The organism is Pedobacter sp. ISL-64 (genome assembly GCF_018613605.1).
In the GTDB taxonomy this organism is placed as follows: domain Bacteria; phylum Bacteroidota; class Bacteroidia; order Sphingobacteriales; family Sphingobacteriaceae; genus Pedobacter.
In genome coordinates this window covers 288,357-341,624 of record NZ_JAGGPU010000008.1, presented here as the reverse complement: position 1 = coordinate 341,624, position 53,268 = coordinate 288,357, and the positions used below count along the sequence as shown (strand labels likewise).

Here is a 53,268-nt window from a genome sequence, read left to right as displayed (position 1 = left end):
GGTAAAGATATGAGCGGGGCTGAAAACCGCTAAAAGGACAGAACTGGTCATTTCCAAAACATTAAGGAAAACAACTTATTAAATTCGTTATTCATTTTTAGACGGCCTTTTAGCGTAATTATTCCTTAGTTCAACACTGATGAAGCACATAATTTTGCATGCTGTCAATATGTTGGCTTAATCCTGCTGATTATTCTTAAAGGATTTATTTTTAGAAAGTTGGAATATTAATTTTTTTGTTTATAATTGCATTCGGAAATAATAGGATAGGATAGGATAGGATAAAATAATAATTTGATTGCGTTTCAATGCTTAGTTTCATGTTAGAGATGCGAAACAATTAAATGAACTGTTGTAAAAATTAATCCAGTCCAGATTACATTTTCATTAACCAAATAACCAAATAATATGAGAAATTTTACTAATTACTTTACAGGGAAGCAATTTCCTTCTTTTATGATCGCTAAACGGCGACCATCAGATCTACAACATCTTAGAGGGCATTAATGTTACTGCCATTTATAGTCTACCTCAAATAGTTTTAATTCAATCATTTAAAAGCTAATTAGCAAATGAAGCAATTATTTTTGTTTTGTGAGCACATATCGGTGCTCAACAGGCTAAGAAATGCAATGATATTGACAGGTTCGATTCTTGTGTTTTTCCTGATTTTTATGCCCACGCAAGGTTACTCCCAGGTAGGGAAGAAAACCATTACGGGGAAGGTTACAGATACGCTGGGAGTAGGGCTGCCTGGGGTAACTGTAGCAGTTGTAAATAAGGTTAATGTGGGTACTCAAACCGATAACAACGGAAAATTTGTGCTTGATGTAACACCTGGAGAAATACTAAGGTTTTCTTATGTAGGATACAAGGAGCAAAGGGCAACCGTTGGGGCAGCCAATGTGCTTAACATTAAATTAACTGAAGAAAATATGCTATCCGAAGAGGTAGTAATTACCGCGCTAGGGCAGAAACAACGTAAAGAAGCATTGGTAGGTTCTGTTACTACCGTAAAAGTAGGTAACCTTAAAATACCATCGAGTAATCTTACTAATGCCCTTTCGGGTCAAATAGCAGGTGTAATCGGTTATCAACGCAGTGGGCAACCCGGGCAGGATAACTCACAGTTTTTTATCCGTGGGGTAACTACTTTTGGTTATAAACAAGATCCACTTATTTTAATCGATAACGTAGAGCTAAGTGCTTCAGATCTTGCCCGCTTGCAGGTTGATGATATTGAAAGCTTTTCTATCTTGAAAGATGCAAGTGCTACGGCATTATACGGCGCAAGGGGTGCAAATGGAGTAATTTTAGTCAGCACTAAATCGGGTAAAGAAGGTAAAGCCAAAATAAGCTTCCGATTAGAAAATTCTGCTTCTCAATCGGTAAAGAGTTTACAACTTGCTGATCCCATTACCTATATGAAGCTTTTTAATGAGGCAGCTATTGGCAGAGGCATGGACCCCATGTTTACACCTAACCAGATTATTAATACACAGGCTACCATAAACAAGAGTCCTGGTTATAACGAATATGTTTATCCGGCGGTAGATTGGTTAGATATGCTGTTTAAAAAACGGACCAGCACACAAAGGGCCAATATAGGCATTAGTGGCGGTGGCGGCGTTGCCCGCTATTACATTGCAGGTTCTTACAATTTAGATAATGGTGTACTTAAAGAAGATGAGCGGAATAATAATGATAATAATGTGAAATTCCGTAATTACCAATTACGCTCTAACATTAATATTGATTTAAGTAAAACAACAGAAATGGTGGTGCGTTTGTCGGGTAATTTTAGCGAATATAATGGTCCTTTGGCAACAGACGGTGGTTTTTCTACCGATTTATATAATATCGCGGTACATACCAGTCCGGTTTCCTTTCCTGCATTTTACCCGGCCGATGCGGCCAATCAAAATGCACAACATATTCTATTTGGAAATAGAGGTGGTGCAGGTGTAAACAGTATTTTGGATAATAACCCCTACGCTGCGATGTTGCGAGGGCATAAAAACTCGTCTGAATCGCGTATGTCGGCACAGTTTGAAGTCAATCAAAAGTTGGATTTCTTTACGGAGGGCCTTTCATTTAAATCTATTTTTAGTACCAACAGGTATTCGTATTTCGATTCGCAAAGGGCCTATTCTCCCTTTTATTATAACATAGGTTCTTACGATAAGCAGAGCAATACTTATGTTTTAAACTGGCTTAACTCATTGGTAACTGGTGGCGCACCAAATATTGCGCAGGAATACCTGTCGTATAATCCAGGTAATACCAATATCAATACTTTTTTATATGCACAGGCATCGGTTAATTACGACAAAGCTTTTGGTAATCATAATGTTAGCGGAACATTAATTGGTACGGCACAACAAACCGTTTACAGTAATGCCAGTTCGTTGCAAAATTCGCTCCCTTACCGAAATTTGGGTTTAGCCGGACGATTAACCTATTCGTATAAAAGCAGATATTTTTTAGAATCTAATTTCGGTTATAATGGATCTGAAAGGTTTTCGGAAGACCATCGTTTTGGCTTTTTTCCAACCATTGGTGCCGGATGGGTACTTTCTAATGAGAAATTTTGGACTGGTGGAATCGCCAATATAGTTAACCGCTTAAAATTAAGGGGTAGTTATGGTATTGTGGGTAACGATGCCATTGGGGCGCAGCGTTTCTTCTATATTTCAGAAGTGAATTTAAATGGCGGAGGAAATTATGCCCAGTTTGGGTTTAATGGCGCTTCTAATCGCAGTGGAGTATTTATAAACAACTACGAGAATAAAGATGTTACCTGGGAAACATCGCAACAAACCAATTTAGCGTTAGAAGCTACACTTTTCAAAAACTTAAATTTAATTGCCGAGGTGTATAACAATTATCGCTACGATATTTATATGGGTCGTGCCAACCTGCCAAGCACGTTAGGTTTAGAAGCTAATGTAGGCGCCAATGTTGGTGAAGCCAGGTCGAGAGGAATCGATTTATCTCTAGATTATAAGTTTAACGTGAATGCATTTTCTTTCGCTGTACGCTCCAATTTAACTTTTGCCAAAAACAAATACATTAACTACGAAGAACCACAATGGGCTGAGTCTTACCGTTATACCACTGGCCAACCGATTAGCCGAAACTTTGGTTACATTGCCGAGCGCCTGTTTGTTGATGATAAAGAAGTACAAAATTCTCCAACACAGATTTTCTCTGCAAATGGTAAAGCACCACGTGCTGGCGACATTAAATATCGCGATTTAAATAACGATGGTAGAATTGATGATGCTGATAAGGCTTATATCGGTTTCCCTCAGTCGCCAGAAGTAGTATATGGCTTCGGCTTTAGCTCATCATACAAGGGTTTCGATCTTTCTGCCTTTTTTACCGGGCAGGATAGGATGACCTTCTTTATCGACCCAACCCGGGTGAGTCCTTTTGTTCCTAGTAATCAGCAATACATTTTAGGAAATACGCAATTATTGAAAGATTTTGCAGATAACCACTGGTCGCCTGAAAACCAGAATTTATATGCGCTTTATCCAAGGCTTGCTGTTAATGCTGCCGATTTAGAAAACAATGCACAAACCAGTACCTGGTGGATGAGGAATGGACGCTTAATGCGGCTAAAATCGGTAGAACTTGGATACACCCTGCCTCAGCGCATTTCTGCTAAAATAAAGCTGAACTCGTGCAGGATTTATTTCAACGGCCTAAACCTGCTTACCTGGAGTCCTTTTAAAATGTGGGACCCAGAGCAAGGTGGAAACGGCTTTGCCTATCCAATACAAAAGGTATTCAATGTTGGTCTTAACGTAACCTTATAATGAAAACGATAAAAAAATATTTTAAATACAGTTGCATTGTTTTAATGCTTTGCAGCTTTGTATCCTGTAAAAAATATCTTGATGTAACGCCTGATGATATTGGTACGCTTGATTATGCCTTTAGGAACAGAAACGAGGCCGAAAACTACCTGTACTCGTGTTATGCCTATCTGCAACGGATGAACGATATGGCTTCAAACCCAAGCTTTACCACTTCTTCAGAACTGATTTATTCAAATACACTTGATAATTTTCAGGGTTTTAACCGAACAGGTTTTAATTTATTAAGAGGAACACAAACTGCTGCAAAACCAGGATTAAACACTTGGGATGGCGAAGAAGGAAGTTATAGCCTTTGGCGCTCCATCAGGATCTGTAATATTATGCTCGAGAATATCGATAAACCTATTGATTTAGGTGCTACAGAAAAGAAACGCTGGACCGCTGAGACTAAATTTTTAAAAGCCTACTATCATTATGTGTTATTTAAAATGTACGGCCCAATACCGCTGATTAAAACCAATTTAGCTATAAACAGCACTACTGATGAGGTAAGGATAAAAAGAGCGCCGGTAAATGAAACAGTAGATTATATCATTTCGCTATTAGATGAGGCAATTCCTGATCTGCCTGCGGTTATTACCAGTCAGGCAACTGAATTGGGCCGGGTAACCAGTGTAATTGCACTTTCGGTAAAGGCCGATGTACTGGCTACAGCAGCAAGTCCGCTTTTTAACGGCAATCCTGATTATGTGAGTTTTAAAGATAAAGAGGGTGTTAGCCTTTTCCCTGCGGCTTACGATGCGCAAAAATGGAAGAAAGCTGCTGATGCTGCAAAAGTTGCCATTACTGCCGCCGAAGCACAAGGGATTAAATTGTATACCTTCAGTTCGCCATCAACAGTTGGTAAATTGTCCGATTCGTTAAAAAGAGAATTAGATGTACAGAATGCTGTTGCAGAAAGATGGGAGTTGAATTCAGAAATCATATGGGCATCAAATCCTGAATTTAATTATCAAGGATTTGCAACGCCAAGACTTACCGCAAAATCTGCCGTTAATAATTTTTCCAATCCTTCTACTTTTTCGGCTCCAATAAGCACACAAGAACTTTTTTATACGGTTAACGGTGTGCCGATTACTGAAGATAAAACCTGGGATTATGCGGGCAGGAATACCATTAAAGTTGGCGATAATGCGAGCAGATATTACATTCAGCAGGGTTACGAAACCATTAAAGGCCATTTTGCCCGCGAAACGCGTTTTTATGCAGATATTGCTTTTGACGGAGGTATTTGGTTTGGAAATGGAAGGAACAATCAAGACGATCCAGCCAATCCTTTGTATTACGTATCGGCAAGAGGTAGTGGCTTTGCAGCGCCAAGTGATAACATCAGGTTAAATATTACAGGTTATTGGCCTAAGAAACTGGTAAGCTATGCATCAGTTTATGATGATGGTTTCCAGCCTTCAGCCTTCCGTTTGCCGTTGATTAGATTGGCAGGTTTGTATTTACTGTATGCAGAAGCACTAAATGAAGTGAGCGGACCTACCGCAGAAGTATTTACTTATGTAGATAAAGTAAGGCAAAGAGCTGGTTTACAGGGTGTACAGGCTTCGTGGACAAATTTCGCTAAAAACCCAAATAAATTTAATACCAAAGAAGGTTTGAGACAGATTATCCACCAGGAAAGAAGAATTGAGCTTTGTTTTGAAGGCCAGAGTGGTTGGGATTTAAGAAGATGGAAAGAACTTCAGGCGGTTTTAAATAACCCGATACAGGGCTGGAGTATAAACAATGCAGAAGCAGTGAATTACTACCGCCCAACTACACAGTTTATTCCGGTGTTTGGTTTAAAAGATTATTTATGGCCAATTAAAAGTTATGATCTGGTTGTAAATCCCAACTTAGTTCAAAATCCTTATTGGTAGTTTAAAATATTTAAAGAAATGAAACCATGATGTGTGGCTTAAATAATAAGTTTTATTCACCTGCATCATCGCTTCATCACCATTGAAAATAAATTCAAAATGATGAAAAATATTAAAAATAGTATTTACCTAATCTTTATCGTTTCTGTTTTAGTCAGCTTTGCTGCCTGCAAAAAAATGGAAACCTATAACGATCCAGCTTCTTCAGATATGACCAAGCCTGGAGTGGTAACCAATATTAAAGTTGATAATTTTAATGGCGGCGCATACATTACCTATTCTTTGCCAAACTCGAAAAACCTTTTGTATGTATTGGCGCGGTACAAAATAAACGGGGTAACTACAAGAGAAACAAAATCGAGTTATTATTCCGATTCTATTATGGTAGATGGCTTTGCGAAAAAACAGGGTTATGATGTTACCCTGTATGCAGTAAGCAGGGCAGAGGTTAAGTCTGATCCTGTTGTGGTAAAGGTAAATCCAGACACACCTCCATACCTGCTTTTAAAACCAACTATTAATGCCGAGGCTGATTTTGGAGGTATAAAAATTACAGGGACTAATCCATTGAAAAACAATCTGGGTATCATTCTTTTAAATGTTGGCGATAACAATACTTCCGATGTTATTGATCAGCATTATGGTAAAACCGAAATTTTCGATTATTCCGTTAGGGGTTATGCACCTGTTGCTAAAAAGATTGGTTATTATGTAACGGATAATTTTGGGAACATTTCGGATACGACCTATAAAACTGTTACCCCATTTTTTGAAACCTTGCTAGATAGAGGTAAGTTTTTTCAGTACAGACTTCCATCTGATGGGGTAATTGCCTATGGTTGGGATCTTCCTTATTTGTGGGATGGCAAAACAGATGGCAATTCGAATGGGTGGCACACTGCTCCAGGTGGAGCAATGCCTGCAATAGCAACATTTGGTTTGGGTATCAGTGCAAAATTAAGTCGGTTTATTTTATGGGAAAGACCAGATGGGGGCGACAAATTTGCTTACGGGCATGGAAATCCAAAGGTATTCTCGATCTGGGGTTCTGATGTAGCTGTTCCACGCGATGCACAATTGCCACTAGCTGCACCTGTTGGTACTGTTATAGGCGATTGGATAAACATGGGGAATTATAATTATCCAAATCCACCTTCGGGCTTAGCACCGGTAGCACATACCACTGCAGATAACGACTTTGTAAAGGCTGGTGTAAGTTTCAATTTTCCACTCACCAACCCTAAAGTTCGCTACATCCGTTTGTCGGTAAGCACCACATGGTCTAATGGTACTTTTGCGCATGCCATGGAAATGGCCTTTTACGGCGATCCAAGATAATTAATATAAGAAGATAAATTTTCGAACATGAAAAGTATATATAAAATTAGCGGTTTGCTATTGCTGTTGGTTACAGTGATACTTAGCTGTACCAAAGATGATCTTGCTTTTAAAGACTTTTTAAAGGATGGGGAAATTGTTTACCCCGGCCGTGTAGCAAATATTGTAACCAAACCCGGTAATTTAAGAACTGCTTTATGGTGGAATCCGAGTCCTGATCCAAGCGTAAGTAAATATGTGGTTTATTGGAACAATAATGCAGATTCGGTTGTAGTTACGGCCAGCAGTCATAACCCTACAGATACAATAAAAGTGGTAATTCCGAATTTGAGCGAGTATACCTACACTTTTACCATCTATTCGTACGATGCTCAGGGGCATAAATCTATCCCGATAGAGGCAAGAAATGTGCGGGTTTTTGGCCCCTTATATCAGTCTGGCTTATTAAACAGACCTTATAATGCCACCACTCCATACGTGGTAAACAGCAATGGTTCGGTTCAGCTAAATTTTAAAACGCCCGATACCATCAATGTAAATACGGTAATCAGGTACACCAATACAGTAGGAACCAGTGTAGATAAAACGCTTTTACCGGCTGATACTGCCATTACACTTACAGATTATAAAGCAGGAACCGATATTAACTATAAATCTTCTTATATTCCGGGGAAGGGCTCGCTGGATGTATTTTCGGTAGCAGATTTTTCCACCTTTCCTAAAATTTTCACTTATGTACTTTGTGATCGCTCGCTTTTTAGCGAAGTGCGTTTGCCAGGCGATGCACCAACTTACGAATCGGGTACCAGCATTAGTAAACTTTGGGATGGAAGTGTAGGGCCACAGGGTTATCCAAATATCTTTCATAGTGCGGGTAATAGCGGAATGCCTCATGTAATCACATTCGATTTAGGTAAGGTGTATACCAATTTATCGCGTATTGAAGAAACCGGAAGAGATTGTTGCAACAATCCGGATCGTTTTGAGGTTTGGGGAACAGCCGATTTAACCAATGCCACAACTACTTTATCAGCCAGTAATAATGGTTGGCCAGCAGAAGCAACAAGTAAGGGGTGGACACTTTTAAAAGATGTAACCAGAAGCGATGATGGCAAAAATGCAATAACTGCAGAACTGGATAATGCAGGAAAACCAATTCGTTATATTCGCATCAGGATTAAACACGTAACCACTGGTGATGGGAATTATAGTAATATGAGCGAAATCAGGTTCTGGAATAAACAGTAATCTTTTATATAATTGAATTTGACTAATAATTTAATTCCGTCATCTCGACTGGAGCGCAGTGGAATGGAGGGATCTATCTAGACAGATTTCTCGACTTCGTTGCACTCCGCTCGAAATGACGAACCCGGTGACTGGATCCATTTTTAACCACAGATGAAAAGGATGCACACAGATATAAAATCCGTGTTTATCTGTGTGCAATCAGTGGTTAAAACCTTTTTTAATTACGAGTAACAACACACAAATGAAACTATGTATAAAAAGTATTTGATTATTTTTCCACTATTCTCGTTTTTCATAGGTGAATATACCTCTGCCCAGCAAAAGCCTTTAACGATGTGGTACGATAAACCTGCCAAAATTTGGGAGGAAACCCTTCCTTTAGGTAATGGTAAATTGGGCATGACACCAGATGGGGGCATTAACAGGGAGAATATAGTACTGAATGATATCACTTTATGGAGTGGTGGGAAACAAGATGCCAATAATTACGAAGCCTATAAAAGTTTGCCTAAAATTAGGCGGCTGATATTGGAAGGTAAAAACGATGAAGCACAGGAACTGGTTAACCGCGATTTTGTTTGTAAAGGGCAGGGATCTGGTGGAGCGAATTGGGGCAAATACCAAACATTGGGTAATTTGCAGCTCGATTATGAATTTTCTGGCGTTAAAGATGCAAAACCCGAAGTTTACAAAAGAATATTATCGCTAGATAAAGCGGTGGCTACAACCGAATTTACGCTCAATGGGGTAAAATACAAAAGAGAATATTTCTGTAGTTTTGATGATGATATAAATATCATCCGCCTCACAGCCGATCAACCTAATAAACTCAATTGTAATATTTCAATCAGCAGATCAGAAAAAGCAACATTAGCTAGCGAAGGTAATGAACTGCTGATGTTTGGCCAGCTGGATAACGGTACTGATGGTAAGGGAATGAAATACCTAAGCCGCGTAAGTACCAAACTTAAAAATGGTACGCTGACAAACGAAGGAAACATTCTTAAAATAAAAAATGCGACTGAACTGATTATTTACGTTGCGGCAGAAACCGATTTTAAGCATGCGAATTTTGAAGCCAGAGTAAAACAGGCTTTACAAGCGGCTCAAAAGAAAGCGTATAGTTTAGAACTTGCAAATCATAGTGCAAATTTTGCTAAACTCTTTAGCAGGTTGAAAATTAATTTAGGAGAAGGCGAAGCCGCCAAACTGCCAACAGACGTAAGGTTAGACCGTTTCTATAAAGATTACAAAAATGATGTTTCGCTTAGCGCCTTGTTTTTTCAGTTCGGTCGGTATTTAAGCATTAGCAGTACAAGGGTTGGGCTTTTGCCACCAAATCTTCAGGGTTTATGGGCAAACCAGATCAACACGCCATGGAACGGCGATTACCATTTAGATGTAAACGTACAGATGAACCACTGGGCTATTGAGCCTGCAAACCTTTCGGAGTTAAATCTTCCACTGACAGAATTGGTAAGAAATTTAACTGGGCCAGGTGCAAAAACGGCGAAAGCATATTACAATGCCGATGGATGGATTGCCCACGTAATTACGAACGTTTGGGGCTTTACCGAGCCTGGCGAAAGTGCCTCATGGGGTGCATCAAATGCAGGTTCGGGTTGGTTATGCAGCAATCTATGGGATCATTTTGCCTATAGCCGTGATGTAAAATACCTGAAAAGCATTTACCCGATTTTAAAAGGATCAGCTGCATTTTATCAAAGTGCTTTGGTTAAAGATCCAAAAACAGGTTGGCTGGTTACTTCGCCATCGGTATCGCCAGAGAATACTTTTTACCTGCCCAATGGAAAAACAGCAAGCATTTCAATGGGGCCAACTATCGATAATCAGATTGTGAGGGAGCTTTTTAATCATGTAATTACAGCAGCCAAACTGCTTAAAACTGACGCCGCCTTTAGTGCTTCGTTACAAGAAAAATTAAAATCTATTCCACCAGTGGGTTTAATCAGCAAAGATGGCCGGATACAGGAATGGTTGGAAGATTATAAAGAAACCGATCCGCAGCACCGGCACATCTCGCATTTATATGGGGTTTATCCTGCCGGATTAATTACGCCAACAGCTACTCCGGCATTGGCAGAGGCAGCAAAGAAAACACTAGAAGCAAGGGGGGATGATGGACCAAGTTGGTCAATTGCTTATAAACAATTATTTTGGGCGAGATTACAGGATGGTAACAGGGCTTTTAAACTGTTTAGAGAGATTTTAAAACCTACTTTGAGAACCGATATTAATTATGGAGCCGGCGGAGGCGTTTATCCAAATATGTTATCAGCCGGACCGCCGTTTCAGATTGATGGCAATTTTGGCGCATCGGCAGCTATTGCCGAAATGCTGATCCAAAGTCATGATGGTTTTATCGAACTGCTCCCTGCTATTCCTGATGCCTGGAAAGCTTTTGGTGAAATTAAAGGATTAAAGGCAAGGGGTAATTTTACAGTTGATATGGATTGGAAAGATGGTAAAATTACAAATTACAGAATTGCTTCGGCCGTACCTCAAAAGGTAAAGCTAAAAATGAATGGAAAATTAACCGAAATAATGTCGAGCAAATTAAGTAAATAAATGGTTCTTAAATTTTTATTCAGGCATAAGTTATTCTTGATTTTACTGATCCTGTTATTTTCTGAACGGTCTGCATCAGCGATTATAATCAATTATGGCCGGGCAGGAAAAATAGACTACAACCTTAAAACCGGCACTTTTCAGGTATCAGATGGAGCGGTGCAATTATTATTAAATGGTTTTTCGCAAGCAGCACATCAGAAAAAGATAATCAGTTCTAAAAATTACCCGCAGATTAGCTACACCAAAACAATTATTATGGATGGTTTTGGGAAGGGTTTTAAACATGTTTTCTTGTTAAAGCAGCATGGTTTACCAACTATGCAACAGATTTTTTATACCTATGCGGGTAAGAATTATTTTATGATCAGCCTTACTTTGCTAGGCACTGGTCTATCCATCAACCATATGGTGCCTATAAATGGAAATTTAATCGATCAGGAAGCTTCACAAGTACCAACCAGTTTATTTGTTCCTTTTGATAACGATACCTTTATTTCTTACAATGCCGTTCCATTAAAGGCCAACACAAGTAATCCAAGCGCGGAGGTTACGGCTTTGTATCACGATCAATCAAGAAAAGGTTTTGTAATTGGCTCGATAGAACATAGCAACTGGAAAACAGGCATCATTACGGGCATGAATGCTGGGAAAAAAATAAATATACAGGCCATTTGTGGTTATACGGAAGAAAGCATTACCCGCGATAAAATTGAACATGGTTATTTAAAAGGAAATACGATCAGCTCGTCGAAAGTGTTTTTTGGTGCTTTTGCCGATTGGCGTTCGGGTATGGAGACTTATGCACGGGCCAACCGGATAGCAGAGCCGCCTATTATTTTTAAATGGAAAACCGGAACTCCGATGGGATGGAACAGTTGGGGCGTAATGCAAGAGAAAATAACACTCGAAAAAGCCAATCAGGTTGTCGATTTTTTTGCTGATAGCCTAAAAACGTTTAGAAGCGATGGTGTAGCGTATATCGATCTCGATTCTTATTGGGATAACCTGTTAAAAGGGGGCTTAACCGGCGACTACTCTAAACTAAAAACCTTTGCCGATTATGCTAAATCGAAAGGATTAAAACCAGGCATTTACTGGGCACCATTTGTAGATTGGGGATTCGCTGGCGGCCGTACCCGCAAGGCAGAAGGAAACGATTATACATTTGGCGAGATGTGGACCAAAATCGGCTCAGACTACCACGATATAGATGGTGCAAGGGCGCTGGATCCAACACATCCGGGTACACAGCAACGTATTGCTGCAGTGATTAAAAAGTTTAAAGAATGCGGTTTTGAAATGATTAAAATCGACTTTTTAGGTCACGCTGCAATAGAATCCAATCATTTTTACGATCCGAAGGTTACTACGGGGATGCAAGCATATAAAGCGGGCATGGAATTTTTATTAAAACAGTTAGATAATAAAATGTTGGTTTACGCAGCTATATCGCCAAGTTTGGCATCTGGTCGTTATGTACATGTACGCCGCATTGCCTGCGATGCATTTAAATCAATAAAAGATACCGAATACACTTTAAATAGTTTAAGCAACGGCTGGTGGCAAACTTATCTTTACGATTATATTGATGCCGATCACGTAGTATTTTCCGATCAATCTGAAAAGGAAAATACGGCCAGGTTTTTATCAGCGATTGTTACCGGAACCTGCATTACCGGCGATGATTTTTCGCGACAGGGCAAATGGAACAATGCAGCACAACGTTTATTGAGCAATACCGAAATCTTAAACGTATTAGAAGATGGAAAGGCATTTCTTCCGGTAGAAGGGAATAGGGGCAAATCGGCTTCGCAACTTTTTGTAAAACAGGTTGGGAATGTGAAATATCTCACGTTATTTAATTATAGCGATGAAGCAAGATCTTTTATACTTGACTTTTCGAGAATCGGTTTAAAAATCGATGAAGTGTACAACTGTCAGAATTTGATCACTCAAAAAACTGAAAACTTCAAAAATAACCAAGCTTTAAGTGTGGCCGCAAAAGATGCCATCATCTTCAAAATCATAATAAACAATAAATAAAATCAACTACTGCCTATAACATTACCCGATTAACATTGAAAACACAAATGAACAAGTCAGATCAAATTACCGGTTACATCAAGTATGGAACATTGGCCATTGCCATTTCACTCTTTACCGTTGGCAATATTAATGCCCAAACCATTATTCCTATTGAAACCGCGCATAATGCCGTGGTATTACAGGCCGATGTAAAGAAAGATGTAAACACTATCTTTTTTGGGAAAAAACTGGCAAATAAGCAAGAATACGCCCAAATTACTGCGCAATATAAACAGACTGAAGATTATACTGGTCAGCTAAATTCGGTGTATACACCTTCAGGATCGAGAAACCTGGTAGAACCAGCTATTAGCGTTACCCATGCCGATGGCAATAATTCGCTCGATCTGAAATACGTTGATCATACCGTCACCGCCATTGATGATAATGTGAGTCTACTTAAGATCAGGCTGAAAGACCCGGTTTACAATTTCGAAGTCACCATGTTTTATAAGTCTTTTTATAAACAAGATGTAATAGAACAATGGACAGAGATTAAACATAATGAGAAAGGTACAGTGGTATTACATAAATATGCATCGGCCAATCTGCACTTAAAATCACCACGTTTTTGGTTAAACCAGTATCATGGCGATTGGGCCAAAGAAATGCAGCCAGAGCAAAGTGAAATTACCCATGGTATTAAAACTTTGGATAGCAAACTGGGTACGAGGGCAAATTTGTTTCAACCTTCTGTTTTTATGATTTCGTTAGGTAAACCTGCTGAAGAAAATGAAGGCGATGTTTTGTATGGAGCCATGGAATGGAGCGGTAACTTTAAGATCGATCTTGAACTTGATTACCAGGATAACCTCCGCATTATTGCCGGAATGAACAATTATGCTTCGCCATACAGCTTAAAACCAGGTGAAGTTTTTACAACCCCTGCTTTTTTGTACACTTTTTCTGATCAGGGAAAAGGTGATGCCAGTAGGAAATTGCAAGATTGGGCACGTAATTATAAAATATTGGATGGAAAGGGCAGTAGGTTAACCCTTTTGAATAACTGGGAAGCTACTTATTTCGATTTTAATGAACAAAAATTGGCCGATTTATTAAAAGATACCAAAAAACTGGGTGTCGATTTCTTTTTGCTTGATGATGGTTGGTTCGGGAACAAATATCCACGTAACGATGACCATGCCGGGCTTGGCGATTGGCAGGAAAACAAGAAGAAATTGCCAAACGGAATAGCATCTTTGGTAAAAGAGGCCGATAATGTAGGAACCAGATTCGGAATTTGGATAGAACCAGAAATGGTTAACCCTAAAAGCGAACTTTATGAAAAACATCCAGATTGGGTGGTAAAACAGCCAAACAGACCTGAATACTATTTTAGAAACCAATTAGAACTCGATCTGAGTAACCCAAAAGTACAGGATTTTGTTTTCGGTGTGGTAGATGGTCTGTTTACCAAAAATCCTAAACTGGCTTACATTAAATGGGATTGTAATGCCGTAATTTACAATGCATACTCCGCGCATTTAAAAAATCAATCTCATTTTTACATCGATTATGTAAGGGGATTGTATATTGTATTGCAAAGAATCCGTGCAAAATATCCAACGGTGCCCATGATGTTATGCTCTGGGGGAGGTGGTAGGGTAGATTATGCTGCCTTACAGTATTTTACAGAGTTTTGGCCTAGTGATAATACCGACCCATTAGAGCGCATATTTATGCAATGGGAATACTCTTATTTTTATCCGGCCATCAGCAGTTCCAACCATGTAACCGATTGGGGAAAACAGTCAATAAAATTTCGTACCGATGTAGCCATGATGGGTAAATTGGGTTTCGATATCGTAGTGAGTAAATTACCTGAAAAAGAGCTTCAGTTCTGTCAGGAGGCGATTAAAAACTATAACGATGTAAAACAAACGATCTGGCAAGGTGAACAATACCGTTTGGCTAATCCACGTACCGGCAGCATAGCATCCATGTTGTATGTGAATGCGCAAAAAACCGAAGGTGTTATTTTCAATTACCTGGTAAACTTCCGTTATGGTGAAAATAGTAAGTATCCGATTAAATTGAACGGTTTAGATGCGACAAAGAAGTACCACATTAAAGAAATTAACCTTTATCCAGGAACAAAATCATCAATAGATACTACTAAAACCTATACTGGCGATTTCTTGATGAAAGTGGGCTTTAATCCTATTCTTAATACTACCAGAACCAGTGTGGTGTTAAAATTAGAAGAAGCAAAGTAATAAAATTCGTCATTTCGACCGTAGTGTTCCAAAGGAACTCCTTTGGAGGAGAAATCTTTTAAAGGTTTCTCCATTTTTTTCCCACAGCGCCCACAGAAAGCAGACCACAGAGGGCACTGAGTTGGAGCATAAATAAATACGATCGTCATTCCCGCGCAGGCGGGAATCTTAAAGCCCATTCCATGTTTTGGGTCTACCAAACAATTTTTAAATTTTAATCCACTATATAGATCCTTCGACTATGCTCAGGATGACGGACCCATCAATGAAAAACAATAATATTAATCTACTCTAGATAAATACCATCATCCCTTTTACATTTTAAACATCCTCTTCTTCACTACCATTCATAAACGCCCGCGGACTTTTTCCAAATTGTTTTTTAAACTCCCTGCTAAAATATTTTGGATCGTTAAAGCCGACCTGATAAGCCACTTCATAAATGGTAAACCTATTTTGTTTAAACAGCTCCATTGCTTTCTTTAAACGGATTGATTTAATGAAGTCATTTACGGAGAGGTTAGTAAGTTTTCTGATTTTTTTATACAAAACTGGCCTGCTCATCCCAACCATCGAAGCCAGTTCAGATACCCCAAAATCTTCATCAGTAATATGTTCATCAATGTATTTTAACAGTTTTAACATAAAAGCTTCGTCAATAGCATTGATGGTGAGTTCTTTCGGCTGTAAATGGATGTGTTTCAGGAATTTTTGACGCATTACCTGTCTCGACATCAGTAAATTGCGAACATTCAGTAAAAGCAGTTCAGGACTGAAAGGTTTGGTAATATAGGCATCGGCACCAGTTTCCAAACCACTAACCTGGTGGATATGAGAGGAGCGGGCAGTAAGAATAATAACAGGGATATGGCTGGTACGTTCATCTTCCTTAAGTCTGCGGCAAAGCTCAATGCCATCCATTATTGGCATCATAATATCACAGATAATCAGATCGGGCAGTGTTTCAACAGCCGTTTCCCAACCCATTAATCCATTCTCACTTTCCGCTATCTGGTAATGTTTGCCAACCAGTGATGTTATTAGTAGTCTGATTTCGCTATTGTCTTCCACCACCAATATGGTTTCGGTTGAAATATCAGTTTCTTTTTCGGATTTTAAAATTGTTACCCCTTGTTCTGCTTGTTGCGTGTAGATGTCAGGAAGGCTTGAATAATCTTTTACACCATCAAAAAGAGCAGTTTTAAAATGTGATTTCCCTTTCTTCAATCTTACTGTGAAATTTGTGAAACCACGCTCGCCATTTTCAGCAGGTGTACTTTCTACGGCAATATGCCCTTGATGTTCCTCAACAATTGCTTTAGAAAGTGCCAAACCTATTCCCGAACCGATTTGGTTGGAGTGATGCTCATCTACCTGGAAATAATCGCTAAAAAGATTCTTTAAGCTCTCTGCAGGTATGCCCAGTCCGTTATCTGAAATGCTAATCGCTACTTCATTCTCCATTTCCAATAGAGAAACAGAGATTTTTCCACCCTTTTCGCAGAATTTAAAGGCATTAGATAACAAGTTGAACAATACTTTTTCGAGTTGCCTTTTATCAAAAAACAGGCTGATATTTTCCTGCTCGTGTACAAACTCATATTGTATATTGTTTGTTTGGGCTAGATGAGAGAAGGAGATGAAAATTTCGTTAATAAAATCGACAATATTATCTTCTGTAACATGCAGGGTAAGGTGCCCCGTTTCAGCCTTTCTAAAATCCATTAATTCGGTAATAAGCCGCATTAGCCTGTTGGCATTGTTTTTTATTGGGATAATTTGTCGATTTAACTCGCTATCAGTTTGATATTGCCTGGAAAGATTTTCCAACGGACCAAGAATTAGGGTAAGTGGTGTTCTGATTTCGTGCGCTACGTAGGTGAAGAAATTCAGTTTCATTTTCTGAATGTCTTCTGTGCGTTTAAGCAGCGCACGCACAAAAAGGTAACGTACAATTAAAAACAACAAGCCCGAAAAGAAGGCCAGATAAATAAGATAGGCCCACCAGGTAGCCCAAAAGGGTGGAAGCACCGTGATTTTAAGGGTTGCAGGTTTGCCACCAGGATTTCCATCGTTATTATTTCCTGTTACCATAAAGGTGTAATTGCCAGCAGGAAGATCGGTATAAGCAACACTGGGTACATCGGTTTTTACCCAATCTTTACTATGGCCTTTAAGGATATAACGGTAGCTGTTTTTTTCTGGTTTAATGTAGTTTAATAAAGCGAAACCGAGACTGAAGTTGTTTTTGTCGTGTTTAAAGGTAATTTGTTTTGTACTTTTAATATCTTCCTTTAATAATCCATCTGGCGCATTTACCGCTACGGGTTGATCGAATAGTTTGAGTTCGGTAAAGGTGATTGGTGCAACATTCCTATTAATATCAATCTGGCTGGGATAAAAGGCTGTTAAGCCATCGTAACCACCAAAAAACAATTCGCCTTTACTATCTTTAAAAAACGATCGGATATTAAAATCGTTGCCCGCTAGTCCATCGCTTTCGGTATAATTAATAAACTTTCCCGTTTTGGTAACCAATTTGGATAATCCCTTATCTGTACTGATCCACAAGTTGTTTTCATCATCTTCAATTATTCCCAGTACATTACTGTTTGGTAACCCGTCTTTTTCATTATAATTCTTGAATTTTCTGCTTTTATTATCGAAAATACTTAAACCTCCAAAATAAGTTCCAATACAAATATTTCCATTTCGTATTTGAATAATGCAATTAATATGATCTGAATTTAAACTGCCTGCGTTGTTTTTCTTCTCATAATAGGCTGTAATTCTTTTAGTGGATGGGTGGTAAGCATATAATCCGGCCATCGTTCCAATCCATAAATTTTTGGCCTTGTCTTCAAATATAACCTGGATATACTTGTTCCTCAGGTTTTGTTCTAACGGACTTTTAATTGTTTTAGAAGCATAATGGCCATTTGTTTTTTTTAATGTAGATAATCCATCTCTAGAACCTACCCAAACAGTACCCTCACTATCTACAGTTATTGCAATTATTTCGTCACCACCCGGGTTGTTTTTTACATCTTTAACGTTGATTATTTTCTTGAAATTACGACCTGAGGGATTAAATAGGTATAAACCACCACGGTGTGTGCCCACCAATAGCTGTCCTGTTTTATCAAGGCACAGGGTTTTAATTAGGTTGGAGTTAAGCCCGTTGCTGCTGTTTGGTTCTGATTTATAGTAGGTGAAAGTATTGTTGCGTCTGTTCACATAATTTAAACCACCACCTTCAGTACCAACCCATAGGTTATGGTATTCATCTTCGGTCATGGCACTTACAATGTTGCTGCTCAAACCTTGCTGTTTCTTCGAATTTCTAAAAACGGTAAACGGCGTTGCAGACGGGTAAACAACATTTACCCCTTTGTAATAAGTACCCAAATAAACGGAGCCGTTAATATCTTGAAAAATACTATGGATTGAATTCTGGCTCAATCCGCCTGTTTGCTCAGGGTCGTAACGGTAATTACTAAATTTTCGCGTATTTGGATTGAAGATACTTAATCCTTCCTGTGTACCGATCCAAATATTGCCCGCTTTATCGCAGGTTAGTTTTCTAATGTCATTATTAACAATCGAATTTTGATCTGTAGCACTGGTTTGGTATCGTGTAAATGTTTTGTGCTCGTAATCGAATAGGTTTAAGCCGTTGTAGGTACCTAACCAAAGCCGCTTTTGTTTATCGATCACGATACTTTTTACGGCATTAGAACTGATGCTGTTTTTATTGTTGGGATTATACCTGAAAATCTCAAAGTGGTATTTACCGTTAACGATATAAATGCGTACCAAACCATTATAAGTACCTACCCAAAGGTTTTGTTTCTCGTCTTTAAAAATTGAGAAAATACAGTTAAGCCTAGATTTATGATTGGGTTTATCGAAAAGAAACTTCTTAAAAATCTGCTTTTCAGCATCTATAAGCAGGTTAAGACCATTATCAGTACCTATCCAGATATTTTTTTGAGGATCTTCATACAAACATTCTACCGAATTGCAACTAAAGGAATTTGCAGAACTCTGTTTATTGATGCGATAAAAATGATCGGTTTTTTCATTGTAAATATTCAGCCCGTTTTCTGTACCTACCCATAATCTTCCTTTGCTATCACTTAATAAGGTATTAATCACATTATCCGAAAGGCTGTTGAGGTTGTCTGAGCTATTGTTGTAAATTTTAAAACGAAAGCCATCATAGCGGTTTAACCCTTGCCTGGTACCCATCCAAATAAACTGGTTTTTGTCTTGTGCAATGGCCATCACGGAATTTTGCGACAAACCATTTTCCATCCTGAGGTGGTTAAAAGCAATCTGCTTCTGGGCACGCAAAGAGGTGCAAATAAAAAGCATTGGGAAAAACCATAAAGCGATTAAACGCAGTTTCATAAAATTAAGCTAGTTTTTTGGCCATCCTGTAGCTAATAGTAAAATAGCTCTTGATGTATTTCCTTTAAATATAGCGTGAACTTATTAAAATATTGGAAGATTACAGTTTTTCTACCCTTTCATTTACAATTTTCGACCTTTTTCATTTTGCACCCAATTAGTTTTGGAAAAGCTAATCCAAGGTGATAAAAGAGCAATCATCAGTAGAAATTAACCATTCCTGTTATTGGCTTAACCAAATTTAACTAACAACCAATGCTGCAGGTAAACGTGATATCAACTATCACAAAGCTGGCAGTAAATATTAACCAAACCAACCATGAAACAAAAATTACTCTTATTAAAAGCAGGGCTTTTAAAATTTAGGAATTTGACGGGCGTGTATCGACATTTTTTGTCTGAGCATCATAGTCTACGAAAATGGAGAGTCACATTTTAATTAGCACTAGGTTTTCCAGGTTAAATAAAATCAATATCCCAAAACAAAATCAACTTCTAAAGTTTATGAACTTATTTACACTAAGAAGGTATTTCCTAATGCCTGCGCTTGCATTGTTATTTTTTACATCCTGTAAGAAAGACATTTACACTTCCGAAATCTATATCAAAAAGCAGTGGAAGGTTGACCTAAGTACCTCAAAAATTACCCCAGCTATCGCCGATCGTACCGATCATGCTGTTGCGGTATTATATCTGATGGACAATAATGAGCTCCATTATGATGTGTATTTCGATCAACCGCTGCAAAATGGCGATACGGCTGGTGCTGTTAAAATTAATTTAGGTGCGGCTGGCACAAATGGAGTCTTGTTAATCGATCTGAAAAATCCTGCTTTTGATGCCAACAGAGAATCGAAAGGGAGCTTAACCATTGATGCACAAACGGCCAATGCTTTGATTAGCCAGAGTACTTACCTCGTTGTTGTTTCGCAACAGCAGGCTGCAGGCCTTGTAAGAGGGCAGGTTAATAATTAAAAACAGCGCTAACCATATTTCTTATCACCAAACTTCAAAACATGATCAAAAATATTACTTCATTTAAGTGCAAAGGCACAAGAAAAAGGCTCTGTTTAAGTCTGTTGACTTTTGCTCCGGTTTTTGCCTTTGCTCAGCAGCCTGTTGTGAAAACTACAGATAGTTTATCCATTGATAAGATGGACGCCAGGCTGCCTTATATCCAAAGAGGGGTTAATGTTTGGAACGGCGTAATTCCGCGCAGCCAAAACGTCGCAGGTACATCAACCATTTATGCCGAAGATGTAAATACCACACCTGTATCAGATATTTCAAATGTGCTTGCTGGCCGTTTAGCAGGTTTGTACACCATTCAATCTTCGGGAAGAACAGGTTTTGATAGCTCTATATTCGGCTTACGCGGTCAAACACCTTTAATTGTGATTGATGGTGTGATCCGCAATTTTACCAGTTTCAATCCGAACGATATCAAAAGCATTACCGTAATGAAAGATGCGGTTTCTACTGCCATGTTCGGGATGCGTTCATCAAATGGAATTATTTATATCACCACCAAAGACCGCTCAGAAACACGTCCTTTCGAACTGAATTTTACCGCACAATATGGGGCATTACAACATCTTAAAACACCAAATTTTGTAACAGGTGCAAATTATGCCAGCTTATATAACGAAGCGCAGTTAAATACCAATCCGGGTTCTGTGCCTTTATACAACGATGCTACCATTGCAGCCTATCTAAACGGAAGCAATAATCCTTTTTTACAGCCAAACACCAATTGGTACGATCTGGTATATAAAAAGAACAGTGCACAACAGCGTTACAACATTGATGTTGCCGGGAATGGAAAATCGTATCGCTATTTTGCCAGTGTAGAACACTTTAAATCGGATGGGAATTTTATTACGGATGATAATAATGCCTACAATACCAATAATTTTTACAAACGCTATAACATCCGTACCAATGCACAGATGGATTTTACAGATGATATCCAGTTAACGCTGAATATTTTCGGATCGATCGAAAATCTTAATGAACCAGGAGTAGGAGCTGGTAATATCATGAACAGGATTTATAGTACTTCTCCGCTTGCTTATCCTGCCACTAATGCCAATGGTTCTTACAGCGGTAACCCTCAAAATACCACAGTAATCAGTAACGTTACATACGGAACTAATATTTTGGCGAGTACAGTAAGCAGCGGTTATTTAGCTTCCAATCAGCGTACATTAAATGCCGATGCAACACTTTCGTATAAATTAGACGATTTAACCAAAGGCCTGTGGGCAAAGGGAACATTATCGATCAATAACTATTATCAGCAGAATATAGACCGTTCAAAAACCTTTGCTACTTATAATCCAACAACTGTAAATGGAACTACCACTTATACCAAAGTAGGTAGTGATGGAGTTTTGGAAGCAGGGAAAGCGGCCAGTTCTATCGCAGGACAGTTTAAACAGACCTATACCAATTTACTCATCGGTTATGACCGCGATTTTAATAACAACCACCTTAATGTATTGGCTACTTATAATAACGACAATACTTTAAACTCATACACGCAACTTAATCAGATTTACCAAACCGCCGGTTTAACGACTAGATATAATTATAAAGAAACCTATCTCGCAGAATTTGCAGGTAACTATAGCAGTTTTAACCGTTATGAACCAGGCAAACGCTGGGGCTTTTTACCAACCCTGGGTTTGGGCTGGATTTTGAACAAAGAAGACTGGTTTAATTCAGATGCAATAAGTTTCTTAAAATTAAGGGCTTCTGTTGGGCAAACAGCTTATGCAAATCCTGCAAATTACTACGGCTATGCACAACGGTATACCTTAAACAGTACAGGCTATAATTTTGGTACGGGTTTAACAGGAGTGTCAGGATCGTTCGAAAATCCATTGGCCAGCACCGATTTAACCTGGGAAAAAGCATGGAAATATGATGCAGGTATAGAAGCAGCCTTTTTCGATAACCGTTTAAATGCAGCTTTAACCTATTATAATAACCGTTATTACGATTTATTACAACAAAAAAACAATGGCGATGCAAGCGGTATTTTAGGACAAACCTATCCACAGCAGAATTTGGGTAAAAATGCCTTTAATGGCTTAGAAGCTACGCTTTCGTTCAGTAGTAAGGCCAATGCTGCATTTGGTTATCAGATAGGTGCTAATGTTTCGGTAGAACAGAGCAAGGTAATTGGTAAAGATGAGCCTAACTATCCATACCAATGGTTGTACCTGGCTGGTGCACCTGTAACGCAACAACGTGGCTACGAAGCTATTGGTTTTTATCAGGTTGGAGAAGATGTAAGTGAAATTCCAGGTATTTTAGGCTATAATCCACAACCAGGTGATTTAAAATATAAAGATTTAAATGGCGATGGAATTATCAACTTCTTAGATCAGAAACAGATTAGCAGTACTAAACCACGTATTTTCTTCGGGTTAAATTTTGCGCTTAATTATAAGAATTTCGATTTGAGTGGATTGGTTCAGGGAATTGTAAACAGGCAATTACAGTTGAATGCCAATAGCATGTCGGCTTTTTCTAATGGCTACGGTTATGTTTTAGATTACACTACCGAAAACAGATGGACGTCACACAACAATGTAAATGCCACCTTGCCACGCCTAACCTTAGGCGCCAATACCAATAATCAGCAAGCTTCTACTTTTTGGTTAAGAGATGCCAATTATCTGAGATTGAAAAATCTTGAGCTTGGTTATAGTTTTCCTTCAAAATTATTAAACAAGGCCAAAATTAACCGCTTACGCTTATTTGTAAATGCCTATAACCTGTTTACTGTCTCGGAATTAGATTACGTTGATCCGGAATCAGGCTTATCGGGTTTTGCTAACGAGCGCATTATTAATGGCGGAATCTCGCTGAAGTTATAATCATAAATCGATAGATAATGAAAAAGTATTCTTTTACCCTAATTATATTTTCGGCTATCCTGTTTTTTGGTGCAGTCGGCTGTAAAAAAATTACAGAGGATGGTCCTCTCGAATTTACTGACGAAGGCAATGTTTTCGATAGTAAAGATTCGGTTGGTTTATTCACCGAGCAGTTTTTAAACAATATTTATTCGAGTTTGCCTAAGGGTTTTAACCGGATAAACAATAATATTTTAGATGCGGGCACAGATGATGCCTTACCAAACTCAACCTTAGATAATGTTCAGTACTATACTACAGGTGCAATAAACTCATCTGTATTGCCTGATAATACCTGGGATGCCAATTATGCAGGCATTAGAAAAGTAAATATCTTTTTGAGTAAAATAGATCGTGTAACCTTAAAGGCCTCTTTAAAAGGATATAAAGAGCGTTGGAAAGCAGAAGCCCGAGCACTTAGAGCCATGTTTTACTTCGAACTGGTAAAAAGATGGGGTGGTGTTCCACTTATTGGTGACCAGGTTTTCGATCCACAGCAAGAAATTAGGATTGCCAGGAACAGTTACGATGAATGCGTAAACTACATCACCAGCGAAATGGATCTGGCCATGCCTAATCTACTGTCACCTAATGCCACTGGAACATTTGCCTCTAATTTTTACGGTCGTTTTAGCAGGGGAGCGGCTATGGCTGTTAAATCGCGGTTATTACTGTATACAGCAAGTCCTTTAAATAATCCAGGTAACGCAGCCAGTAAATGGCAACTGGCAGCCAAAGCAGCCAAAGATATTATGGATAGTGTTGCGCTTGCTAAGTTTACCTATAAACTGAACGATGCAGCCACAACAGCGCATTATACTACTACCAATATGGCCGGTATTACGTCGGCGGCCAAAATTAGCGCTTATGTAACTTCAGTGAATAAGTTCTTAAGTATTTTCTCTACGGCAAGCAATAACGAAATTATTTTGCCTTACATGGCCGGAACCAACACAACGGTAGAGTCGGCCAACGATCCCGTAGGTTACCCAAGGGCAGGATCGGGCAAAACCAACCCTACGCAAGAGCTGGTTAACGATTATGAAATGAGTAGTGGTAAAACCATTACCGAAACCGGAACAGACTATGTAAGTGCAACACCTTATTACGACCGCGATCCACGTTTGCCTGCAACCATAATGTTCGATGGTTTGTACTGGCTTACCCGTAAAGTGCAAACTTATGATGGAGGTTTAGACAGGCCATTTGGCTTTGGGAAAACCAATAGTGGCGAAACCCGTACCGGTTATTACATGCGTAAGTTTTTAACCAGTAATGCCAGTGGAACAGCTTATACAGCTGCAAACCATGTATTCCCGATTTTTAGATATGCAGAGATTCTGTTGAATTATGCCGAGGCACAAAATGAAGCCGTTGGGCCAGATGCAACAGTTTACAGTGCCATTAATGCCATTAGAAACCGTGTAGGGATGCCAAACTTGCCTGCCGGATTAAATCAGGTTGATATGCGTGCCAGGATCAGACATGAACGCCGGGTAGAAATGGCTTTCGAAGAACAACGTTTCTGGGATATCCGCCGTTGGAAAATCGCCGAAAATGTACTAAATGGAACGCTGCATGGTGTGCAAGGCACTTTTAATGGAACTACAACTACTTATAAAACGGTAGATGTGGCACCAGCTAAGTTCGATGCCTCGAAAATGTACGTATTCCCAATTCCATACAAAGAGATGATTTCCAACTCGCTTATGTCTCAAAATCCCAATTGGTAATTATTTAAGGAGAATCAGAACATGAAAAAAATTATAAATCACTTTGTGCTTTTGCTACTGATCGCAGCTTTTTATCAGGCTAATGCGCAAGCACAAAATACCATATCAGGTACAGTATCCGATAAATCTGGCGGTGTACCCGGTGTTTCCGTTTATGAAAAGGAATTTGGCACCAATGGAACAACTACCGATGATCAGGGGAGGTTTACCTTGAAGTTAAAAGGGGCCGCTAAAATTCTGATCATTAAAAATGTGGGTTACATTACCCGCGAAATAGATGCAAAAGGGAAAACTTCTTTAAAAATTACCATAGAAGATGATGTGAAGGGTTTAGAAGATGTAGTGGTTTTAGGTTTCGGACAGAAAACAAAGAAAATAACCAATACAGGAGCCATCAGTTCTATTTCGGGTGCTGAAATCAGACAGAGCCCTTCTGCGAGTTTGCAGAACTCATTAGCTGGCCGTTTGCCAGGATTTTTCTCTCAGCAACGAAGCGGGCAGCCAGGTAAAGATGGTGCAGCATTCCAGATCAGGGGTATTAGTACATATGCTGGAAGTGGAGCGACAAGTCCGTTGATTATTGTTGATGATATCGAATTTACTTTAGATCAGGTAAACCAACTCGATCCGAATGAGGTAGAAAGTGTGACCATTTTAAAAGATGCTTCTACTACTGCAGTTTATGGGGTACGTGGTGCAAACGGGGTATTGATTATCAAAACCCGCCGTGGCGAATCAGGTAAGCCTCAACTGACCTTCCGAAACGAAACTGGTTTGCAAATGCCTACACAACGACCAAAAGTAAACGATGGTTATACGACATTAAGTTTATTACGCGAACGCGTTACGAGTCAATATTTAGATCCGGCAGTTGCTTATCCGCAATATTTTGCCGGCAATACTTTAGATCACTATCGCACCAACGATGATCCTTATAACTACCCAAGTGTAAACTGGTGGGATGAAGTACTGAAAAAGGTGAGTTTACAGAATAGGGTTAACCTCGATATCAGTGGGGGATCTAAAATTGCAAAATATTTTGTTTCACTAGGTTATCTATCACAGGGCGGTATTTATAAGGATTTCTCTAAAGATCAGGGTTTTACTACAAATTATTTCTACAACAGGTATAACTTCAGGTCGAACGTAGATATCGATCCAACCAAAGATCTCCATATCCGTTTGGATTTATCCGGACGTTTCGGAATCACCAACGAGCCTTATGATAAAGCCTGGAACAATGGTGGAACAACTTTTCAGTATTTGTGGAATGGTGAACTTTCATCTTTCAGTTATCCGGTATACTGGTCAAATGGATTAATTGCTTCCAGTGCCAATCCAAGCGCCGTAAAACCAAATCCAGTGGCCAATTTAATGTATTCGGGTTATACCAGGACTTATGGTAATAACTTAAATTTTGTAGCACAGGCCAACCAGAAATTAGATTTTATTACCCCGGGTTTAGCCGCAAACGCTTTGGTATCTTTTGCCAGCGATTATGGTTTTACACGCACCTTACGCAGAAGCGGGAGTGGTACCAATCTCGAAATCTTGGCTTACATATACAATGCCAATACGAAAACCTACGATCCATGGAAAACAGATATGTACCGTATGGGTACTTTGGTTAGGGAAGGAGCAAGTTTGGCAACCAATAGATTGTTAAATCTTCAGGCTAATTTAAACTACAACAGAAGTTTCGGAAACCACAATATTTCTGCATTAGCTTTATTGAACCAAACCACCAACTCGACCGATATTAGTGCGGTTTTAGCTGCAGAGCCCTATAATATCCGTGGTATAACCGGAAAAGTAGGTTACAACTACAAACAGAAATACCTTTTTGACTTTAGTGCCGGTTATAACGGCTCTGATAAGTTCGAATCGAGCAAAAGGTATCAGTTGTTCCCCGCCGCGAGTATCGGATGGAATATTAGTGAGGAACCATTTTTCAAGAATAACATCAAGTTTGTAGACGCATTTAAAATCAGGGGGTCTTATGGTTTAACAGGTAACGATGCCATTGGTTCGTCTGTATATTCATATGCCAAAACCTATTCTACAGGCTCTGGCAGAGGGTATGTATTCGGCGAAACGCCTACCACTTCTGCAGGTTTGATTGAACCTACTCTATCTAACTACGACATTACCTGGGAAGTACAGCAAGATGCCGATGTGGGTGTAGATTTAAAAATGTTTAAAGGTAAACTGAGCTTAACTGCCGATTATTTTTACAAAAAACGTAAAAACATCCTTTCAGATCCTGGTACATTACCTGGAAGTTTTGGTGGCAGCGTGCCGAAATATAATTTGGGTATCGTAAAAAATACGGGTTATGAGCTTGATGTAACCTATCGAGACAGAGTAAATAACAACATTACTTTTTTTGCCAATTCTAACATCACCTATGCCAATAATGAAATTGTTTTTAGAGATGAACCGGCCACCCTTTATCCTTGGTTAAGTACAACAGGGAAACCAGTAGGTGCCCAGTTTGGTTATACTTCTGATGGCTTTTATCAAACCTTGGCAGAACTATACAATGCCCCTAAATTAGTCACAAACATCCCATTATCGAACACACAGCTTGGATCTTTAAAGTTTAAAGATTTAAATAATGACGGTATAATCGATCAAAATGACGCTGGGTATTTAGGAACCAATCAGCCCAAATATACAGTTGGTTTAAGCTTTGGCTTTACCTACAAAAATTTTGATGTGAGTACGCTGTTTCAAGGTGCTTTCGATTACATCATCAGGTATGATAGGGGGATTTTGGCTTATCAAAGACCAGATAGGCAATCTATTCCTTTCAATTTGGGTAGATGGACACCAGTAACGGCCGCAGATGCAACTTTTCCAGAAATAAGTGGAAGTGCGAATAACGCTTTGGTTTCATCTTATTGGTATTCGAAAGGCGATTATGTTCGTTGGAAGAACTTTGAAATCGGTTACCGCTTCTCTTCCCATATTGTTAAAAAGTTGCACCTGAACAATTTAAGGCTTTATGCAAATGGCTATAATATGGGCTTGGTCTATACCGCATTGCCTGTATTTATCGATCCTGAGTCTGCAGTAAGTGCATCGGCTGGAGAATACCCTCAACAGCGTATCGTCAATTTTGGTATCCAGGTAGGTTTATAGTTATACCCTTTAAATAGATCGTAACATGAAAAAATATTATTATATACTGATTGCAGTTTGTTGCCTTATCGCGCTGCAATCGTGTAAAAAAGGAGGATTTTTAGATCCTAAGGTAGAGCCCTTAACCGAAGCAAAGGTTTTTGCGGATAGTACCCTAACCATGAGCTTCTTAACAGATATTTATGCCTATACCGGGATGGATATTATTCCTGATATAAATGGTGGATCTGGTCTGGGTACCATTATTGATAGCTTTGAGACAATGACCACCAATGTAGCGGCAGGTTATTCATCAGGTCCGCAGATTCCTTTATTAACCTCTGCTTTAACTTCAGGTAATCATGCTTTTAACGCTTATTACCCAGCTTATTATAAGCGAATCAGATCGGCGAATATTTTTATGAAGAATATCCCGTCATCTACACTTTCTGCACCTAAAAAACTGCGGGTAATTGCCGAAGCAAGATTTTTAAGGGCATGGTATTATTTTGCCCTGATTAGACTTTATGGTGGAGTACAATTAATGGGTGATGAGGTGAACGATGACCTTCCAAACTACGAATACAAGCGTGATAGCTACAAAAAATGTATTGATTACATTGCTACTGAACTGGATGAAGCGGCCAAAAATTTACCAACTTCGTTAACACTCGAGGCTGCCGATTACGGAAGAGCAACTTCTGGCGCATGTAAAGCATTAAAAGCACGCGTTTTGGTTACGGCAGCCAGTCCGCTGTATAATGGAAATCCGATTGCAACAGATGCCATTATTGGGCCACTGGTTTCATATTCTACTACCTTAGATCAAAATTTATGGCAGAAAGCAGCTGATGCCTGTAAAGCGGTACTGGATTTGCCAGAATATGCCTTGGTTGAAGATAATACAATAAAACCTGGATTGGGTTTTCAGAACATGTTCATTACTTCGAGAAAAAATTCGGAATACATATTTGCTTATAACGTAACCAGAGGAAAAACACTCGAACTGATGTGGTTTCCTTGGAGCAGAACTACTCAAACCGTGCTAACGTATAGCAATCCAAGTGAAAATATCGTAAAGGCATTTGGAATGAAAGATGGTAAGCCGATTACGGCATCGTCGGCAGCACTCCCTTATAGTGCAACTAATCCATATGTAAACAGAGATCCCAGGTTCGATTATTCTATTATTTATAACCAAGCGGTGGTTTGCAACAAGGCCACAACTGCCTTGGATAAAGTTGATATTTTCTTCAATAAGGCCACCAATGCGCCATCTGTTGATGGTTATGCTGCCCTACATACCAGAACAGGCTATTACAACCGTAAAATGTGCAATGATTCTTCACCCTTTAATAGTTTAAATGTGGATAGGGCTTATCCAATAATCCGTTTTGCCGAAATGGTATTGGGCTATGCTGAGGCTTTAAATGAACTCGGACAAACTGAAAACGCGGTGAGCAATGTGATTAAGATTAGAAAACGCGCAGGTATTTTGGCTGGAACAGATAACCGTTACGGAATTCCAGCAGGTATTTCGCAGGTTGACTTGCGTGCGCTCATTCAAAATGAATATCGGGTTGAATTTTTCTCTGAAGGCCATTGGTATTATGATACCAGAAGGTGGAAGACAGCAGAAGTTACAGAAGCACAGCAGGTAACAGGAACTATCGTAACTAAAGAATTAAATGGAACATTTTCTTATGCATCAATAACAGTAATTAACAGTGCGTTTTTAAAAGCCAATTATTTTGCTCCAATTCCTTTAACCGAAATACTAAAAGGCAAAAGTTTATTGGTACAGAACCCAGGATGGTGATAAATTAATCAACTAAAAATAAAAGTCAAAAACTATGAAAAAAACCTTAATTCTATTCTTAATGATGTTGGCTTTTGCTGTATTTAAACCTATTTCAGCAAAAGCCCAGGTGCCCACTCAAGAGTATTACCATGAAGTAACCAATGAACTGGGAACTTTTAAAATTTGGTTGTACGTAACCGAAAACAATGGCATCGATCATGTTTACATCATGGACCCTGAATTCAATTCCTGGACAGCACATATTACCTGGAAAGTTTATGCAGGTGGGTATGGCGCAACCGTTGCTCACGTAACAGAATTCTCAGCCTATTTCGCAGGGTATCAAATAGATTGGGCAGGTGCATTTGAGCCAGAATATGGTTATCAACCCATCATTACATCCGTTAATTGATCGCATTTTTATTCCAAATCTTAAACCATTGAATGTAATATGAAAAAATCTATTTTAATTTTCGCATTATTTTTAAGTTTCCTGGCAATCCACAGCATGGTAAAAGCGCAATGTGTACAACCACCAGCGCAGATTTTAACCACTGCTTACGATCAGTCACAGTATTATGTAACGGTAACTTTAAACCCGACAACAGGTGCACAATCGGTGCTGATTGAAGATCCAATTAATACGTTCAATAACGCTTATGTAACTATCGATAGCACTTATGGAGGTTGTTCATTGTCTGCCTACGAAGTTTATGGGTCGTTCATCATATTCGATATCCGTCACAAAGTTATAAACGCTACAGTGTTGCCTTAACGGCTCAAACAGGATTTGATGGGACCGATCCTGAGCGAGGAGCTTACACTATAAGCGAATATTTTTAGTTGAGTTAGTCCTGACCGCTTGCCTGCCCGATAAAGGTGGGCAAGATACTGGTCGGGTTATTACGATGCTGTTTACAAGCCTATAAAAAACACGATCATTTTAAATATCTACATATGCCTATCAATCAACGTGAAAGTTCAGTTTCAGCCAAGTCCAAAGCTTCAATTGATATCAGAACACTTGAACCCATTATGTTTTATTCGGGAAAGCAAGATGAACTGCAGATATTTTTAAATGAAACTGAATATGGCGAACTGATTATTAAGTCACTGTCTAACGACCAGATTCAGGTTAAAGCGGTGTTGCTTGATGAAACAGGCGAAAAACTCAACTGGAAACAGGATTACAAAGGGCTTAGGGTATCAGTGCCAAAGACATTGATAACCAGCAAGAAGGCCACGGGGAGGGTGGTAAAGGTCACTTTTTAATAAAATGACAATGATGAATAATAATCAATTAACCATAAACCTTTAACCATTAAACAATGAAAAACAGAAAACAACTTTGCTTTGCACTGCTTTTGATGATTTCAAGCGGTCTTTTAATGACTGCCTGTAAAAAAGCACCTGTTTCAGAACCAGAAACTACAGACGCGAAACCAAACACTTTGGCACTAGGCACCGGAACCACACCGCCTAGTTTTGTAACCAACACCAAAAACCTGAACATCGTAATGTTTGTGCCTACCGATAATTCGGCGCTTGCTGATTACAAAACCCGCTTAACCTCTTTATTGGTTCATTTTCAGGGCTGGTTCCATACCGAAATGTTAAGGTATGGCTATGATAAATACATGGGATTGCCCAAAATCGATTCAACCGGATTGGTGCGTTTTATCGAAATACCAGCTCAGTTTGCACAATCTGCCTATCCTTACGATGCCAGTATTTCTGCAACTAAAATCCTGAACGAAATTGCGGCTTACAAAGCCACACACGCTTCAGAGTTTTCAAATTCAAGTCACACCCTAATTTTATTGCCAAACCGCACCGATGGTGGCGATCAACCTTTTTATGGTTACGGCAAAAACTGCTTCGCGGTAGATAACGCTAATATGGCGGTTGATAAAATTCCCAATGCAACATCAAATTTACTTGGCGGTATGCTGCACGAGCTGGGACATGGCTTAAATTTACCGCACGATCATGCCAAATATGCTTCAGAACAACCAACATTAGGTACTTCTTTAATGGGATCAGGAAATGTAACTTTCAGTAAAGGACAGCCAACATTCTTAACCGAGGTTGATGCCGCCATTTTAAACCGTGACGAAGTGTTCCAGAATCCTTTGCCTACAGAAATACCTTACGAAGCAGCCACCACCACGATTAATGCGCAGTTTGCCTACAATGCAACAACACAGGCTTTCAATGTTACAGGTTCATTTACAAGTAATAAAGAGGTAAATGATATTCTAATTTACATGGACCCAGATTTGGGTAGTAGCGATGCTGATTATAATGCCGTAGCATGGAGGTCGAACCCAGGTACTGGAAATACAATTTCGGCAACTATTCCTTTTAGCGAGCTTTATTATAAAAACAACGAAGCTTATAACATCAGGGTGAAATTGCTATTGAAAAATGGTGGTAATGTGAGCAAAACCTATTCATTTTCATTTTTAAATGGTGTGCCGCAAATCGGTGCGAATGGTTCTGCTAAATTTCATCAGAATGCCAGTTATGGTGGCTATGGTATATCATTACCTGTTGGCCAGTATACCACCGCCGATTTAATAAGCCGCGGTATTAGCAATAACGATGTATCATCCGTTAATTTAGGTCTTGGTGTTAAAGTAATTATGTATGATGGAGATAACTTTACCGGGAGTAGCATAGAACTAACCTCATCAAGCACTTATGTATCTACTTTTAACGATAAGGCATCATCCATAAAAGTAATTGCAGTTAATTAATAATTTTAAAACAGACTGATCTGAAGATGCTCAAACCAAAAATATCAAAAATGAGAAAAACACTTTTTTTAAGTCTGTTATTTGCACTGTTTGCCCAGCTACTGTTTGGGCAAACAGTACAGAAAAATGCATTGGAAGAATTTAAAGCTGATAAATTCGGTTTATTTTTACATTGGGGCTTGTATGCCCAAACTGCTGGCGATTGGAAAGGCCATAAGGTTAAAGGAGGAGAGCATTTTATGCTTTACGAACGTATTCCGGTACAAGAGTACGGAACCATTGCCGATCAATTTAACCCCTTAAAATTCGATGCAGATGCCTGGGTTAAACAAGCCAAAGAAACAGGGATGAAGTATATCGTTTTTACGGCCAAACATCATGACGGATTTGCCATGTACAACTCAGCCAACAGCGATTATAATATCGTAAAAAGAAGCCCCTTTAAGCGCGATCCAATTACAGAGCTGGCAAAAGCTTGCAAAAAATATAAAATCACGCTTTGTCTTTATTATTCCTTAGGGAGAGATTGGCAAGATCCGGATGTGCCAACCAATTGGCCTGTAAAAGCGGGCAGAAGCAACACCTGGGATTATCCGAATGAAGACGCAAAGGTTTTTAACCGCTATTTCGAAAGAAAGGTTAAACCACAGATCACGGAGCTTTTAAGTAACTATGGTCCAATTGGTGCACTTTTGTTCGATACGCCTGAACTTATCAGTAAAACAGAGAGCCAAGAACTTAAAGCGTTAGTTAATAAATTACAGCCAAACTGCTTGGTTAACAATAGAATTGGGAATGGTTATGGCGATTTTTCAATTTCTGAACAGTCTTTGTCACCATCATCAAAAAAAGCATGGGAGTCTTGTTTAACCATTGGCCAAAACTGGGGTTACAACAAACACGATAGTCTTTGGAAATCGCCAGAAATGCTGGTACGGCACTTGGTAGAAGTGGTAGCTAATGGTGGCAACCTGCTGTTAAATGTTGGCCCTAAAGGCGATGGTGCATTTCCGGATTGGACAACTGTCCGATTAAAAGCAATACGTAAATGGATGGATATTAATCATGAGGCCATTTACGCCAGCCAGCCATGGTTAGCTATAAAAGAAAATAGGAGTGAGAAGACCGACAATATTTCCATCGAAGAAAATAAAAATGCCATTAAAGATGCCGTTTTTGATGGTACACCAAAATCTTTAACACCAGATGTTTATTATACCGCAAAAGACAAGGCTGTATATGCTTTTTTAAGAAGCTGGCAAAAGCCAGATGTACTGTTAAAGCAGATAAACAAAAGTGCACTGTCTGTTAAAAATATTGAGCTTTTAGGGAACAACAAGAAAATAAAATGGACAATAAATAATGAGGGACTTAACCTTGATTTACCAGGTGATTATAATAAAGGAAATCAAATTCCTGTTTATGTATTAAAAATAACAACCAACTAATGAGGTTACTACATATACTATCTATATTACTTGTTTATTCAACTGCGTTTGCGCAACAACAGGGAATTATTCCTATGCCAGTGCAATTTGTAAAAGGTAGTGGCTACTTTACCCTTAATAATTACAGTAGTATTGGTTACAATAACGAACAGTTAAAAACAATAGCCTATTATTTTCAGAACGAATTATTAAGCCAAAAAGGAATTACCATTCAACAGAAAGGAAAATCGGCAAATATTATGCTTGTGTTAAAAACAGGAAAGAAACATGCAGATTCATGTGCTTATCAGATCAGTATCAAACCTGGCCAGATTATCGTTTCTGGTACACATCCCAACGGCATTTTTTATGGAGTGGTTTCACTGCTGCAATTGGCGCTAACCAATAAAAACATCCAGCTTCCTGCTGCAGAAATAAGTGATGCGCCGGCTTATGGCTGGCGTGGCTTTATGCTCGACGAATCGCGCCATTTTTTTGGCAAACAAAAAGTGAAATCCATTTTAAACTGGATGGCTTTTTATAAACTAAATACTTTTCATTGGCATTTAACCGATGAACCTGCCTGGCGTCTAGAGATTAAAAAGTATCCAAATTTGGCCCTTATTGGCGGTATTGGTGATTATTTAAACCCCAATTTGCCAGCACAGTTTTATACACAGGCCGATATTAGGGAAATTGTGGCCTACGCTGCCGAACGCTACATTAAAGTTATACCGGAAATTGATATGCCCGGACATGCTACTGCGGCCAATAAAGCCTATCCAGAATACTCAGGAGGCGGTTCAATAGCGCATCCAGAGTTTACCTTTAACCCTGGCCTGGAAAAAACTTATGGTTATTTAACCGATATTCTAAAAGAAACCAATGTGCTTTTCCCTGCCGGATTAATTCATTTAGGGGGAGATGAAGTGAGTTACGGAAATGAAAAATGGAAAAGCAATCCAGATATTTTAAAACTCCGCGAGCGTGAAAAGCTTAAGGATGATGCTGCGGTAGAACACTATTTTATGAAACGTATGGCCGATTCGCTCTACCAATTAAATGCCAGCGCTATTTTTTGGGATGAAATGGCCGAAGCCGACCTACCCAAAGAGAAAACCATTATGTTTTGGTGGCGCCAGGAAAAACCTGCCCAGCTTCGCACTGCTTTAAGTAAAGGTTATCAAACAGTTTTATGCCCACGCTTGCCATTGTATTTCGATTTTGTTCAGGATAGTACCCATCAATATGGTAGAAAATGGAATAAATTATATAGTCCGATTGAGCAGGTATATCAGTTCGATGCACAGTCTTTTGCCGAAAATAAAAAAGAAAAACAACTTATTTTAGGTATTCAGGCGAACCTATGGACAGAAACAGTAGATAATGACAACCGTTTAGATTATTTACTTTTTCCGCGGATTGCTGCTCTGGCAGAAGCTGCATGGACGGCGCAAAATCATAAAGATTTTAAAACCTTCAGTAATAATTTAACCCAGCACCTGGCGCTTTATGGCAAAGCAGGACTTTATTATTATCATCCCTCAAAACCTTTACAAAATCCAGAAATACCGGTTAAGAGAAAGAAGCCATTAAATTATAAAGATTAACACGCACACGAATAAAATTTGAATATGAAGAATATATTAAAGTTTGCCTTGGTTACCCTTGCTGCTATAGTTGTAGAACACCCTGCAGATGCGCAATGGACAGGGCCGAAGAGCAAACCTACAAAAGAAGTTGAAGTTAAATACGGAACCCTAACACTGCCACACCGTGCCGATGCCGATATGGAAGCCTTTCGCAGTTATGGTTTAGGGCAATTTATCCATTGGGGAATTTATTCTATCGCGGGTAACGAATGGAATGGGGTAAGTGCAAGGGGAGGTGCTGCAGCATCAGAATGGATCCGCTCCTGGGGCGGGCCTACAGCACCAAAAGATTGGGCTAAAACTTACGATAACCTGTACAAACAGTTTAACCCGAAAAACTTTGATGCTAAACGCTGGGCTAAACAAGCTAAGGATATGGGCGCGAAGTATGTGATTTTTACCACCAAACATCATGATGGCTTTGCACTTTGGCCAACCAAATATTCTGATTATAATGTTTCTGCATCGCCGTATAAAAAAGATATTGTAAAACAGATTGTAGATGCTTATACCGCCGAAGGTATTGATGTATATCTCTATTTCTCGATTTTAGAATGGAATAACCCAAATTATATGGGGAAAGTTCCAAAAACAGACGAAGAGAAAGAAAAATTCAGTAAATTTTTAGCTTATACCCGAAACCAGCTTTTAGAGCAACTGGATAACTATCCGAAAATTAAAGGTTTCTGGTTTGATGGTACTTGGGATGCCTCGTGGAAAAGTGCCTACGAATTTACCTACAATTTAGAAAAAGAACTCCGAGAAAAACATCCTGGATTAATTATCGGCTCGCGTTTCCGTAACGATGAACATGGCTCAAGACACTTCGATTCGAATGGTAATATTTTAGGCGATTACGAACAAGGCTGGGAGCGTAAGTTACCTGTAGAATTTGAGTGGTTAAACGGTAACGATTGGGATGCGGTAATGACTATCCCGCCAAACGGTTGGGGATATATGAAAGATTGGTCGGGGATTTATACCAAAACTACCCACGATTTATTGGATATGCTGATGCGTTCGGTATCAATGAATGGCAATTTTGTACTAAACTTTGGACCCGATGGCAATGGAAATATGCACCCCGAAGAGGATAAAATTGCAAAGGAAATTGGTGAATGGATAAAAATAAATGCCGAGGCGGTATATGGGGTGCGCCATGCTGCATTAACCCCTTCTAAATTAGGTTACTTTACTCAAAAAGCCGATAATCTTTATTTAACTGTTTTTAACCAACCCGTAAATGGCATTGTGCGTATTGCGGTGCCTAAAAATGCCAAACAAGTTCCCGGTACAGCTGCGCTTTTATTAAACAGCAAGAATTTAACCTTAAAACAAGCAGACCTTGGTTTGGATCTGGATAAGAATACCTATTACGATGTAATACTGCCAAAAGATTTTCAATCCAAAAAAGCATTTGTAATTAAAATGAAACTGGTGGCGCCAAAAGCAAAAGCAGCAAAGTTAATGGATGCTAAAATGTAGTCTGGATGAACGGTTTTTCTTAATTTTTTTGAAGTATGGTTTAAAGAAAACCGTGCGGTTGTATACTATCAAGTAAGGTTTTGCGATAAATGGAAGCAATGGCCGAGAGGGCATAAACCGGGTTTTGAGAGGAAAATTTAAATGTAAACGACAAGGTACTGAATAGGTTGATTAGTGCCCGAATTTTACCTTCTATGCTAAGCGTTCTTTAGACTGGTTATCTGATGTTACGCCTGGTAAATACATTTATTTGGTTAGTTAATGATTGCGTAGCGATGGATGTTTCTACGCAATCTTAATCCTAACCTCGTGGGTATACATCCATATCAGAATTATCAAATCAAGTAATCCTTAAGCCTGATATCTTAATATAAATCACAGGTGCAATAATATAAATCACGGGTACGATAATATAAATCATGGGTGCGGTAATATAAATCGCAAGTGCAATAATATAAATCGCGGGTGCGGTAATATAAAACGTGAGTGCAGTAATATAAATCGTGGGTGCAGTAATATAAACCGCACTATTGGCTTGATACATTTAATATTGTATTAAACCGGTGTCGTAACCTTAACAATTTAATAACGCTAACTAACTATCTTACTAATAACATCGGTTCATCTTTGTTAAAAGACCCTAACTAAATAATAGGATAATTTAAGCACAATGATATGAGACTGATTTCTTGCGTAGCGCTTTTAATGGTTATACCGGCAGTTGGGCTTTTAACCAAAGCGAATAAATTTACTGATGATAAAAGGCCTGAAGCCCCAGTACATGAGCATATTGTAAATGATTCAGCTTCATTAAAATTGTTTAAACCTATTGGTATGGCTGCTAAGCTTGAGGGTGCACCTGTTGTATTTACAACTGATTATCGGTTGAGTTTTTTTAAGCCTATATATCTCAACTCAGCTCCCTTATTTACAATTCATAAAATAAAGTAGCTCTATCAGCTACGAATCTGTCATCAACCTCCGTTGTCTTTGAAAAATTCCAACCTCTACCATTGACAGACTCCAATAGAAAGGTTCGTCATTGCGAGGAGGAACGACGAAGCAATCTTTCATGCCCGTGATTCTGCCATAAAGATTGCTTCGTCGGCTGAAAAAGCCTTCTCGCAATGACGATACGCTGGAGCCTACTTCAAACTCGCACTACTTACCTTCCCACCAGACCAAAGGAAATTTAATCTCATCAACAGAGCTTGCAATCATGTCGGGTTTAAAAGCGTAATGCCCTAAAGTATCCTTGCTTGAGATACCCGAAAGTACCAGAATGGTTTTATAGCCCATTTGTACACCTCCTTGTATATCGGTTTCCATGGTATCGCCAATAACTGTAGTTTCGCTGGTTTCTAATCCTAAAAATTTACGTGCCGAGCGCATCATCACCGGACTTGGTTTGCCGGTAACAAATGCTTTTCTGCCAGTTGCTTCCTCAATCATGGCGGTGGTTGCGGCAATGCCTAAATTATTCCACCCTGGTTTTTTGGGCGATGGATCTCTGTTGGTAGTGATAAATTTAGCTCCAGCAAGAATCATATCAACAGCACGCTGCACCATTTCCAGCGTAAAGTTTCTACCTTCTCCCAGTACAACAAATTCTGGATCGGTGTTTACCAAAGTAATACCATGATCGTGTAAACTGCTTAGTAAACCGCCTTCTCCCAATACATACGCTGTACCATTCGGGCTTTGATCGGAAAGGAATTTACCTGTAGCCATTGCACTGGTGTATACATGGCTTTCTTCCACTTTTATACCCAGTCCTTTAAGTTTGCGTACTACCTCCAAAGCTGTTCTCTGACTATTGTTGGTCATAAATGCAAAAGGAATATCTTCATCAATTAAGTTTTTAATGAATTTATCAGCACCAAATATCAATTCTTCCCCGCTATAAATCACCCCGTCCATATCTATTAATAATCCTTGTTTCATGTTTTGTAGATTTAATCTGTTTATCTGCAAACTTAATATTTTCTTGTTCAACCTATGTTAAAATAAAGTCTTTTGAACAGTCAGTTTTTTGCCCAAATTAATCCCGCTGTGTTTAAATAGTATTTCTTTCTTGTTCATTTATTTAATAAAAAATTAATATTCGAATTGTAGCATATTCGAAATTTCTACCGTATTCATAGAAAATTAAATTATGAGAAACGCTTTTAAAGTAACCGCCGTCTTTTTGATTGTATTAACCACCTTGAGTGCTTGCAAAAAGAAAACGGATAACCCAATGGATTTTACCATTGATGCGCAAAATCTAACTCCTTGTACTGAAGGAAGCTGCTTGTATGAATATACTAATTATTCAGCAATGGCCGATCGGCAGATTGCACTTAGCGCCGGGCAATACCGGATTTTTTTGGCTACGAAGAGTAATAACTTCAGCACCACGCGGATATATATTCAAGCACCAATGAAGGGTGATAAATTTTTAATAACTGATGCTGATATTCTGGCTGGAAAGGTAAAACATCTGTTTTCTTGCGCTTCATGCGATTATTTCGACTTAACTCCGATTGCAGGTACAGTTAAAGGAATTAAAGTGGCTAACGCTAATAATTCAGGAGAAAGATGGTTGCTGGATGCCCATATTGTTGTAGCAGCTGAAAAATCTAAAATACCCTTAGATACCATCAACATTAAACAATATTTTAATTTAGCAGTAAAATGAGATGAGGCGCTTATGTAATAATTAAATGTACATAGGCGCCATTTTTCGCCAATAATGGGGGCGGTGTGCATTGCTCTCCCAGGTATGAAACTGATTGGGTATACCTTTCTCCCATAACAGGCTGCTTAGGTGCTGGTTTCCACTTAGAAATGGATCTGTTTCGCCTACGGCAAGAATAATTTCCATGTTTCTGACTGCTGATAGCAATCGATCATCGTTTAGGTTAGCAATATACTGCGCTGGCATATTAAAATAAACTTTTTCGTCGTGAAACCCATTCAGTAGGTCTCTAAAATCGCCTATGTTGTCTGTAAGGTCATATCTTCCACTTATACCAACGGCTTTTTTAAATAACCAGGGATATTTCATAGCCAGGTTTATAGCATGGTAAGCGCCCATGCTACAGCCTGCAGTTTCTATGTAATCGCCATCATTTTTCCGATAGATAAGCGATAATACTTCTTCGAGGAGATATTTTTCATATTGTAAATGCCGGTCTATGCGTACCGATGGAAACACCTCATCGTTATAAAAGCTTTCCCCATCTATACTGTCCACGCAGAAAATTTGGAGTTCGCCATTTTCAATCTGCGTACTTAATGAAGCTATAATTCCCCAGTTTTCGTAATCGTAAAACCTGGCCATACGGGTGGGGAAAAAGATAACTGCTCTTCCGGCATGACCGAAAACCAATAATTCCATATCCCGTTGAAGATTGTGGCTGAACCATTTATGATATTCTCTGTTCATTGGCTTCAATTCTTTTGCGAAAAATAAGGCATGTATGTTATCGGGATATTAATTAAGCGTAATGATTAACCTAATTTCTCTTTAACAGTTGCTGCCCACAAACGATAGCCTTCTTCGCTCAGATGCAATCCATCGTGATCGTAAAGTGCAGGGTTTGGGTTGCCTTCTTTGTTGAGCATTTTCTTAAATACATCAATAAATTTCCAATTGCTATTGAGTTTAATGATTTCGCTTTCGATAAGGTTATTGGTATATCTAAACTGGTCGGCCATTTGCCAGCGGGTAAGACTGGGTTTTAGCGATATAAAATAACAGGGCAATATGCCAAACCGCTGGTTAACTTTAACCATGAGCTGCAGGAAAAAGATAAATATCTCCTCAGGGTTTCTGCCATCGCCAAGATCGTTATCGCCTGCATATACCACAAGTGCCTTCGGCCTGTAGTCTATCATAATCCGCTCAAAAAACCATACACATGCTGCTAATGTAGAGCCGCCAAAGCCTAAATTGGTTACTTTCATGTAATCAAAATCATCTTCGAGACTATTCCACAACCGGATAGATGAACTGCCATAAAAGATAACACCAGGATGCTCCCGATCTAAGCGATGCGCCCTTTCCAATTGTTTAACTTCTTCTTCGTACCAGTACATATGGTTAAAGATAAAAAGATCTGCCTGTTGAAGGAATGTATTGTATGTTAAGTTTATGTTATTAGGTGTTGGTTTATTGGTTCATTAGTCATTTGTTCATTGGTCATTTGTTCATGCGTATCGCTCAATTTTACAGGCGCTCAAAACTTAATGCCCTAAACTTCTTAATGATGAAATAAATAGGATTTAAGGGTTTTACCATTAAGGCAATAAGAATGTCAAGGTTAAATTTGCATGATCTTAATGCCCTAAACTGCTTAATGATGAAATAAATAGGATTTAAAGACTTTTTCCTTTAAGGGAATAAGAATATTAAGATCAAATTTGCATGATCTTAATGCCCTAAACTGCTTAATGATGGAAAAATAAGATTAAGGATTTTTACCATAAGGGAATAAGAATATTAAGGTTGAATTATCGCCCTTAACTTAATAGCCACTAAATTGTTTCCGGTTGTCCCATTTTTTTTAGGATGCGGTAGTGAGAGCGAAGTGCCGATAAGAAGGTGGTGTTTTCATGGTAAGGCAATCCAAATTCTAACGCAGTTTGTTTTACAATTGTGGAGATCCTTCCATAATGAACATGGCATATTTTAGGGAAAAGGTGGTGTTCTATCTGTCGGTTCAATCCACCAAGAAAAAATGCTGATATAGGAGATTGAGTTGCAAAATTAGCTGTAGTACGCATTTGGTGTTCGGCCCAGGCTTCTTCCATATTGCCTTCTTCATTGGTTATTGGGAAAGTTGTTCCTTCCACTACATGAGCAAGTTGGAAAACGAGTCCCATAGTTAAACCTTGAGCCATATGTAACACTACAAAACCGATTGCAATCTGCCACCAGGCAAGCGGCATAATAAGTATCGGTAAACCAATAAAAATAAAGTAGTACAGAAACTTATAGAAAAAGAGGTTAAAGTATTCAACCTTCGGATGCTTGTTCTGGCAGGCACCCACACTTTTTTGAAAAAACTTTTTATAATCTTTACGAAACACCCAGGAAAGCGAAGCCAGGCTATATAAAGGGAAAGCATACCATTGCTGGAAACGCTGGTGTGGTTTTAATTCATCTTCTGTACAGATGCGTATAAGGCCCGGTGCTACTTCGATATCTTCATCATGGCCAGGTATATTGGTATAGGTATGGTGTACTACGTTGTGGGTAATGTTCCATACATACGGATTGGCTCCAACCATATTAAAAAGAAAACTGAAAAAAGAATTGATGCGTTTAGAACTCGAAAACGAACCGTGAATGGCATCGTGGCAGATATTAAAACCAATAAATGCACAAGTTGCACCAAGTAAAATGGTAAGTCCCAAAAGTATAGTGCTATGCACGTTTAAAAGGAGTATGGAAAAGTAAAGTGCCAGAAATATAGTAAGGAAAAGAAAGGCTTTAAACCACATCAGCACATTAGCATTGATACTTCTATTGTTTTCTTTAAAGTCGTTGTTTACTCTGCGACGAACTTCCGAGTAAAATGTATTCCCTGCTAAACATGGGAATTTTGCTTTTGATTTCATGATCCTGTGCGCTAATCTACCCCATGTACGAGGTCGATAACTCCAAGTTCATTAAGCTTTATGTATAACCTGGCTAATTGGCCAAGCTTAGTTATAAACGTAAACTACTGTGTTTTAGTTTTCGGCGAAGATAATAAATTAACTGAGATGCACCTGGCAATCATCTTAAATAATTACAACTTTCTTAACAAGAAAGTAAATTAATTTACAGGCAATGGCTGTATCAACAAATTAATAATGAGATGAAAGCAAAAAGAAAGGATAAAATATTGGCCACTAATATTTTAACTCCAGATTATATCCAATCGGAGAATTCAATTTAATTAAGACACAGACTACTCGCTGTAGTTCCTCTTACTAGCAGCATAAATATGGTACCAAATGTAAAAAATCCATATTAATACCACTGTGCTATAAACCAATTCGGGTTCAAATGAATCCTTGGTAATTAACAGCGCAATGGAGGAGATCAGGGCAGTCAGGAAGAAATAAAGAATATTTTTCATAACGTACTGATTTAATGAATGTTGGATTTAGTAAATATAATAAAATATCTTGTTTGGAGCAAGTGTTTTACGAAATAATTTACCTGATTCTGATGAAAGCGGCTGTTTACCTTATTTATAAGGTGTTTTTTCTTCATTTAATTTGTATTTACTTGTTGTTATGCATAATTATAGCGGTTTGAAGCTTATTTAGTTGTCCATAGTAATTAGTTTGAATTGTTGCTTTAATTAATACGGATCTTTATCAGGATAACGTCTGTGAAGTTGTTTTACTTTAAAATGAAGTAAATAAGTTTAGCGGCTAGTAAGTATAAGTGTTAAATGGTTAAGAATTAAGTTGAAATGCACAAAATTGTGGCACAAGAGAATTTATATTTTTTTGTAAGTTTACGCGGCACAACCACCAAGAAACCAATAACACACACAAATGATTAAATTTTCTTTAAGCTTAATTTCTTTTACACTAGTTTTTTTTGGATTAAGAAACTTCTTTAGCGAACCAAAAATACAACGCGTATCACCACCCGAATTAACGATAACCAATTTCGCTGGGCCCGATGTTACACCCAGCCCAGCCTGTTTAGCCGTAGCACCAACCGGAGAAGTATATGTTGGCGTTGATATGATCGGCTCTTTAGGTAAAGATCCTGGTAAAGGCCATATTCTTAAATTGATAGATAAGGATAACGATGGTAAAATGGACGAACATGTAGATTTTGCCGAAGTGGATAATCCACGCGGTATTATTGTTCAAGGCAGCCAGGTATATGTATTACATACCACTTTTTCTAAAGAAACAAAACAGGCTACAGGCATGAATTTAGTAGTTTTCGAAGATAAAGATGGCGATGGAAAAGCCGATGGACCCGAAAAGCCGCTTATAGAGCATATCAGTAATGCCAAATATATCCGCGAACGTGGTACCGACCATGCTACTAATGGCATTAGAATGGGTATTGATGGATGGATTTATATTTCAGTAGGAGATTTTGGATTCCATGATGCGGTAGACCGTTCAGGTAAAAAACTAACCATGTTAGGCGGAGGGATTATGCGTGTTCGTCCTGATGGAACTGAAATGGAAGTATATACACATGGTACACGTAATGTTTATGATGTTGCTATCGATCCTTACATGAACGTTTTTACCAGAGAAAATACCAATGATGGCGGTGGATGGAACGTTCGTTTCTCGCACCATATACAATCTGGAGAATATGGTTACCCTGTGTTATTTCAGAATTTTACCGACGAAATTATTCCTGCGCTTGCAGATTTAGGTGGAGGATCGGGTACCGGTGCATTATTTATGGATGAACCAAACTGGCCTGAACAATATAACCATGTACCAATGATGGCCGATTGGGGCAGAAGCATGCTTTATATTCATAGAGTTACCACTGATGGCCCAACCTTTACGCAGAAAGATGAAGAGTTTATTAAACTTCCTCAGATTACCGATCTTGATGTAGACGGTTCAGGAAGACTTTATCTATCGGCTTGGGATGGCGCTGGTTACTCTGGCAGCCCGAATAAAGGCTACGTTGTTCGTGCAGTGCCAAACAACTGGACATACAAAGCTTTTCCTGATGTTAAAAAAGCTTCAATTAAAAAACTATCCGAACTGCTTAAATCGAATAGTGCAGTAGGCCGTTTAACCGCTTCGCAGGAATTGGTTTTGCGCAACAATAAACAAGCTATTGCAACGGCCTTAAAAGTGGCTTCCGATCAAAGTTTAGCGCTTGATGTCCGTATTGCCGGTATTTATACCTATGCACAGCTCACCAAAGAAAACGGTATTGCAACTTTAGTTGAATTTACTAAAGATAAAGCAGTTAAGGAATTTGCCTTAAAAGCACTTGCAGATCGTAAGGCCAATATAGACAAAGTACCAGTTGAGCCATTCTTAGAAGGTTTAAAGGATCCTTCTCTTCGCGTTCAGGCGGCTTCGATAATTGGTTTAAACCGTTTGGGCAGGGTAGAGGTTGCCAATGTGCTTTTACAAACCAAGGTACCTGCTTCATTTACAGCGCCTGCAAAAGGTACTGAAGGACCTCATGCAACACCAAATTCAGCCATTATTTTACCTCACTTAGCTGTTAGGGCCTTAGTTGATCTTCAGGCTGTAGATGCTTTGCTTGCTGCAGTTAAAACCGAAAATTCTACCCTTGCACTTTGGGCATTGCGTTATATACATACAGAAAAAGCGGTTAACGGACTAATCGAAAACTACAAACAATCGAATGATGAGAAATTAAAACAACAGATCCTGGTAACATTAGGCCGTTTGTATAAAAAAGAAATTGCCTACGACGCTTCTTGGTGGTGGGGTACACGTCCTGATTCTCACGGACCATACTTTAAAGCAGTTTCATGGGAAGGTTCTCCTATTATCGAGAAATTCCTGAAAGAAGAGGCTACGAAAGCCGGAGCACAGGGAAAACAGTTTTACGTTAATTTAAATGCGCGTCAAAGGATGGATATCCCTGAGTTTGCCGAAGAAGAAAAAGTAGCGGCAGCTGAAGAACCAAAAATTGATTTGGATAAAATCAAAAACAAAAAAGGTCAGGTAGGTAAATCATCTATCGAAGATGTATTGTTGGCGATCAATAAGTTACAGGGTAATCCGTTGAAAGGGAAAAATATTTTCAATAGTCAGGGTTGTGTAGCCTGCCATAGTTTAAGTAAAAGTGAGAAAATGAAAGGTCCTTTTATGGGACAGATTGGCTCTATTATGAACCGTGAGCAGATTGCAGAATCGATATTAAAACCTAATGCTTCAATTTCTCAGGGATTTGCTTCGGTAATGATTACTGCCAAGGGCGACCGTACCTATATGGGCTTTATTACAGAAGAAACAGCTGCCAAAGTGGTGGTTCGTAATATTGCGGGAGAGGTTTTTACCATTAAAGCGGGCGATATCCTGTCGAGAAAAGAAATGGAAACTTCGATGATGCCAGAAGGTTTGGCCAATTCATTGTCATATGAAGAACTGGCTTCGTTAGTTTCTTTTTTATCTGAACAAAAGAAATAGTTTCTCACTATAAAATTTGAGAGTGGTGATCCATGGCCCATGAAAAAAAATCAGCTTATCACAATTATATGTACCATCATAACCTTGTTTTGCTCAACGTTTGCAGTAGGGCAAAACAAGGAAATTGATTCGACTTTTAAGATGCCTTCGCATCCAAGGTTATTGATAAGCCATGAGCTTGAAGAACAGATCTTGAAAAATGTAAAGCGTGATGCGAAGTTTAAACAAATCCACCAAGCCATAATATCAGAAGCAGATCATGTTTTAAATAAACCCGTATTAGAACGGGTGATGATCGGCAAACGTTTGCTTGATGTATCAAGAGAAGCACTTAAAGGATTTATTACCTCTCTTATGCTTTTAGGCTTAACCATGATAAAAAATATGTAGCCAGGGCAGAAAAAGAACTGCTTGCAGTTTCTGGTTTTAAAGATTGGAATCCAAGCCATTTTCTTGATGTAGGTGAAATGACAATGGCTTTATCAATAGGTTACGATTGGTTATATCAAGATTTACCCCAATCAACCAGAAGTATAGTTGCCCTTGCCATTCTCGAAAAGGGAATACAGCCTTCAACTGACAAAAGGTATAATAACTGGTTAAATGTTACCAATAACTGGAATCAGGTTTGTAATGCGGGCATCTCGTTTGGTGCAATAGCTACTTTCGAAGAGCACCCGGCCTTATCGGCGAAACTGATTAACCGGGCAATAAAAAGTATAATCCTACCCATGCAACAATATGGACCCGATGGTGCTTATCCGGAAGGTTATGGATATTGGGAATACGGCACTTCTTTTAATGTAATGTTTATCAGTGCTTTAGAAGGTGTTTTTCATCAGGATTTTAATTTAAGCGCTCAGCCAGGGTTCCTTAAAACAGCTGATTATCTGGCTAATGTGACCGCTCCTTCAGGAAAACCTTTTAATTATTCAGATAGCAGGGCAGTGGCTGAATTTAATCCTGCACTTTTTTGGTTTGCATCAAAACTGAATGACCCTGGTTTACTTTCGGTGACTAAAAAACAGCTTGATGAACAAATGTCATTACAGAATAGATTACTGCCATCGGCAATGTTGTGGGGAGCAAAACTATCGCTTAATAACATTCAGCCTAAAACTGCACACTTTTGGATCGGAAATGGTCCTAATCCAGTTGCTTTGATGCGGAGTTCGTGGACAGATCCGCTGGCTACTTTTGTGGGCTTTAAAGGTGGCTCACCCGGCGTTAGTCATGGTCATATGGATGTAGGCTCTTTCATCATGGAATCGCAAGGGGTGCGTTGGGCCATGGATTTTGGAATGCAGGAATATGAATCGCTCGAATCGAAGGGTATTAATCTTTGGGATACTAAACAAAATTCACAGCGCTGGAAAATATTCCGCTATAATAATCTCGCACACAATACCCTTTCAATTGATAGTACTTTTCAGCTTGTTAAGGGCAATGCTGCTTTCATTAGCAGCGCTAATAATGGCCTGTTTATGAATGCTGTTGCCGATCTGAGTAGCTTATATGCTGGTAAACTAAAAAAATCAATTAGAGGGGTGGCCTTGATCAATAAAAAAACGGTGCAGATCCGCGATGAAATAACCGTAGGAAACACTGATGTAACCCTTCGGTGGTCGATGGTTACACCTGCTACGGTACACATTATTGATAAGCATACCATCGAATTAAGTTATAAAAACAAAAAATGTTATCTCTTTGTAGATACCAAAAGCGAAGTTAAAATGAAAACCTGGTCAACAGATCCGGTAACCGATTATGATGCTAAAAACCCGGGGACTTCTATTGTAGGATTCGAAGTAAGGCTCAAAGCTGATAGTGAACAGGCCATATCAGTTTTTCTAGATGCGGGGAAACCATCACAAAAGAACTTTTCTGCTAAACCGATAACCAGTTGGCCGAAAAATAAATAAGCTTGGTAGCTGATGTGTTTCCAGATTTACCTTCTAAGGCTTGATTTTACTGATAATTCTGTCTAAAAGCTATATTCATGAATTTTATTGTTATTGTCGAGCAATTTTTATCATAAAAATGCGCCAGTTGTTTTGGTTTAAAAAAACAAAACTTACATTTAGCGATTAAATCTATATACCTAGTCGATGAGCAGATCGGGCAGGTATAACCACCAGTTATGGAAGACCATTTTTTTGAACAAATTATTAAGAATCCTCTTGAACAACCAAATATTCCACCCAATGAAGTGATATCCCTTTGGGCAGAAAAACTAATTCAAGTGCTTTTTCCTGAAAATTCTCCTAAAGCATTTTCAACAATTATAGATGTAAAGGAATATGTTGCCATTTTGGAACTTGAACTTTATGATATCATATCGGCCAGTTGTAAGCTTAAAAATAGCGAATGTAAAAATGCAGCAGGTCAGTTTTTTGAAGAACTTCCAGCGCTTTACCGTGTATTGAACACCGATATAGTCGCCATTTATGAAGGCGATCCGGCTGCACAGAGCAGGTTTGAGGTAATTAGAACCTATCCGGGTTTTTATGCCATCTGTTTCTACAGAATTGCCCATATGCTTTATAATTTCGGTATACCGCTGGTTCCAAGAATTCTTACCGAATATGCCCATTCTAAAACAGGTATCGATATCCATCCTGCGGCCAGTATAGGCGAGTACTTCCATATTGATCATGGAACTGGCATTGTTATTGGCGAAACGAGTACAATAGGCCGTTATGTGAAACTTTATCAAGGGGTAACACTTGGTGCTTTGAGTGTTAAAAAAACATTAGCAGGCAGCAAACGCCATCCAACAGTAGAAGATAGGGTAGTAATCTATTCTGGGGCAACCATACTGGGCGGCGAAACCACCATTGGGCACGATAGTATCATCGGAGGAAACGTATGGCTTACTGAAAGTATCCCAGCTTTTTCTACGGCTTATCATTCTCCAATAATTACCATTAGAAACCATAAAGAAACCAATTAAATATATTAAAATATGGCAGGAATAATCGATCTGATCGGAAATACGCCAATGGCTGAACTTCAAAAGCTGAATATTAATCCGGCGGTAAGGGTATTTGCCAAATTAGAGGGAAACAATCCGGGCGGTAGTGTTAAAGACAGAGCTTCGCTTAATATGATCAGAAGTGCGATAGAACGTGGGGATATAACTCCTGGAACTAAACTGGTAGAGGCCACAAGTGGTAATACCGGAATTGCATTGGCTATGATTGCAAGTTTATATAATTTAGAAATTGAACTGGTTATGCCAGCCAATTCTACACGCGAACGTAAGGTAACAATGGAAGCCTTTGGTGCAAAAGTAACCCTGTTAGAAAGTATAGAAGAATGCAGGGATTATGCGGAAGAAAAAGGCGTTTCAAAGGGATATTTTTTATTAAATCAATTTGCAAACCCTGATAATTACCTGGCTCATTATAAAACAACCGGACCAGAAATATGGAGAGATACAGAGGGGCAGATTACGCATTTTGTAAGTTCTATGGGAACAACGGGAACCATTATGGGCTGCTCCCGATTTTTTAAGGAAAAAGATAATAATATTCAGATTGTAGGCTGTCAGCCTACTGAGGGCTCTTCTATTCCAGGTATCAGGCGTTGGCCAGAAGAATATCTACCAAAAATATTCGATCCGCTACGGGTAGATCGGATAATGGATATTGCGCAGGAAGAAGCAACCTTAATGTCGAGAAGAATGGCTAAAGAAGAAGGTTTGTTTGCAGGCATGAGCTCTGGCGGTGCCTGCGCAGCTGCTTTGAAGCTTGCTGGTGAACTAGATAAAGGAACCATTGTTTTTATCGCCTGCGATCGGGGAGACCGCTACCTGAGCAGCGATCTTTTTGGTTGAGCATAAATCATTAATCTTGTTGGGCTTTTTTTGATAAAAGCATCCGAACCCTTTGAATAATGGCTTCCATTTAAAAGGGTTTTTCTATGTAATCATCCCAATGCGTTTTGTAATAAGCGCTATTATGGATGCCATTTCGCGATGACATGAGTAGGATAGGAATGGAACCATGTGCCGATAACTTTAATTCTGTGCATATGGCCCGCCCGTCGGTCATGCCCAACAAAATATCGATTAAAATAATATCAGGTTGGAAGGCAGCAACCTTGGTGTGTAAATCAATCGCGTTGGAAAGATCCATCGTAATGTATCCTTCAAATTCGAAGATCATCTTTATAGCATCAAGTGTTGCAGGGTGATCTTCAATAATTAATATTTTTGGTTGGGATAAAGAGAACATTTCTTCGTGTTATTAATTAAGGAAAGCTAAGATTGCCAGTACCTCGCTTTTTAAGCAATAACTCAAATATTTTCGAGTCTGTTCTGGTGAGGCTATCAAGAGAATTGCGCAGGCTCTGGTTTACCAGGCTTAAATTGGTAAACATCGTTCTTAGGCTATCGTTTTCATCTCGCAGCTCCAAAAGCTCATTGGCAATACCCCCAAAATCTCTAATCCAGCTTTCAAAACAATTTTTATCAATTTCTAAAGCTGTATAAATTTCTTCGGGATCTCTGCCATTGTAAAATTCTTGGATGCTTTCAATAATTTTGGTAGGGGTGTTATTCGGTTTCATGGTTGGTTTTCCAGATGCTGTTTGCGCAGAAGGCTAAACCGTCCCCTGTTTAGATCTCCTGCGGTACAGCAATGTTTTAAAATTTTTCGTTTAAGGATAGGGACAAAGAAATAGAGCATTTAAAGATTATCAAAATTTTTGTCTACGCAGTAATACGCACCAATTTTAAATGTTTGTATTTCAGGTAGTAAAATAAAATGTAATTGGTATTCGGTTCATTATATATAGCTTTTGATGAATTAGCGTTTTAAATAAACCATGCCGCCAGGCGTGTAACAAATCATCCCGGAAAAGACCGTTTCTGTCGACATGGCTAAAAATATAAGTACAACCCAGACAAAAAGCAATTAAGTCTGTTTGGTTAAAAAACGGTATCGCACCGTGTGCACTCTAAATAGCTATATGCAAAGAGGGTGCGGCAGGTTGTTCTTGGTAATACGCATTTCTACGCACAGGTGTTCAAGTTGTTGTAGTAAAGCACGTTAAGTGGTTTTTGCTAATTTATTGTTGAAATAAAGGCAAAGAAAAAGTAACCTATTTTCGTATATTATTTAGGACGATTTAGTGAGATCTAACATCCAAGCGTGCATATTTGTTTCGCCATCTATCCCCAGTTTTTTACGAATTCTATATTTGCGGCTTTCTACAGCACGTACACTAAGTTTGCAGGTTCGGGCAATTTCTTTAGTATCAAAATTTAACATGATGTAAGCACAAAGTGTTAACTCAGCAGGTAGTAGTTGTGGTGAAATCTGAATTAATCTTTCGATAAAGGTAGATTCAGCCTCGCTAAACCGTTTCATAAATGAAGGGTCTCTGGCGTGTGCAAGTTCGATAAGTGCTTTTAAAGAAAAATGTTCAACAGGTTTTTCTGTTTTTGCATCGAGCTGTTTACGGTAACCTTCCATCTGTTCCTGAAGCAGAATACGTTGCCTCCGAAAATGCGCATTATGCCGCGTTAATAACCTTAATCGTTGGCTATAAAGACCGAGGCTGATGAGCACTCCTTCAATTATGCCAGCTAAAGTGAGTAAATTATAACTGTAAGATTGAAAGGGTATTAACTCCGATAAACAAAAAACAAGGTAAATAGAAATCAAGGCCACGGGGATCCATCCCAGTACGTAACACCAGATAAGAGGATTTTTTTTGGCATAACCGCGGATGATAATCACTTTAATGCTACTGAACAGAAAAAGTAATGAGGTTAATAAAAATAAAACATGTGTAAGTACATTGGTGATGCTTCTTGCATCCCATAAAGAGCAGATTAGGATTAAACCCCATCCAAACATTAACACCTTGAAGAATTTATTGAATTGCGGAAGTTGGCGTTTAAGTTTTAAAAAATAACTGTTAAACAGAATCGTAGCAATGTAACCAGCGGCAATAAAAAAATGGGCATGCACTAAAATAAACCTGGCTATCAAAGGGCTTAGCAATAAGCTATAACCTTGCAGATAACAGACCATTACAATGAAATAAAGCAAAATTATCCGCGCTATATAAAGCGCAAAGAGCTTATTCCGTGTAACAACGTACATAAAAACATGAAAAATGAGAATCATCAATGCGATGCCCATATAAATAGGTTGCACGCTATGTGCTTTAAATAAAGCATGGTTTAATACCGATTCGGTAACAAGCTTAACGGGGACAAGTAAAGTATTCATCGCCCGCATTCTTACATACACTTCGCCAATTGGTGTTTTTACCTGCTTTAAAGGAAATACATAGCCGGTACCCAGAATGTTATCATTTTGTTTCAGGTTGAGCATGCCAGCACTTATCTGATTTATCATCCCGCGTTCATCGCGATAAAATACGGTAATAGAATCGATGTTTGCATAATCGATAAATAGATAGGGAGTAGTTTGGTTGTTATTTTTAAAACGGAACTTCATCCACCATACTTTTCCGCTGGTGCCACCGTTAAAAATTGCTGACTTACCTTTTGAAAAACGTTCTGGCTTAAATTGCACTACCTTTTCAA

At 38.8% G+C, this 53,268-nt stretch carries 35 protein-coding genes (1 of these 35 cut by a window edge); 26 read left to right on the top strand and 9 right to left on the bottom strand.

Annotated features, from left to right (window positions below; genetic code table 11):
* The first annotated feature begins 572 nt into the window (after nt 1–572).
* The 7 genes from J7E57_RS13290 (at nt 573) to J7E57_RS13260 (ending at nt 15,237) form a co-directional block, all read left to right on the top strand.
* A complete protein-coding gene (locus J7E57_RS13290; protein ID WP_251029909.1) occupies nt 573–3,824 on the top strand; it encodes a SusC/RagA family TonB-linked outer membrane protein in 3,252 nt (1,083 codons plus the stop codon).
* Nucleotides 3,824–5,755: a RagB/SusD family nutrient uptake outer membrane protein gene (locus J7E57_RS13285; RefSeq protein ID WP_251029908.1), complete on the top strand. Its 1,932-nt coding sequence runs from the start codon at nt 3,824–3,826 to the stop codon at nt 5,753–5,755. The genes J7E57_RS13290 and J7E57_RS13285 overlap by 1 nt, the downstream gene beginning before the upstream one ends.
* 99 nt (nt 5,756–5,854) lie before the next feature.
* Nucleotides 5,855–7,093, top strand: coding sequence for a DUF5000 domain-containing lipoprotein (locus tag J7E57_RS13280; protein WP_251029907.1), 1,239 nt, complete (start codon nt 5,855–5,857; stop codon nt 7,091–7,093).
* A 27-nt stretch (nt 7,094–7,120) separates the two neighbouring features.
* A complete protein-coding gene (locus J7E57_RS13275) occupies nt 7,121–8,341 on the top strand; it encodes a DUF4998 domain-containing protein (protein ID WP_215129181.1) in 1,221 nt (406 codons plus the stop codon).
* A 252-nt stretch (nt 8,342–8,593) separates the two neighbouring features.
* Nucleotides 8,594–10,933, top strand: a complete 2,340-nt coding sequence (locus J7E57_RS13270) for a glycosyl hydrolase family 95 catalytic domain-containing protein (RefSeq protein ID WP_215129179.1) — start codon at nt 8,594–8,596, stop codon at nt 10,931–10,933.
* Entirely contained in the window at nt 10,934–12,979 is a 2,046-nt protein-coding gene (locus J7E57_RS13265; protein ID WP_215129177.1) for an alpha-galactosidase, read from the top strand.
* Between the two features lie 47 nt (nt 12,980–13,026).
* On the top strand, nt 13,027–15,237 hold the full coding sequence (locus J7E57_RS13260; protein WP_215129175.1) for an alpha-galactosidase: 2,211 nt from the start codon (nt 13,027–13,029) through the stop codon (nt 15,235–15,237).
* Between the two features lie 321 nt (nt 15,238–15,558).
* On the opposite strand, the gene J7E57_RS13255 is transcribed toward J7E57_RS13260, so the two are convergent.
* Nucleotides 15,559–19,650 (bottom strand): hybrid sensor histidine kinase/response regulator transcription factor, encoded by a 4,092-nt coding sequence (locus J7E57_RS13255; protein WP_215129173.1) that lies wholly within the window; start codon nt 19,648–19,650, stop codon nt 15,559–15,561.
* Between the two features lie 504 nt (nt 19,651–20,154).
* On the opposite strand from J7E57_RS13255, the gene J7E57_RS13250 reads away from it, so the two are divergent.
* From J7E57_RS13250 to J7E57_RS13190, 13 genes are all read left to right on the top strand, one after another.
* Nucleotides 20,155–20,625 carry a CHRD domain-containing protein gene (locus J7E57_RS13250; protein WP_215129171.1) on the top strand — a complete coding sequence of 157 codons (471 nt, stop codon included), beginning with the start codon at nt 20,155–20,157 and terminating at the stop codon, nt 20,623–20,625.
* Nucleotides 20,626–20,666: 41 nt separating this feature from the next.
* Nucleotides 20,667–23,537 (top strand): SusC/RagA family TonB-linked outer membrane protein, encoded by a 2,871-nt coding sequence (locus J7E57_RS13245; protein WP_215129169.1) that lies wholly within the window; start codon nt 20,667–20,669, stop codon nt 23,535–23,537.
* Between the two features lie 17 nt (nt 23,538–23,554).
* Nucleotides 23,555–25,309 (top strand): RagB/SusD family nutrient uptake outer membrane protein, encoded by a 1,755-nt coding sequence (locus J7E57_RS13240; RefSeq protein ID WP_215129167.1) that lies wholly within the window; start codon nt 23,555–23,557, stop codon nt 25,307–25,309.
* A 21-nt stretch (nt 25,310–25,330) separates the two neighbouring features.
* Complete coding sequence (locus tag J7E57_RS13235) at nt 25,331–28,453, top strand: SusC/RagA family TonB-linked outer membrane protein (RefSeq protein WP_215129165.1); 3,123 nt, start codon at nt 25,331–25,333, stop codon at nt 28,451–28,453.
* A 25-nt stretch (nt 28,454–28,478) separates the two neighbouring features.
* Nucleotides 28,479–30,251: a RagB/SusD family nutrient uptake outer membrane protein gene (locus tag J7E57_RS13230; protein ID WP_215129163.1), complete on the top strand. Its 1,773-nt coding sequence runs from the start codon at nt 28,479–28,481 to the stop codon at nt 30,249–30,251.
* Nucleotides 30,252–30,285: 34 nt separating this feature from the next.
* On the top strand, nt 30,286–30,645 hold the full coding sequence (locus J7E57_RS13225; RefSeq protein WP_215129161.1) for a hypothetical protein: 360 nt from the start codon (nt 30,286–30,288) through the stop codon (nt 30,643–30,645).
* A 39-nt stretch (nt 30,646–30,684) separates the two neighbouring features.
* Nucleotides 30,685–31,008: a hypothetical protein gene (locus tag J7E57_RS13220; RefSeq protein ID WP_215129159.1), complete on the top strand. Its 324-nt coding sequence runs from the start codon at nt 30,685–30,687 to the stop codon at nt 31,006–31,008.
* Between the two features lie 182 nt (nt 31,009–31,190).
* Entirely contained in the window at nt 31,191–31,505 is a 315-nt protein-coding gene (locus tag J7E57_RS13215; protein ID WP_215129157.1) for a hypothetical protein, read from the top strand.
* 56 nt (nt 31,506–31,561) lie between these two features.
* On the top strand, nt 31,562–32,992 hold the full coding sequence (locus J7E57_RS13210) for a hypothetical protein (RefSeq protein ID WP_215129155.1): 1,431 nt from the start codon (nt 31,562–31,564) through the stop codon (nt 32,990–32,992).
* Nucleotides 32,993–33,042: 50 nt separating this feature from the next.
* Complete coding sequence (locus tag J7E57_RS13205) at nt 33,043–34,440, top strand: alpha-L-fucosidase (protein WP_215129153.1); 1,398 nt, start codon at nt 33,043–33,045, stop codon at nt 34,438–34,440.
* A complete protein-coding gene (locus J7E57_RS13200) occupies nt 34,440–36,029 on the top strand; it encodes a beta-N-acetylhexosaminidase (protein WP_215129151.1) in 1,590 nt (529 codons plus the stop codon). Before J7E57_RS13205 ends, J7E57_RS13200 begins: the two co-directional genes overlap by 1 nt.
* Before the next feature lie 24 nt (nt 36,030–36,053).
* Nucleotides 36,054–37,556, top strand: a complete 1,503-nt coding sequence (locus J7E57_RS13195) for an alpha-L-fucosidase (protein ID WP_251029906.1) — start codon at nt 36,054–36,056, stop codon at nt 37,554–37,556.
* 675 nt (nt 37,557–38,231) lie between these two features.
* Nucleotides 38,232–38,507 (top strand): hypothetical protein, encoded by a 276-nt coding sequence (locus J7E57_RS13190; RefSeq protein ID WP_215129147.1) that lies wholly within the window; start codon nt 38,232–38,234, stop codon nt 38,505–38,507.
* Nucleotides 38,508–38,717: 210 nt separating this feature from the next.
* On the opposite strand, the gene J7E57_RS13185 is transcribed toward J7E57_RS13190, so the two are convergent.
* Nucleotides 38,718–39,500: an HAD-IIA family hydrolase gene (locus J7E57_RS13185; protein ID WP_131529998.1), complete on the bottom strand. Its 783-nt coding sequence runs from the start codon at nt 39,498–39,500 to the stop codon at nt 38,718–38,720.
* Nucleotides 39,501–39,711: 211 nt separating this feature from the next.
* Between J7E57_RS13185 and J7E57_RS13180 the strand changes: the two genes are divergently transcribed.
* Nucleotides 39,712–40,236: a hypothetical protein gene (locus J7E57_RS13180; RefSeq protein WP_215129145.1), complete on the top strand. Its 525-nt coding sequence runs from the start codon at nt 39,712–39,714 to the stop codon at nt 40,234–40,236.
* A gap of 21 nt (nt 40,237–40,257) precedes the next feature.
* Here J7E57_RS13180 and J7E57_RS13175 read toward each other — a convergent pair whose 3' ends face one another.
* The 4 genes from J7E57_RS13175 to J7E57_RS13160 form a co-directional block, all read right to left on the bottom strand.
* A complete protein-coding gene (locus J7E57_RS13175; protein WP_251029905.1) occupies nt 40,258–40,986 on the bottom strand; it encodes an esterase family protein in 729 nt (242 codons plus the stop codon).
* Between the two features lie 65 nt (nt 40,987–41,051).
* The gene (locus J7E57_RS13170) at nt 41,052–41,639 is read right to left on the bottom strand and encodes a GDSL-type esterase/lipase family protein (protein ID WP_215129143.1); all 588 of its coding nucleotides are present in this window, start codon (nt 41,637–41,639) and stop codon (nt 41,052–41,054) included.
* A 438-nt stretch (nt 41,640–42,077) separates the two neighbouring features.
* Nucleotides 42,078–43,163 (bottom strand): fatty acid desaturase family protein, encoded by a 1,086-nt coding sequence (locus J7E57_RS13165; protein WP_215129141.1) that lies wholly within the window; start codon nt 43,161–43,163, stop codon nt 42,078–42,080.
* A gap of 335 nt (nt 43,164–43,498) precedes the next feature.
* A complete protein-coding gene (locus J7E57_RS13160) occupies nt 43,499–43,669 on the bottom strand; it encodes a hypothetical protein (RefSeq protein ID WP_215129139.1) in 171 nt (56 codons plus the stop codon).
* A gap of 427 nt (nt 43,670–44,096) precedes the next feature.
* Between J7E57_RS13160 and J7E57_RS13155 the strand changes: the two genes are divergently transcribed.
* The 5 genes from J7E57_RS13155 to cysM all read left to right on the top strand — a co-directional run bounded on the left by J7E57_RS13155 (nt 44,097) and on the right by cysM (nt 50,541).
* The gene (locus J7E57_RS13155; RefSeq protein ID WP_215129137.1) at nt 44,097–46,703 is read left to right on the top strand and encodes a c-type cytochrome; all 2,607 of its coding nucleotides are present in this window, start codon (nt 44,097–44,099) and stop codon (nt 46,701–46,703) included.
* Nucleotides 46,704–46,742: 39 nt separating this feature from the next.
* Nucleotides 46,743–47,093 carry a hypothetical protein gene (locus tag J7E57_RS13150; RefSeq protein WP_215129135.1) on the top strand — a complete coding sequence of 117 codons (351 nt, stop codon included), beginning with the start codon at nt 46,743–46,745 and terminating at the stop codon, nt 47,091–47,093.
* A gap of 83 nt (nt 47,094–47,176) precedes the next feature.
* Complete coding sequence (locus J7E57_RS13145) at nt 47,177–48,625, top strand: heparinase II/III family protein (RefSeq protein ID WP_215129133.1); 1,449 nt, start codon at nt 47,177–47,179, stop codon at nt 48,623–48,625.
* Nucleotides 48,626–48,843: 218 nt separating this feature from the next.
* Complete coding sequence (epsC, locus tag J7E57_RS13140; protein WP_215129131.1) at nt 48,844–49,656, top strand: serine O-acetyltransferase EpsC; 813 nt, start codon at nt 48,844–48,846, stop codon at nt 49,654–49,656.
* A gap of 12 nt (nt 49,657–49,668) precedes the next feature.
* Nucleotides 49,669–50,541 (top strand): cysteine synthase CysM, encoded by an 873-nt coding sequence (gene cysM, locus J7E57_RS13135; RefSeq protein WP_215129129.1) that lies wholly within the window; start codon nt 49,669–49,671, stop codon nt 50,539–50,541.
* A gap of 70 nt (nt 50,542–50,611) precedes the next feature.
* Here cysM and J7E57_RS13130 read toward each other — a convergent pair whose 3' ends face one another.
* The 3 genes from J7E57_RS13130 to J7E57_RS13120 form a co-directional block, all read right to left on the bottom strand.
* A complete protein-coding gene (locus J7E57_RS13130) occupies nt 50,612–50,941 on the bottom strand; it encodes a response regulator transcription factor (protein ID WP_215129127.1) in 330 nt (109 codons plus the stop codon).
* A 16-nt stretch (nt 50,942–50,957) separates the two neighbouring features.
* Nucleotides 50,958–51,275, bottom strand: coding sequence for a hypothetical protein (locus J7E57_RS13125; protein WP_215129125.1), 318 nt, complete (start codon nt 51,273–51,275; stop codon nt 50,958–50,960).
* Between the two features lie 551 nt (nt 51,276–51,826).
* On the bottom strand, nt 51,827–53,268 hold the 3' portion of the coding sequence (locus J7E57_RS13120) for a 7TM-DISM domain-containing protein (RefSeq protein ID WP_215129123.1). It continues 145 nt past the right edge of the window; only the last 1,442 of its 1,587 coding nucleotides appear in the window; its start codon lies off the right edge, out of view; its stop codon occupies nt 51,827–51,829.

What these genes read in the sequence shown, in the direction of transcription:
- J7E57_RS13195 (WP_251029906.1), top strand. Translation starts at nt 36,054, where the DNA reads ATGAAGAATATATTAAAGTTTGCCTTGGTTACCCTTGCTGCTATAGTT.
- J7E57_RS13155 (WP_215129137.1), top strand. Translation starts at nt 44,097, where the DNA reads ATGATTAAATTTTCTTTAAGCTTAATTTCTTTTACACTAGTTTTTTTT.
- J7E57_RS13255 (WP_215129173.1), bottom strand. Translation starts at nt 19,650, where the DNA reads ATGAAACTGCGTTTAATCGCTTTATGGTTTTTCCCAATGCTTTTTATT.
- J7E57_RS13150 (WP_215129135.1), top strand. Translation starts at nt 46,743, where the DNA reads ATGAAAAAAAATCAGCTTATCACAATTATATGTACCATCATAACCTTG.
- J7E57_RS13290 (WP_251029909.1), top strand. Translation starts at nt 573, where the DNA reads ATGAAGCAATTATTTTTGTTTTGTGAGCACATATCGGTGCTCAACAGG.
- J7E57_RS13245 (WP_215129169.1), top strand. Translation starts at nt 20,667, where the DNA reads ATGATCAAAAATATTACTTCATTTAAGTGCAAAGGCACAAGAAAAAGG.
- J7E57_RS13250 (WP_215129171.1), top strand. Translation starts at nt 20,155, where the DNA reads ATGAACTTATTTACACTAAGAAGGTATTTCCTAATGCCTGCGCTTGCA.
- J7E57_RS13185 (WP_131529998.1), bottom strand. Translation starts at nt 39,500, where the DNA reads ATGAAACAAGGATTATTAATAGATATGGACGGGGTGATTTATAGCGGG.
- J7E57_RS13235 (WP_215129165.1), top strand. Translation starts at nt 25,331, where the DNA reads ATGAAAAAAATTATAAATCACTTTGTGCTTTTGCTACTGATCGCAGCT.
- J7E57_RS13190 (WP_215129147.1), top strand. Translation starts at nt 38,232, where the DNA reads ATGAGACTGATTTCTTGCGTAGCGCTTTTAATGGTTATACCGGCAGTT.
- J7E57_RS13200 (WP_215129151.1), top strand. Translation starts at nt 34,440, where the DNA reads ATGAGGTTACTACATATACTATCTATATTACTTGTTTATTCAACTGCG.
- J7E57_RS13210 (WP_215129155.1), top strand. Translation starts at nt 31,562, where the DNA reads ATGAAAAACAGAAAACAACTTTGCTTTGCACTGCTTTTGATGATTTCA.
- J7E57_RS13170 (WP_215129143.1), bottom strand. Translation starts at nt 41,639, where the DNA reads ATGTACTGGTACGAAGAAGAAGTTAAACAATTGGAAAGGGCGCATCGC.
- epsC (WP_215129131.1), top strand. Translation starts at nt 48,844, where the DNA reads ATGGAAGACCATTTTTTTGAACAAATTATTAAGAATCCTCTTGAACAA.
- J7E57_RS13160 (WP_215129139.1), bottom strand. Translation starts at nt 43,669, where the DNA reads ATGAAAAATATTCTTTATTTCTTCCTGACTGCCCTGATCTCCTCCATT.
- J7E57_RS13275 (WP_215129181.1), top strand. Translation starts at nt 7,121, where the DNA reads ATGAAAAGTATATATAAAATTAGCGGTTTGCTATTGCTGTTGGTTACA.
- J7E57_RS13280 (WP_251029907.1), top strand. Translation starts at nt 5,855, where the DNA reads ATGATGAAAAATATTAAAAATAGTATTTACCTAATCTTTATCGTTTCT.
- J7E57_RS13265 (WP_215129177.1), top strand. Translation starts at nt 10,934, where the DNA reads ATGGTTCTTAAATTTTTATTCAGGCATAAGTTATTCTTGATTTTACTG.
- J7E57_RS13175 (WP_251029905.1), bottom strand. Translation starts at nt 40,986, where the DNA reads ATGAACAGAGAATATCATAAATGGTTCAGCCACAATCTTCAACGGGAT.
- J7E57_RS13270 (WP_215129179.1), top strand. Translation starts at nt 8,594, where the DNA reads ATGTATAAAAAGTATTTGATTATTTTTCCACTATTCTCGTTTTTCATA.
- J7E57_RS13145 (WP_215129133.1), top strand. Translation starts at nt 47,177, where the DNA reads ATGGCTTTATCAATAGGTTACGATTGGTTATATCAAGATTTACCCCAA.
- J7E57_RS13220 (WP_215129159.1), top strand. Translation starts at nt 30,685, where the DNA reads ATGAAAAAATCTATTTTAATTTTCGCATTATTTTTAAGTTTCCTGGCA.
- J7E57_RS13240 (WP_215129167.1), top strand. Translation starts at nt 23,555, where the DNA reads ATGAAAAAGTATTCTTTTACCCTAATTATATTTTCGGCTATCCTGTTT.
- cysM (WP_215129129.1), top strand. Translation starts at nt 49,669, where the DNA reads ATGGCAGGAATAATCGATCTGATCGGAAATACGCCAATGGCTGAACTT.
- J7E57_RS13230 (WP_215129163.1), top strand. Translation starts at nt 28,479, where the DNA reads ATGAAAAAATATTATTATATACTGATTGCAGTTTGTTGCCTTATCGCG.
- J7E57_RS13205 (WP_215129153.1), top strand. Translation starts at nt 33,043, where the DNA reads ATGAGAAAAACACTTTTTTTAAGTCTGTTATTTGCACTGTTTGCCCAG.
- J7E57_RS13225 (WP_215129161.1), top strand. Translation starts at nt 30,286, where the DNA reads ATGAAAAAAACCTTAATTCTATTCTTAATGATGTTGGCTTTTGCTGTA.
- J7E57_RS13125 (WP_215129125.1), bottom strand. Translation starts at nt 51,275, where the DNA reads ATGAAACCGAATAACACCCCTACCAAAATTATTGAAAGCATCCAAGAA.
- J7E57_RS13260 (WP_215129175.1), top strand. Translation starts at nt 13,027, where the DNA reads ATGAACAAGTCAGATCAAATTACCGGTTACATCAAGTATGGAACATTG.
- J7E57_RS13180 (WP_215129145.1), top strand. Translation starts at nt 39,712, where the DNA reads ATGAGAAACGCTTTTAAAGTAACCGCCGTCTTTTTGATTGTATTAACC.
- J7E57_RS13130 (WP_215129127.1), bottom strand. Translation starts at nt 50,941, where the DNA reads ATGTTCTCTTTATCCCAACCAAAAATATTAATTATTGAAGATCACCCT.
- J7E57_RS13165 (WP_215129141.1), bottom strand. Translation starts at nt 43,163, where the DNA reads ATGAAATCAAAAGCAAAATTCCCATGTTTAGCAGGGAATACATTTTAC.
- J7E57_RS13285 (WP_251029908.1), top strand. Translation starts at nt 3,824, where the DNA reads ATGAAAACGATAAAAAAATATTTTAAATACAGTTGCATTGTTTTAATG.
- J7E57_RS13215 (WP_215129157.1), top strand. Translation starts at nt 31,191, where the DNA reads ATGCCTATCAATCAACGTGAAAGTTCAGTTTCAGCCAAGTCCAAAGCT.